General features: G+C 58.9%; 60 protein-coding genes and 1 pseudogene. 14 read left to right on the top strand and 47 right to left on the bottom strand.

Features of this window, described 5'->3' with window-relative positions; all coding sequences use genetic code 11:
- Positions 1 to 203: 203 nt before the first annotated feature.
- A pseudogene (locus tag G5229_RS12820) lies at positions 204 to 314 on the top strand (gamma carbonic anhydrase family protein); the annotation flags it as partial.
- A gap of 229 nt (positions 315 to 543) precedes the next feature.
- On the opposite strand, the gene rplQ reads toward G5229_RS12820, so the two are convergent.
- The 28 genes from rplQ to rpsJ form a co-directional block, all read right to left on the bottom strand.
- Entirely contained in the window at positions 544 to 927 is a 384-nt protein-coding gene (rplQ, locus tag G5229_RS12815; protein ID WP_005307999.1) for a 50S ribosomal protein L17, read from the bottom strand.
- Positions 928 to 970: 43 nt separating this feature from the next.
- Positions 971 to 1960: a DNA-directed RNA polymerase subunit alpha gene (locus tag G5229_RS12810; RefSeq protein WP_005307997.1), complete on the bottom strand. Its 990-nt coding sequence runs from the start codon at positions 1958 to 1960 to the stop codon at positions 971 to 973.
- A 25-nt stretch (positions 1961 to 1985) separates the two neighbouring features.
- Complete coding sequence (gene rpsD, locus G5229_RS12805) at positions 1986 to 2606, bottom strand: 30S ribosomal protein S4 (protein ID WP_005342696.1); 621 nt, start codon at positions 2604 to 2606, stop codon at positions 1986 to 1988.
- A 39-nt stretch (positions 2607 to 2645) separates the two neighbouring features.
- Positions 2646 to 3035, bottom strand: coding sequence for a 30S ribosomal protein S11 (gene rpsK, locus G5229_RS12800; RefSeq protein ID WP_005307993.1), 390 nt, complete (start codon positions 3033 to 3035; stop codon positions 2646 to 2648).
- Between the two features lie 14 nt (positions 3036 to 3049).
- Positions 3050 to 3406 carry a 30S ribosomal protein S13 gene (gene rpsM, locus G5229_RS12795; RefSeq protein ID WP_005307991.1) on the bottom strand — a complete coding sequence of 119 codons (357 nt, stop codon included), beginning with the start codon at positions 3404 to 3406 and terminating at the stop codon, positions 3050 to 3052.
- Between the two features lie 139 nt (positions 3407 to 3545).
- A complete protein-coding gene (gene rpmJ / locus G5229_RS12790; RefSeq protein ID WP_005319705.1) occupies positions 3546 to 3659 on the bottom strand; it encodes a 50S ribosomal protein L36 in 114 nt (37 codons plus the stop codon).
- Between the two features lie 27 nt (positions 3660 to 3686).
- The gene (gene secY, locus G5229_RS12785; protein WP_005307989.1) at positions 3687 to 5015 is read right to left on the bottom strand and encodes a preprotein translocase subunit SecY; all 1329 of its coding nucleotides are present in this window, start codon (positions 5013 to 5015) and stop codon (positions 3687 to 3689) included.
- Between the two features lie 8 nt (positions 5016 to 5023).
- The gene (rplO, locus tag G5229_RS12780; RefSeq protein WP_005342691.1) at positions 5024 to 5461 is read right to left on the bottom strand and encodes a 50S ribosomal protein L15; all 438 of its coding nucleotides are present in this window, start codon (positions 5459 to 5461) and stop codon (positions 5024 to 5026) included.
- A 2-nt stretch (positions 5462 to 5463) separates the two neighbouring features.
- Positions 5464 to 5643 (bottom strand): 50S ribosomal protein L30, encoded by a 180-nt coding sequence (gene rpmD / locus G5229_RS12775; protein ID WP_005307985.1) that lies wholly within the window; start codon positions 5641 to 5643, stop codon positions 5464 to 5466.
- Positions 5644 to 5649: 6 nt separating this feature from the next.
- Entirely contained in the window at positions 5650 to 6150 is a 501-nt protein-coding gene (gene rpsE / locus G5229_RS12770; protein WP_005342686.1) for a 30S ribosomal protein S5, read from the bottom strand.
- A gap of 14 nt (positions 6151 to 6164) precedes the next feature.
- Positions 6165 to 6518: a 50S ribosomal protein L18 gene (gene rplR, locus G5229_RS12765; RefSeq protein WP_005340606.1), complete on the bottom strand. Its 354-nt coding sequence runs from the start codon at positions 6516 to 6518 to the stop codon at positions 6165 to 6167.
- Positions 6519 to 6527: 9 nt separating this feature from the next.
- Positions 6528 to 7061 (bottom strand): 50S ribosomal protein L6, encoded by a 534-nt coding sequence (gene rplF / locus G5229_RS12760; protein WP_005340607.1) that lies wholly within the window; start codon positions 7059 to 7061, stop codon positions 6528 to 6530.
- Positions 7062 to 7074: 13 nt separating this feature from the next.
- The gene (gene rpsH, locus G5229_RS12755) at positions 7075 to 7467 is read right to left on the bottom strand and encodes a 30S ribosomal protein S8 (RefSeq protein ID WP_005307980.1); all 393 of its coding nucleotides are present in this window, start codon (positions 7465 to 7467) and stop codon (positions 7075 to 7077) included.
- A gap of 21 nt (positions 7468 to 7488) precedes the next feature.
- Positions 7489 to 7794 carry a 30S ribosomal protein S14 gene (gene rpsN, locus G5229_RS12750; protein ID WP_005340609.1) on the bottom strand — a complete coding sequence of 102 codons (306 nt, stop codon included), beginning with the start codon at positions 7792 to 7794 and terminating at the stop codon, positions 7489 to 7491.
- A gap of 10 nt (positions 7795 to 7804) precedes the next feature.
- Positions 7805 to 8344: a 50S ribosomal protein L5 gene (gene rplE, locus G5229_RS12745; protein WP_005331162.1), complete on the bottom strand. Its 540-nt coding sequence runs from the start codon at positions 8342 to 8344 to the stop codon at positions 7805 to 7807.
- 13 nt (positions 8345 to 8357) lie between these two features.
- A complete protein-coding gene (gene rplX / locus G5229_RS12740) occupies positions 8358 to 8675 on the bottom strand; it encodes a 50S ribosomal protein L24 (protein ID WP_005307977.1) in 318 nt (105 codons plus the stop codon).
- Positions 8676 to 8686: 11 nt separating this feature from the next.
- Positions 8687 to 9055 carry a 50S ribosomal protein L14 gene (rplN, locus tag G5229_RS12735; RefSeq protein ID WP_005307975.1) on the bottom strand — a complete coding sequence of 123 codons (369 nt, stop codon included), beginning with the start codon at positions 9053 to 9055 and terminating at the stop codon, positions 8687 to 8689.
- A gap of 147 nt (positions 9056 to 9202) precedes the next feature.
- Positions 9203 to 9451 carry a 30S ribosomal protein S17 gene (gene rpsQ / locus G5229_RS12730; RefSeq protein ID WP_005307966.1) on the bottom strand — a complete coding sequence of 83 codons (249 nt, stop codon included), beginning with the start codon at positions 9449 to 9451 and terminating at the stop codon, positions 9203 to 9205.
- Positions 9451 to 9642, bottom strand: a complete 192-nt coding sequence (gene rpmC / locus G5229_RS12725; RefSeq protein ID WP_005307965.1) for a 50S ribosomal protein L29 — start codon at positions 9640 to 9642, stop codon at positions 9451 to 9453. The genes rpsQ and rpmC overlap by 1 nt, the downstream gene beginning before the upstream one ends.
- On the bottom strand, positions 9642 to 10055 hold the full coding sequence (rplP, locus tag G5229_RS12720; RefSeq protein WP_005340612.1) for a 50S ribosomal protein L16: 414 nt from the start codon (positions 10053 to 10055) through the stop codon (positions 9642 to 9644). The genes rpmC and rplP overlap by 1 nt, the downstream gene beginning before the upstream one ends.
- A gap of 13 nt (positions 10056 to 10068) precedes the next feature.
- A complete protein-coding gene (gene rpsC, locus G5229_RS12715) occupies positions 10069 to 10782 on the bottom strand; it encodes a 30S ribosomal protein S3 (RefSeq protein WP_005307962.1) in 714 nt (237 codons plus the stop codon).
- A 3-nt stretch (positions 10783 to 10785) separates the two neighbouring features.
- The gene (rplV, locus tag G5229_RS12710) at positions 10786 to 11130 is read right to left on the bottom strand and encodes a 50S ribosomal protein L22 (RefSeq protein WP_005319741.1); all 345 of its coding nucleotides are present in this window, start codon (positions 11128 to 11130) and stop codon (positions 10786 to 10788) included.
- A gap of 10 nt (positions 11131 to 11140) precedes the next feature.
- Positions 11141 to 11419 carry a 30S ribosomal protein S19 gene (gene rpsS / locus G5229_RS12705; protein ID WP_005307960.1) on the bottom strand — a complete coding sequence of 93 codons (279 nt, stop codon included), beginning with the start codon at positions 11417 to 11419 and terminating at the stop codon, positions 11141 to 11143.
- A gap of 22 nt (positions 11420 to 11441) precedes the next feature.
- Positions 11442 to 12263 carry a 50S ribosomal protein L2 gene (gene rplB / locus G5229_RS12700; RefSeq protein ID WP_005340614.1) on the bottom strand — a complete coding sequence of 274 codons (822 nt, stop codon included), beginning with the start codon at positions 12261 to 12263 and terminating at the stop codon, positions 11442 to 11444.
- A gap of 15 nt (positions 12264 to 12278) precedes the next feature.
- Entirely contained in the window at positions 12279 to 12581 is a 303-nt protein-coding gene (gene rplW / locus G5229_RS12695; RefSeq protein ID WP_005307955.1) for a 50S ribosomal protein L23, read from the bottom strand.
- Positions 12578 to 13183, bottom strand: coding sequence for a 50S ribosomal protein L4 (rplD, locus tag G5229_RS12690; protein WP_005340616.1), 606 nt, complete (start codon positions 13181 to 13183; stop codon positions 12578 to 12580). The genes rplW and rplD overlap by 4 nt, the downstream gene beginning before the upstream one ends.
- Before the next feature lie 17 nt (positions 13184 to 13200).
- Positions 13201 to 13833, bottom strand: a complete 633-nt coding sequence (rplC, locus tag G5229_RS12685) for a 50S ribosomal protein L3 (protein WP_005340620.1) — start codon at positions 13831 to 13833, stop codon at positions 13201 to 13203.
- Between the two features lie 22 nt (positions 13834 to 13855).
- The gene (gene rpsJ / locus G5229_RS12680) at positions 13856 to 14167 is read right to left on the bottom strand and encodes a 30S ribosomal protein S10 (RefSeq protein ID WP_005307944.1); all 312 of its coding nucleotides are present in this window, start codon (positions 14165 to 14167) and stop codon (positions 13856 to 13858) included.
- 356 nt (positions 14168 to 14523) lie between these two features.
- Here rpsJ and G5229_RS12675 point away from each other — a divergent pair, with 356 nt between their 5' ends.
- The gene (locus G5229_RS12675) at positions 14524 to 15438 is read left to right on the top strand and encodes a DMT family transporter (RefSeq protein ID WP_227341575.1); all 915 of its coding nucleotides are present in this window, start codon (positions 14524 to 14526) and stop codon (positions 15436 to 15438) included.
- Between the two features lie 37 nt (positions 15439 to 15475).
- Here the strand turns inward: G5229_RS12675 and envZ are convergent, their stop codons facing one another.
- Both envZ and ompR read right to left on the bottom strand, forming a co-directional pair.
- The gene (gene envZ / locus G5229_RS12670; protein WP_227341576.1) at positions 15476 to 16786 is read right to left on the bottom strand and encodes a two-component system sensor histidine kinase EnvZ; all 1311 of its coding nucleotides are present in this window, start codon (positions 16784 to 16786) and stop codon (positions 15476 to 15478) included.
- Positions 16783 to 17505: a two-component system response regulator OmpR gene (gene ompR / locus G5229_RS12665; RefSeq protein WP_005340625.1), complete on the bottom strand. Its 723-nt coding sequence runs from the start codon at positions 17503 to 17505 to the stop codon at positions 16783 to 16785. The genes envZ and ompR overlap by 4 nt, the downstream gene beginning before the upstream one ends.
- Positions 17506 to 17752: 247 nt before the next feature.
- Between ompR and greB the strand changes: the two genes are divergently transcribed.
- Positions 17753 to 18226 (top strand): transcription elongation factor GreB, encoded by a 474-nt coding sequence (greB, locus tag G5229_RS12660; RefSeq protein WP_005355349.1) that lies wholly within the window; start codon positions 17753 to 17755, stop codon positions 18224 to 18226.
- A gap of 190 nt (positions 18227 to 18416) precedes the next feature.
- Positions 18417 to 20726 (top strand): Tex family protein, encoded by a 2310-nt coding sequence (locus tag G5229_RS12655; protein ID WP_421209232.1) that lies wholly within the window; start codon positions 18417 to 18419, stop codon positions 20724 to 20726.
- Between the two features lie 70 nt (positions 20727 to 20796).
- Here the strand turns inward: G5229_RS12655 and G5229_RS12650 are convergent, their stop codons facing one another.
- The 4 genes from G5229_RS12650 to bioH all read right to left on the bottom strand — a co-directional run bounded on the left by G5229_RS12650 (position 20797) and on the right by bioH (position 22999).
- Complete coding sequence (locus G5229_RS12650; protein WP_005355353.1) at positions 20797 to 21075, bottom strand: hypothetical protein; 279 nt, start codon at positions 21073 to 21075, stop codon at positions 20797 to 20799.
- A gap of 85 nt (positions 21076 to 21160) precedes the next feature.
- Positions 21161 to 21928: a putative metalloprotease CJM1_0395 family protein gene (locus tag G5229_RS12645; protein ID WP_279476717.1), complete on the bottom strand. Its 768-nt coding sequence runs from the start codon at positions 21926 to 21928 to the stop codon at positions 21161 to 21163.
- Position 21929: 1 nt separating this feature from the next.
- Positions 21930 to 22163 (bottom strand): flagellar hook protein FlgE, encoded by a 234-nt coding sequence (locus G5229_RS12640; RefSeq protein ID WP_042054219.1) that lies wholly within the window; start codon positions 22161 to 22163, stop codon positions 21930 to 21932.
- Positions 22164 to 22234: 71 nt separating this feature from the next.
- The gene (gene bioH, locus G5229_RS12635; RefSeq protein WP_421209231.1) at positions 22235 to 22999 is read right to left on the bottom strand and encodes a pimeloyl-ACP methyl ester esterase BioH; all 765 of its coding nucleotides are present in this window, start codon (positions 22997 to 22999) and stop codon (positions 22235 to 22237) included.
- 38 nt (positions 23000 to 23037) lie between these two features.
- Here bioH and G5229_RS12630 point away from each other — a divergent pair, with 38 nt between their 5' ends.
- Both G5229_RS12630 and nfuA read left to right on the top strand, forming a co-directional pair.
- The gene (locus G5229_RS12630) at positions 23038 to 23766 is read left to right on the top strand and encodes a ComF family protein (RefSeq protein WP_421209230.1); all 729 of its coding nucleotides are present in this window, start codon (positions 23038 to 23040) and stop codon (positions 23764 to 23766) included.
- 80 nt (positions 23767 to 23846) lie between these two features.
- A complete protein-coding gene (gene nfuA, locus G5229_RS12625) occupies positions 23847 to 24425 on the top strand; it encodes a Fe-S biogenesis protein NfuA (RefSeq protein WP_421209229.1) in 579 nt (192 codons plus the stop codon).
- Positions 24426 to 24494: 69 nt separating this feature from the next.
- Here nfuA and gpsA read toward each other — a convergent pair whose 3' ends face one another.
- From gpsA to G5229_RS12610, 3 genes are read right to left on the bottom strand one after another with little or no spacing between them, the layout of a single operon-like run.
- Positions 24495 to 25499, bottom strand: a complete 1005-nt coding sequence (gpsA, locus tag G5229_RS12620) for an NAD(P)H-dependent glycerol-3-phosphate dehydrogenase (protein WP_236767761.1) — start codon at positions 25497 to 25499, stop codon at positions 24495 to 24497.
- A gap of 2 nt (positions 25500 to 25501) precedes the next feature.
- Positions 25502 to 25972 (bottom strand): protein-export chaperone SecB, encoded by a 471-nt coding sequence (gene secB / locus G5229_RS12615; RefSeq protein WP_042054222.1) that lies wholly within the window; start codon positions 25970 to 25972, stop codon positions 25502 to 25504.
- A gap of 50 nt (positions 25973 to 26022) precedes the next feature.
- The gene (locus G5229_RS12610; RefSeq protein ID WP_005340640.1) at positions 26023 to 26454 is read right to left on the bottom strand and encodes a rhodanese-like domain-containing protein; all 432 of its coding nucleotides are present in this window, start codon (positions 26452 to 26454) and stop codon (positions 26023 to 26025) included.
- Between the two features lie 246 nt (positions 26455 to 26700).
- On the opposite strand from G5229_RS12610, the gene gpmM reads away from it, so the two are divergent.
- Positions 26701 to 28230, top strand: a complete 1530-nt coding sequence (gene gpmM, locus G5229_RS12605) for a 2,3-bisphosphoglycerate-independent phosphoglycerate mutase (RefSeq protein ID WP_005356867.1) — start codon at positions 26701 to 26703, stop codon at positions 28228 to 28230.
- A 9-nt stretch (positions 28231 to 28239) separates the two neighbouring features.
- Positions 28240 to 29592 carry a murein hydrolase activator EnvC gene (gene envC / locus G5229_RS12600; protein WP_421209228.1) on the top strand — a complete coding sequence of 451 codons (1353 nt, stop codon included), beginning with the start codon at positions 28240 to 28242 and terminating at the stop codon, positions 29590 to 29592.
- 132 nt (positions 29593 to 29724) lie between these two features.
- Here the strand turns inward: envC and G5229_RS12595 are convergent, their stop codons facing one another.
- On the bottom strand, positions 29725 to 30375 hold the full coding sequence (locus tag G5229_RS12595; protein ID WP_421209227.1) for a Qnr family pentapeptide repeat protein: 651 nt from the start codon (positions 30373 to 30375) through the stop codon (positions 29725 to 29727).
- An 89-nt stretch (positions 30376 to 30464) separates the two neighbouring features.
- On the opposite strand from G5229_RS12595, the gene G5229_RS12590 reads away from it, so the two are divergent.
- Positions 30465 to 31472, top strand: a complete 1008-nt coding sequence (locus G5229_RS12590; RefSeq protein ID WP_421209226.1) for a substrate-binding domain-containing protein — start codon at positions 30465 to 30467, stop codon at positions 31470 to 31472.
- An 86-nt stretch (positions 31473 to 31558) separates the two neighbouring features.
- Here the strand turns inward: G5229_RS12590 and G5229_RS12585 are convergent, their stop codons facing one another.
- From G5229_RS12585 to G5229_RS12575, 3 genes are read right to left on the bottom strand one after another with little or no spacing between them, the layout of a single operon-like run.
- Positions 31559 to 32200, bottom strand: a complete 642-nt coding sequence (locus G5229_RS12585; RefSeq protein WP_005342660.1) for a bifunctional 4-hydroxy-2-oxoglutarate aldolase/2-dehydro-3-deoxy-phosphogluconate aldolase — start codon at positions 32198 to 32200, stop codon at positions 31559 to 31561.
- A 9-nt stretch (positions 32201 to 32209) separates the two neighbouring features.
- Complete coding sequence (gene edd, locus G5229_RS12580) at positions 32210 to 34006, bottom strand: phosphogluconate dehydratase (protein WP_421209225.1); 1797 nt, start codon at positions 34004 to 34006, stop codon at positions 32210 to 32212.
- Complete coding sequence (locus G5229_RS12575) at positions 34003 to 34512, bottom strand: gluconokinase (protein WP_005340649.1); 510 nt, start codon at positions 34510 to 34512, stop codon at positions 34003 to 34005. The genes edd and G5229_RS12575 overlap by 4 nt, the downstream gene beginning before the upstream one ends.
- A gap of 245 nt (positions 34513 to 34757) precedes the next feature.
- On the opposite strand from G5229_RS12575, the gene gntU reads away from it, so the two are divergent.
- From gntU to G5229_RS12555, 4 genes are all read left to right on the top strand, one after another.
- Positions 34758 to 36098, top strand: coding sequence for a gluconate transporter (gene gntU, locus G5229_RS12570; RefSeq protein WP_302246945.1), 1341 nt, complete (start codon positions 34758 to 34760; stop codon positions 36096 to 36098).
- Between the two features lie 150 nt (positions 36099 to 36248).
- Positions 36249 to 37598 carry a CDP-diacylglycerol--serine O-phosphatidyltransferase gene (gene pssA / locus G5229_RS12565; protein ID WP_346197841.1) on the top strand — a complete coding sequence of 450 codons (1350 nt, stop codon included), beginning with the start codon at positions 36249 to 36251 and terminating at the stop codon, positions 37596 to 37598.
- Positions 37599 to 37788: 190 nt separating this feature from the next.
- Entirely contained in the window at positions 37789 to 39858 is a 2070-nt protein-coding gene (gene recG / locus G5229_RS12560) for an ATP-dependent DNA helicase RecG (protein WP_421209224.1), read from the top strand.
- A gap of 31 nt (positions 39859 to 39889) precedes the next feature.
- On the top strand, positions 39890 to 42001 hold the full coding sequence (locus tag G5229_RS12555) for an AsmA family protein (RefSeq protein WP_421209223.1): 2112 nt from the start codon (positions 39890 to 39892) through the stop codon (positions 41999 to 42001).
- A gap of 54 nt (positions 42002 to 42055) precedes the next feature.
- On the opposite strand, the gene G5229_RS12550 is transcribed toward G5229_RS12555, so the two are convergent.
- Positions 42056 to 42964 (bottom strand): bifunctional GNAT family N-acetyltransferase/hotdog fold thioesterase, encoded by a 909-nt coding sequence (locus tag G5229_RS12550; protein ID WP_069527624.1) that lies wholly within the window; start codon positions 42962 to 42964, stop codon positions 42056 to 42058.
- A 51-nt stretch (positions 42965 to 43015) separates the two neighbouring features.
- On the opposite strand from G5229_RS12550, the gene G5229_RS12545 reads away from it, so the two are divergent.
- Positions 43016 to 43696 carry a spermidine synthase gene (locus G5229_RS12545; protein ID WP_180342979.1) on the top strand — a complete coding sequence of 227 codons (681 nt, stop codon included), beginning with the start codon at positions 43016 to 43018 and terminating at the stop codon, positions 43694 to 43696.
- Here G5229_RS12545 and dtd read toward each other — a convergent pair.
- The 5 genes from dtd to G5229_RS12520 all read right to left on the bottom strand — a co-directional run bounded on the left by dtd (position 43685) and on the right by G5229_RS12520 (position 49583).
- The gene (gene dtd, locus G5229_RS12540) at positions 43685 to 44122 is read right to left on the bottom strand and encodes a D-aminoacyl-tRNA deacylase (RefSeq protein ID WP_421209222.1); all 438 of its coding nucleotides are present in this window, start codon (positions 44120 to 44122) and stop codon (positions 43685 to 43687) included. The two genes, G5229_RS12545 and dtd, sit on opposite strands and share 12 nt — an antisense overlap.
- A gap of 86 nt (positions 44123 to 44208) precedes the next feature.
- A complete protein-coding gene (locus G5229_RS12535; protein ID WP_005340664.1) occupies positions 44209 to 45081 on the bottom strand; it encodes a virulence factor BrkB family protein in 873 nt (290 codons plus the stop codon).
- A gap of 176 nt (positions 45082 to 45257) precedes the next feature.
- Positions 45258 to 46499 carry a malic enzyme-like NAD(P)-binding protein gene (locus G5229_RS12530; protein ID WP_075116213.1) on the bottom strand — a complete coding sequence of 414 codons (1242 nt, stop codon included), beginning with the start codon at positions 46497 to 46499 and terminating at the stop codon, positions 45258 to 45260.
- Between the two features lie 254 nt (positions 46500 to 46753).
- Positions 46754 to 47980: an aromatic amino acid transporter gene (locus G5229_RS12525; protein WP_100652317.1), complete on the bottom strand. Its 1227-nt coding sequence runs from the start codon at positions 47978 to 47980 to the stop codon at positions 46754 to 46756.
- Between the two features lie 169 nt (positions 47981 to 48149).
- Positions 48150 to 49583 carry a DUF2867 domain-containing protein gene (locus tag G5229_RS12520; RefSeq protein WP_421209221.1) on the bottom strand — a complete coding sequence of 478 codons (1434 nt, stop codon included), beginning with the start codon at positions 49581 to 49583 and terminating at the stop codon, positions 48150 to 48152.
- Positions 49584 to 49740: the final 157 nt, after the last annotated feature.

The raw sequence follows: 49740 nt of genomic DNA, 5'->3' as shown, positions 1-49740 counted from the left end.
TTCAAAGGCTTTTCGAGGTTACCGACGAGGTTGTTTGCGTTGCCGCTTGCCCTGTCGATGGAGGCGCATTATAGGGAACAGATTCTTTCTGACAACCCCTCATCGGCAATAAAATTGCAAAAAAGGGCACTTTTTTAGTTATTCACCTCCAATCACAGCTTTTATACAAACTTATCCACAGAAACAGCCTGCAGATTGCTAGAATGGCCGAAAACAAGGAGGCCAAGATGGACTTGCGACTGAGACCCTGCAAGGGAAAACGCCCGCAATTGGGCAAATGGGTATATGTAGGGCGATATCAGCTGGCTGACGATGTTCACGCCAAGTGATCCAACCATTAACCATTCACCACTCAGCAGTGGTTTGGGAACAGCGCTTACTTCTATAGAAGAACATATAGGTGAATGATGAGTTGAGGCAGTTGAGGCAGTTGAGGCAGTTGAGGCAGTTGAGGCAGTTGAGGCAGTTGAGGCAGTTGAGGCAGTTGAGGCAGTGTCAGAATGGATTAAAAGAAAAGCCGGGACAAGCCCGGCTTTTTCTTTATCACTCAGCAGCTGCTTCAGCAGCGGCCGGGCGGTCTACCAGCTCAATATAAGCCATAGGGGCGTTGTCGCCAGCACGGAAACCGCATTTCAGAATGCGAGTATAACCGCCGGCGCGCTCCAGGTAGCGCGGGCCCAGTTCATTGAACAGCTTAGCCACGATCGCGTTGTCGCGAGTGCGGGCAAATGCCAGACGACGATTAGCAACGCTATCAGTCTTGGCAAGGGTGATCAGCGGTTCAACTACACGACGCAGCTCTTTTGCCTTAGGCAGAGTCGTCTTGATGATCTCATGACGAACCAGGGAGCTGGCCATGTTGCGGAACATAGCCTGACGATGGCTGCTGTTCCGGTTCAGTTGACGACCACTCAAACGATGGCGCATGACCTTATCCTTCTAACTAAATCTGTGAAACCCGTAATCTGGATTACTCGTCAGCGATGCTGGCGGGCGGCCAGTTCTCAAGGCGCATGCCAAGAGACAGACCACGGGAGGCCAACACGTCCTTGATCTCAGTCAGGGACTTCTTACCGAGGTTAGGAGTCTTAAGCAACTCAACTTCGGTACGCTGTACCAGATCACCAATATAGTGGATAGCTTCTGCCTTCAGACAGTTCGCAGAACGAACTGTCAGCTCCAAATCATCGACAGGACGCAGCAGAATCGGATCAAACTCGGGTTTCTCTTCTTTCTTCTCGGGCACGCTGACATCGCGCAGATCCACGAAGGCTTCCAGTTGCTCAGCCAGAATAGTGGCAGAACGACGGATAGCTTCCTCAGGATCCAGGGTACCATTGGTCTCCATGTCGATGACCAGCTTGTCCAAGTCGGTACGCTGTTCCACACGTGCTGCCTCAACATTGTAGGCAATACGAACGATGGGGCTGAACGCGGAGTCCAGCAGCAGGCGACCGATAGGACGCTCTTCGTCATCGTTGTGAACACGAGCAGAAGCAGGCACATAACCACGACCGCGCTGAACTTTCAGGCGCATGCTGATTTCAGCATTGGCACCAGTCAGGTGGCAGATTACGTGCTCCGGGTTTACGATCTCGACTTCATCACCGTGAGTGATATCACCTGCGGTAACGGGGCCTGTTCCAGACTTGGTCAGGGACAGAGTTACCTCGTCCTTGCCTTCCAGCTTCACAGCGATACCTTTCAGGTTGAGCAGGATTTCAAGAATGTCTTCCTGTACACCTTCTTTGCTGCTGTACTCATGCAGTACCCCGTCAATTTCGACTTCAGTAACTGCACAACCGGGCATAGAAGACAGCAAAATACGACGCAGGGCGTTGCCCAGCGTGTGACCAAAGCCACGCTCAAGTGGCTCAAGAGTCACTTTCGCATGAGTCGGGCTAACTTGCTCGATGTCAACTAGCCGCGGTTTAAGAAAATCTGTTACAGAACCCAGCATTGTGTCCTCTCTTTAGAAGCTAGCTTTACTTGGAGTAAAGCTCGACGATCAGCTGTTCGTTAATGTCGGCAGACAGGTCGGAACGCTCTGGCAGGCGCTTGAAGGCACCTTCCATTTTAGCGGCATCAACCTCTACCCAAGTCGGCTTCTCGCGCTGACCAGCAACCTCAAGGGCAGCTTTGATACGCGCTTGCTTCTTAGCCTTCTCACGAACGCAGATCACGTCCTCAGGGGAAACCTGGAAAGAAGGAATGTTCACAACGCGGCCGTTTACCATGATGGCCTTGTGGCTCACCAGCTGACGAGATTCAGCGCGGGTAGCACCGAAGCCCATGCGGTATACGACGTTGTCCAGACGACCTTCCAGCAGCTGCAACAGGTTTTCACCGGTGTTACCCTTTTGACGGGCAGCGTCGCGGTAGTAGTTGCGGAACTGTTTTTCCAATACGCCGTAGATACGACGAACTTTTTGTTTCTCGCGCAGTTGCACACCGTAATCGGACAGACGGGGCTTGCGAGCGCCGTGCTGACCAGGAGCGGTGTCAATCTTGCACTTAGAATCAATCGCACGAACACCAGACTTCAGGAAGAGGTCTGTGCCCTCACGACGGCTAAGCTTAAGCTTAGGACCGATATATCTTGCCATCTTCTTTCTCCAACAATCCTAGACCAAGTAGCTACAGCGTTACACGCGGCGCTTCTTGGGAGGACGACAACCGTTGTGCGGGATCGGAGTCACATCAGTAATGTTAGTGATGCGGAAACCAGCCGCGTTCAGGGCGCGGATGGAAGACTCACGACCGGGACCCGGACCTTTGACCATGACTTCCAGGTTCTTGACGCCATATTCTTTGGCCATCTCACCAGCGCGCTCGGCAGCTACCTGAGCAGCGAACGGGGTGGACTTACGAGAACCACGGAAACCGGAACCACCAGAAGTAGCCCAAGACAGAGCATTGCCCTGACGGTCAGTAATGGTCACGATTGTGTTGTTGAAAGATGCATGAACGTGCGCAATACCGTCGCTCACTTGCTTTTTAACGCGCTTGCGAGCACGAGTCGGAGTTTTAGCCATTTTCTACCTTCCCGTTACTTCTTGATAGCCTTGCGCGGACCCTTACGGGTACGAGCGTTGGTCTTGGTACGTTGACCACGAACAGGCAGGCTACGACGGTGACGCAAACCACGGTAGCAACCCAGATCCATCAATCGCTTGATGTTCATGGAAATCTGACGACGCAGGTCACCTTCAACGGTGAATTTACCTACTTGTTCACGCAGACTCTCGATCTGAGCTTCGTCCAGGTCTTTAATTTTCACATTCTCAGCGATACCGGCTGCGGCACAAATGGCCTTGGAGCGGGTACGACCGACGCCATAAATCGCAGTCAAAGCAATGACTGCATGCTTATGGTCAGGAATGTTAATGCCAGCGATACGGGCCACTATTCACTCCTACATATAGTAGATTACGACCACCACAAAGCCCGTGAGCGGATACGTGGCGGTCAACCAATACACAACAAAAGTTGGCTGGCTATATTAGCCAGCACAACTATTTGTTGCAAGTACTAACCGTAAAAAATTAGCCTTGGCGCTGTTTATGCTTTGGCTCGCTGCAAATCACACGCACCACACCGTGACGCTTGATGATTTTGCAGTTACGGCAGATTGCCTTAACGGAAGCACGAACTTTCATTGCTTAACTCCGTAACTACGCCGACCTTTAGCGGCCGTAGCCCTTCAGGTTGGCCTTCCTCAGGACGTCACCATATTGATGAGACATCATATGGGTTTGTACCTGAGCCATGAAGTCCATGATAACCACCACAATAATCAGCAGCGAAGTGCCACCGAAGTAGAACTGTACGTTCCAGGCAGTCATCAGGAACTGGGGTACCAGACAGATAAAGGTTATATAGAGCGCACCTGCCAATGTCAGGCGAGTCATAACCTTATCGATATAACGTGCTGTCTGCTCGCCCGGGCGGATCCCCGGGATAAAGGCTCCACTCTTCTTCAGGTTATCTGCTGTCTCGCGGGGGTTGAACACCAGCGCGGTATAGAAGAAACAGAAAAAGATAATGGCTGCTGCATACAGCATCTCGTAAAGCGGCTGACCCGGCTGCAGGACCATAGAGACCTGTTGCAGGATATCAGCGACTTTACCCTCACCCTGACCAAACCAGGAGGTAATGGTACCCGGGAAGAGGATGATACTGGATGCGAAAATCGCAGGAATCACACCAGCCATATTCACTTTCAACGGCAGGTGCGTGCTTTGCGCGGCAAATACCTGGCGGCCTTGTTGACGCTTGGCATAGTTAACGACGATACGACGCTGACCACGCTCCACGAACACCACAAAGTAAGTCACTGCGAAAACAATCAAGCCCAGCAACAACAACAGCAGGATGTGCAATTCCCCTTGACGTGCCTGTTCGGCCGTAGCGCCAATGGCATGCGGCAGACCAGCAACGATACCTGTGAAAATAATCAACGAGATACCATTACCAATCCCACGCTCGGTAATCTGCTCACCCAACCACATCAAGAACATGGTACCGGTGACCAGACTCACAACCGCTGTGAAATAGAAGCCCAAACCCGGATGAGTCACGAGTCCTTGCATCATATTCGGCAGACCGGTTGCAATACCAATGGCCTGGAAAGTTCCCAAAACCAGCGTGCCCCAACGGGTATATTGGCTAATCTTGCGACGGCCGGATTCACCCTCTTTCTTGAGTTCAGCAAGAGCAGGATGAACCACTGTCAGCAGCTGGATAATGATCGACGCCGAAATGTACGGCATGATCCCCAACGCAAGAATAGAAGCACGCGATAGTGCACCACCACTGAACATGTTGAACATCTCAATGATGGTGCCCTTCTGTTGCTGGAACAACTCGGCCAGTACGGCGGCGTCAATACCAGGAATCGGCACATAAGAGCCTGCACGGAAAACGATAATCGCCCCGAGAACGAAGAGCAGACGGCTCTTCAGTTCACTCAGACCACCCTGTGCTTTAACATCCAATCCTGGTTTCTTAGCCATTGTACTGATTATTCCTCGATTTTACCGCCAGCGGCCTCGATGGCTGCACGTGCACCTTTGGTGACGGACAGACCACGAACGGTCACAGCACGGTCAATGTTGCCAGACAGAACAACTTTAGCGAACACGATGTTCTTGGTCAGAACGCCGGCTTGCTTCAGAGTGCTCACGTCGACTACATCACCTTCTACCAGGGCGATTTCGTTCAGGCGCACTTCGGCAGATACCAAAGATTTGCGAGAGAAGAAACCGAACTTCGGCAGACGGATTTTCAAAGGCATCTGGCCGCCTTCGAAACCGTTGCGGACTTTACCGCCACCGGAACGAGAGGTTTGACCTTTAACACCACGACCACCGGTCTTGCCCAGACCAGAACCGATACCACGGCCCGGACGGTGCTTAACGCGCTTGGAACCAGCGGCCGGAGACAGAGTATTCAGACGCATGCTTAGCCCTCCACCTTAACCATGTAATAAACCTGGTTGATCATACCGCGTACGCAAGGAGTATCTTCCAGCTCAACGGTGTGACCAATGCGACGCAGACCCAGACCACGCAGAGTCGCCTTGTGCTTTGGCAGACGGCCGATAGAGCTGCGAGTTTGAGTTACTTTTACAGTGTTAGCCATGTCGCATTACCCCAGAATTTCTTCAACGCGCAGACCACGCTTGGCAGCGATCTGTTCCGGTGACTGACCGTGAACCAGAGCGTCTACAGTTGCGCGAACAACGTTGATTGGGTTGGTGGAACCGTAGGTCTTAGCCAGCACGTTGTGGATACCAGCAACTTCCAGAACGGCACGCATGGCGCCGCCTGCGATGATACCAGTACCTTGAGAGGCCGGCTTCATGAACACGGTGGAACCGGAGTGAACACCTTTCACCGGGTGGTGCAGGGTGCCGTTGTTCAGTTCAACCTTGTTCAGGTTACGCTTGGCCTGTTCCATTGCTTTTTGAATAGCAGCCGGAACTTCACGGGCTTTACCGTAACCGTAACCTACACGGCCGTTACCATCACCCACCACGGTCAACGCGGTGAAGGACATGATACGACCACCTTTAACAGTTTTCGAAACACGGTTTACTGCAATGAGCTTTTCTTGCAGTTCGCCGGCTTGAGATTCGACTTTAGCCATCTTCGACTCCTAGCTTAGAACTGAAGACCAGCGTCACGTGCGGCAGCTGCCAGGGCAGCGATGCGACCGTGATACTTGAAACCGGAACGATCGAAAGATACGTTCTGAACGCCTTTGGCAATAGCACGCTCAGCGATAGCTTTACCTACAGCGGTAGCCGCATCTGCGTTACCGGTGTATTTCAGAGCTTCACTGATGGCTTTCTCTACTGTGGAAGCAGAGGCCAGAACTTCGGAACCGTTGGCTGCAATAACCTGCGCATAGATATGACGCGGGGTACGGTGAACAACCAGACGGGTAGCTCCCAGTTCCTGCATCTTTTTCCGAGCACGAGTAGCACGACGGAGACGAGCTGCTTTCTTGTCCATAGTGTTACCTTACTTCTTCTTAGCTTCTTTAGTACGCACTTGCTCGTTGGCATAGCGTACACCCTTGCCCTTGTAGGGCTCCGGAGCGCGGTAAGCACGGATATCGGCGGCGACTTGGCCAACCAGCTGCTTGTCGACACCACGCAGAACGATTTCTGTGGCAGTCGGGCACTCAGCGGTCACACCAGCCGGCAGCGCATGCTCTACCGGGTGAGAGAAGCCCAGAGCCAGCGCAACAGCATTGCCCTTGATGGAGGCTTTATAACCTACACCAACCAGCTGCAGCTTGCGCTCGAAGCCTTGGGTAACACCGATTACCATGTTGTTGACCAATGCACGGGCAGTACCGGCCTGAGCGTCAGCACCAGCGATGCTGCCGCGCGGGGCGAACTTCAGTACATTGTCTTCTTTGGTCACTTCTACACCGGCGTGAATAGAGCGAACCAGAGAACCTTTACCACCTTTGATGGTCAGTTCCTGGCCGTTCAGAGTCACCTCTACGCCAGCAGGAATAGTGACGGGTGCCTTAGCAACACGAGACATTTCCTACCTCCTATTAAGCGACGTAGCAGATGATCTCACCGCCCATGCTTGCTTTGCGAGCAGCACGGTCAGTCATCACACCTTTAGACGTGGACACGATAGCAACACCGAGACCGCCCATAACTTTCGGCAGATCAGTAGTGCGCTTGTAAATACGCAGGCCTGGACGGCTTACGCGTTGGATCAGTTCTACAACTGGCTTGCCCTGGAAATATTTCAGTTCAATTTCCAGTTCCGGCTTCACGTCACCAGCTACGGAGTAGCCAGCGATGTAACCTTCTTCTTTCAGCACTTTGGCGATAGCCACTTTCAGCTTGGAAGAAGGCATGGAAACCGCAACTTTGCTCGCCGCCTGACCGTTACGGATGCGGGTCAGCATATCCGCGATCGGATCTTGCATGCTCATAAGTCTAACTCCCGAGATTCGTTACCAAGAAGCCTTCTTCAGGCCCGGAATTTCGCCCTTCATGGCATGCTCACGCACCTTGATGCGAGACAGGCCAAACTTGCGCAGGAAACCGTGCGGACGACCAGTAATATTGCAACGGTTACGCTGGCGGGACGGACTGGAATCACGGGGCAGCTGTTGCAGTTGCAGTACAGCATCCCAACGCGCTTCTTCAGAAGCGTTCATGTCAACGATGATAGCTTTCAGCTCGGCACGCTTGGTCGCGTACTTGGCTACCAGCTTGGCACGCTTTGCTTCGCGCGCTTTCATGGATGTTTTAGCCATAACCCTAACCTTACTTGCGGAATGGGAAGTTAAAGGCAGCCAGCAGAGCACGGCCTTCTTCATCGGTATTCGCGGAAGTGGTGATGGTGATATCCAGACCACGGACGCGATCGACTTTGTCATAGTCGATTTCCGGGAAGATGATCTGCTCACGCACGCCCATGGAGTAGTTACCACGACCGTCGAACGCTTTAGCGTTCAGGCCACGGAAGTCACGGATACGCGGTACGGAGATGCAGATCAGCCGTTCCAGGAACTCCCACATACGCTCGCCACGCAGGGTTACTTTACAACCTATCGGGTAGCCTTCACGAATCTTGAAGCCCGCAACAGATTTGCGAGCTTTGGTGATCAGCGGCTTCTGACCGGAAATGGCAGCCATATCGGCAGCAGCATTTTCCAGCAATTTCTTGTCAGAGATCGCTTCACCAACACCCATGTTCAGGGTGATTTTCTCGATCCGAGGGACTTGCATGATAGTCTTGTAACCGAACTGCTTGGACAGTTCATTTACTACATCGGATTTGTAGTAATCATGCAGTTTCGCCATCGTTAAACTCCAATTACTTCACAAGTTCGCCGGTGGATTTGAAGAAACGGACTTTTTTGCCGTCTTCAATCCGGAAACCAACGCGGTCAGCTTTGCCAGTGGCAGAGTTGAACAGCGCTACGTTTGATACATCGATGGGGGCTTCTTTGGTGACGATACCGCCAGCCTGACCCAGTGCGGGTACCGGCTTCTGGTGTTTCTTCACCTGGTTGATGCCTTCCACGATTACCTTACCTTTTGCAATCAGGACTTGAGTGACTTTGCCACGCTTGCCCTTGTCTTTGCCGGTAAGAACAATCACTTCGTCTTCGCGACGGATTTTAGCTGCCATCGTTCGACTCCTTACAGTACTTCGGGTGCCAGGGACACAATCTTCATGAACTTCTCATTACGCAGTTCACGGGTCACCGGGCCAAAAATACGAGTACCGATTGGCTGTTGGTTGTTGTTAAGCAACACAGCCGCATTGTTGTCGAAACGGATGACAGAGCCGTCCGGACGACGAACGCCTTTACGGGTGCGTACGACCACCGCGTTATACACATCACCTTTCTTCACTTTACCGCGAGGAATGGCTTCCTTGATGGAAACCTTGATGATGTCGCCGATGCCGGCGTAACGGCGGTGCGAGCCACCCAGAACCTTAATACACATTACACTGCGAGCGCCGGAGTTGTCGGCAACACCCAGCATACTTTGCATCTGGATCATCTTAGTGCTCCGCTTTGTTTACTTCTTATCCCTAATGGGATCTGGCTGCCTTCAAAAGGCGCGAAACTATAACACAGGATTTTCAGAAAAGGTAGCCTAAAAAACAAACGGCCCCTGAAAGGGGCCGCTTGGACTACAAAGTACCGATTAGGCCTTTTCTACAACGGCAACCAGGGTCCAGGACTTGGTCTTGGACAGCGGGCGGCATTCGCGGATTTCCACGAGGTCGCCAGCTTTGCACTCGTTGTTTTCGTCATGCACGTGCAGCTTGGTAGTGCGCTTGATGATCTTACCGTAGATCGGGTGCTTTACCTTGCGCTCGATAGCAACAGTGATGGACTTGTCCATCTTGTCGCTGATTACACGACCTTGCAGAGTACGGATCTTGTCAGTCATTACGCACCTGCCTTCTCAGTCAGTACAGTCTTGATACGTGCGACGTCACGACGCACTTGTTTCAGAGTGTGAGTCTGAGCCAGCTGGCCGGTGGACGCTTGCATGCGCATGTTGAATTGCTCACGCAGCAGGCCCAGCAGCTCCTGGTTCAGTTCTTCGACGCTCTTTTGACGCAGATCTTGGGCTTTCATCACATCACCGTCTTAATTACGAAAGTGGTCTGAACAGACAGCTTAGCTGCGGCCAGGGCAAACGCTTCACGCGCCAGAGCCTCAGGTACACCGTCCATCTCGTACAGAACCTTGCCAGGCTGGATCGGGCAAACCCAGTATTCCACGTTACCCTTACCTTTACCCATACGAACTTCGAGGGGCTTTTCGGTGATGGGCTTGTCCGGGAACACACGGATCCAGATCTTACCTTGACGCTTAACGTGACGGGTCATGGCACGACGGGCTGCTTCGATTTGACGAGCAGTCAGTTGACCACGGGATGTCGCCTTCAGGCCAAAGGTACCGAAGGATACTTCGTTACCAGAGGTGGCCAGACCGCGGTTACGACCCTTGTGGGTCTTGCGGAATTTAGTACGCTTAGGTTGCAACATTTACCGAATCTCCTTACTTAGCAGCGCGGCGCTTGTTGTCACGCTTGGGCTTTGCAGGAGCTTGCTCTTGAGCAGCGGCAGCGTTAACAGCAGCCAGACCGCCCAGAACTTCGCCCTTGAAGATCCAAACTTTAACGCCGATCACACCGTAAGTGGTGTGGGCTTCAGAAGTTGCGTAGTCGATGTCGGCACGCAGGGTGTGCAACGGCACACGACCTTCACGGTACCATTCGGTACGCGCGATTTCAGCGCCGCCCAGACGACCGGAAACTTCCACTTTGATGCCCTTGGCACCCAGGCGCATTGCGTTCTGTACGGCGCGCTTCATAGCACGACGGAACATTACACGACGCTCCAACTGGGAAGTGATGCTGTCGGCAACGAGTTTGCCATCCAGCTCCGGCTTGCGGACTTCGGAAATGTTGATCTGAGCAGGCACGCCAGCAATAGTGGCTACAGCTTTGCGCAGCTTCTCAACGTCTTCGCCTTTCTTACCGATGACAACACCCGGACGAGCGGTGTGAATGGTCACACGGATGCTCTTGGCCGGACGCTCAATGGTGATCTTGGACAAGGACGCGTTTTTCAGTTCCTTGGTCAGGAACTGGCGTACTTGAAAATCGCTGTACAGGTTGTCAGCGAAGTCTTTGGTGTTCGCGAACCAGGTAGAATTCCAAGGCTTGGTAATACCCAGGCGAATGCCATTAGGATGTACTTTCTGACCCATTGCTTATCTCCCAGCCTTAGCGTCGGATACCACTACAGTGATGTGAGCGGTACGCTTGAGGATACGATCCGCACGACCTTTGGCACGCGGACGGATGCGCTTCATGGAGGGACCTTCGTCGACCATGATAGTAGCAACACGCAGCGCGTCGATATCGGCGCCTTCGTTGTGCTCAGCGTTTGCAATGGCAGATTCCAGCACTTTCTTAACCAGCACTGCAGCCTTTTTCGGGCTGAAGGTCAGGATATTCAGAGCCTTGTCTACGGACAGACCACGTACTTGATCGGCTACCAGACGAGCTTTCTGGGCAGAAGTACGGGCATAACGGTGTTTAGCGATAGCTTCCATCATTTATCCCTTAGCGCTTCTTAGCCTTCTTATCAGCAGCATGGCCGCGATAAGTACGAGTCGGTGCGAATTCACCCAGTTTGTGACCGATCATTTCTTCGGTAACGAAAACCGGAACGTGCTGACGACCATTATGGACAGCGATGGTCAAACCGATCATGTTCGGGATGATCATTGAACGACGGGACCAGGTTTTAACCGGCTTTTTATCCCCGCTTTCCACCGCTTTCTCTACCTTCTTCAGCAAGTGCAGGTCAATAAATGGACCCTTCTTGAGAGAACGTGGCATGGTGATTCCTCTATGTTAACAATTACTTGTTACGACGACGTACGATGTACTTGTCGGTACGCTTGTTCTTACGGGTCTTGAAGCCTTTAGCCTTCTGGCCCCATGGGGACACAGGCTGCATGCCCTTGTTACGACCCTCACCACCACCGTGCGGGTGGTCAACCGGGTTCATCGCCATACCGCGAACGGTCGGACGAATACCACGCCAGCGGTTTGCACCGGCTTTACCCAGTTGACGCAACATGTGCTCGGAGTTACCGACTTCACCGATGGTAGCGCGGCACTCGGCCAGAACTTTACGTACTTCGCCGGAACGCAGACGCAGAGTTACATAGTTACCTTCACGAGCCAGGATCTGGATGAAAGTACCAGCGGAACGAGCCAGCTGGGCACCTTTACCAGGCTTCATCTCTACAGCGTGAACGGTAGAACCAACCGGGATGTTGCGCATCGGCAGGGCGTTACCTACCTTGATGGCTGCATCAGCACCAGAAGCGATCGCGTCACCAGCTTTCAGGCCTTTCGGAGCCAAGATGTAACGACGCTCACCGTCTGCATACAACACCAGAGCGATGTTAGCGGTACGGTTCGGATCGTATTCCAGGCGCTCTACTTTAGCCGGGATACCGTCTTTGTCGCGCTTGAAGTCGACGATACGGTAGTGCTGCTTGTGACCACCACCGATATGACGGGTAGTGATACGGCCGTTGTTGTTACGACCACCGGACTTGCTTTTGCTGTCCAGCAGAGCGGCGAAGGGCTTGCCCTTGTACAGCTCTTGATTGACGATCTTGACGACGTGGCGGCGGCCCGGAGAAGTAGGCTTGCACTTAACGATTGCCATTTTTGAGAACTCCTCTTACTCGGCTGCGCCCATGAAGTCGATGTCCTGACCAGCTTTCAGGGTCACATAAGCCTTTTTCCAATCGGAACGACGGCCTACGCGTGCACCTGCGCGCTTGGTCTTACCCTTCATGTTCAGGGTACGGACGGTCTCAACTTCGACCTCGAACAGTTTCGCAACTGCAGCTTTGACTTCCGCCTTGGTAGCATCAACAGCAACTTTGAACACGATAGTGTTCTGCTTTTCTGCAACCATGGTGCTCTTTTCAGAGATGTGCGGAGCCTTCAGAACTTTCAGCAGACGCTCTTCACGGATCATGCCAGCATCTCCTCGATTTGCTTAACTGCGTCAGCAGTCATCAGAACCTTGTCGAAAGCGATCAGGCTGACCGGGTCGATACCGGCAACGTCACGCACGTCAACTTTGTACAGGTTGCGAGCAGCCAGGAACAGGTTCTCATCGACTTCAGCAGTCACGATCAGAACGTCAGTCAGTTCCATTTCTTTCAGCTTGGCGATCAGTTCTTTGGTCTTCGGAGCTTCGATGCCGAACTTCTCAACAACGATCAGGCGCTCTTGACGTACCAGCTCGGACAGAATGCTACGGATAGCGCCGCGGTACATCTTCTTGTTTACTTTCTGGCTGTGATCTTGCGGCTTAGCAGCAAAAGTCACACCACCGGAACGCCAGATGGGCGAACGGATGGAGCCAGCACGGGCACGACCAGTACCCTTCTGACGCCACGGCTTTTTGCCGCCACCAGACACTTCAGAGCGAGTCAGCTGCGCACGAGTACCCTGACGGGCACCAGCGGCATATGCAACGACGACCTGGTGAACCAGAGCTTCGTTGAATTCGCGCCCGAAGGTAGTCTCGGAAACTTCAAGAGCGCTCTTGGCGTCTTTCATTACCAATTCCATTACTATCTCCTCAGACGTTACGCTTTGACGGCAGGTTTGACGATCACGTTGCCGTTGGTTGCACCCGGTACTGCACCTTTGATGAGCAGCAGGTTGCGTTCAGCGTCAACACGAACCAGTTCCAGGTTCTGAGTCGTTACACGCTCAGCACCCATGTGACCAGCCATCTTTTTGCCCTTGAATACACGACCCGGAGTCTGGTTCTGACCGATAGAACCCGGAACGCGGTGAGACAAGGAGTTACCGTGGGTCATATCCTGGGTGCGGAAGTTGTGGCGCTTAACAGTACCAGCAAAGCCCTTACCTTTGGATGTGCCGGTAACGTCTACCAGCTTAACGTCAGCGAGAAGATCTACTTTCAGCTCGCTACCAACAGTGAAAGTTTCACCGTTGTTCAGGCGGAATTCCCACAGACCGCGACCGGCTTCTACACCAGCTTTGGCGAAGTGGCCAGCTTCCGGCTTGGTCACACGGCTGGCTTTTTTGGCGCCAGTGGTAACCTGAATAGCGTTGTAGCCGTCGGTTTCTACAGATTTGACCTGAGTTACACGGTTAGCTTCAACTTCGATAACAGTCACCGGGATAGAAACGCCATCTTCAGTGAAGATGCGAGTCATACCCACTTTGCGACCTACAAGACCGATTGTCATTGTTATCAACCTCTTTCCGTAATTAACCCAGGCTGATCTGGACGTCTACACCAGCTGCCAGATCCAGACGCATCAGGGCGTCTACGGTCTTGTCAGTCGGCTCAACGATGTCTACCAGACGCTTGTGAGTGCGGATCTCGTACTGATCACGCGCATCTTTGTTGACGTGCGGGGAGATCAGGACGGTGAAGCGCTCTTTGCGAGTCGGCAGCGGAATAGGACCGCGAACCTGCGCGCCAGTGCGCTTAGCAGTTTCAACGATTTCCGCAGTGGATTGATCAATCAGGCGATGATCAAAAGCCTTCAGGCGGATACGGATTCTTTGGTTCTGCATTGACAGAGCTCCAATAGATAAAAGAACATAAATCAACACCGCCCGACCGAGATTTCTCCCGCCAGAGGTGTGATTTTTCACGTTTCCCCCCATATCGGGAGGACTGTATGGCTGGCTCCTGTAAACAGGAAACTCAGCAACAGACATATCGTCTGGCTTACCTCATGGGTAAGCGGAGGGGATTATACGGATTTTTCAAATTTGCGCAAGGGAAAGCGAACAGATTATGCGCAGTTTTATGTAACAGATGGATCTCGCCTGCGGCAACGCACTCTGCTGCCAACACCCAGGTAACGACAATGTTACAAGCAGACTGGTAGACTGTGCGCTTGCCTCCGTCAGTGGAACGACATCCCATGCTCAAAGATCAAAAGAAAGCCTATCAGTATGGCCTTTGCGCCGTTGCCCTCTGGTCGACGGTCGCCACAGCCTTCAAGATCTCCCTCGCCTATTTCGAACCCGTGCAACTGTTGCTTGTGGCCGCCTTCACCTCAACTCTCACGCTGACAGCCGTCGTCGCCAAACAGGGCAAACTGCCGCTGCTGGGGAGCTACATCAAGGCCCGCCCTTTCTACTACTTGACTCTGGGTGTGCTGAACCCCTTTCTCTATTACTTGTTGCTGTTCAAGGCGTATGACCTGCTGCCTGCCCAGCAGGCACAGACCCTCAACTACACTTGGGCTATCACTCTCAGTCTGCTTGCCGTCCCCTTTCTCGGCCAGAAGCTGCGTCGGCGCGATGGCGTCGCCATCGTGTTGGGATATTTTGGCGCACTGGTGATCGCTACCAGAGGGGATGTATTCGGCCTGCAGTTCGACAACCCCCTCGGCGTGACGCTGGCACTGGTCTCGACCCTCATCTGGGCCAGCTACTGGATCCTCAACACCCGCAATCAGGGGGATCCCATCGTCAGCCTGTTGCTCGGCTTTATGATCAGCCTGCCCTTTATCGTCGTTGCGACCTGGTTGCTCTCCGATTTTGCCATGACCGCCTGGCAGGGATGGGCTGGTGCCATCTATGTGGGACTGTTCGAAATGGGCTTCGGTTTCGTGCTCTGGCTGATGGCGCTGCGCCATGCCACCAACACGGCCCCCATCAGCAACCTCATCTTTATCTCGCCGTTTGCCTCACTGGTGCTGCTCAACCTGTTGATCGGCGAAACCATCCATCCGGCCACCCCCATCGGGTTGGCGCTCATCGTTGCCGCCCTGCTGATCCAGCAGCTCAAGTACGGTAAACGCTATCGTGCATCAGTCGAAACCAAGAGCTGACCATGCAGAAGGGCGTATCCACGGATACGCCCTTCTCTCAATCCATCCACTCCTGTGGCTGATGTTTCGGCAGCCGTATCTCGACCAGCAGGCCGCCGAGATCCGAGCTTCCCAGCCGGATAGTGCCGTGGTGCTGGGCGACTATCTTGGCCACGATGGCCAACCCCAAGCCACTGCCGCCAACGGTCCGCGCCACATTCCCCTGAGTAAACGGCTTGAGCACCCGGGAGTAGTCCTGCTCCGGAATACCGGGGCCATCATCGGATAGGCGCAGGCGCACCCAGTGCCCGTCGTCCTTCAACTCGGCATACAAGCGGCTCGCCCCATAACGCTGCGAGTTGCTTGATAGGTTGTTCAACACCCGCCGGATACTAACCGGATTGCAGGCCACCCGCACTGCCTCTTGTGGCAGCGCCAGATCGACGTCCAGCCCCTGCTCCGAATAGATCAACAGGGTATCGTGCACCAGCTGGGTCAGATCGACAGGTACCGGAGCCTGCCCCTCATCCGGGCGGATGTAATCGATGAACTGATCGATGATGGCATTGGACTCATCAATATCTGAGTTGATGCTCTCCTTGAGATATTCGTCACCGGAGGACATCATCTCGGTAGCCAGCCGGATACGGGTCAGCGGGGTTCGCAGGTCATGGGAAACCCCCGCCATCATCAGGTTACGCTCTTCGATCAGGCTCTTGATGGAGTGGGACATATGGTTGAAGGTGCGGGTCAGACGGCGTACCTCCCGTGACCCCAGCTCCCCCAGCGCCTCGGGGAAATGTCCTCTGGCCACGGCAACCGCGCCAGCCTCGAGATCCTCGAGCGGACGAACCAACTGGCGTGCAAAGCGCCAGGCAGCAAACAGGGTGATCACCAGCAGCACGCTCAGATAGATGATGAGGGGTTCGATATCGTCATCTTCAATCTCGGTCAGCGGGATCCGCACCCAGATTTTGCTGGCCTGTGGCGGCTGGATCCAGATGATGTAGTGATCCTGGATCTCGACCCGCACCTTGGCCGGGCCACCCAGTTCGCGGCTTATGTTCTCCTCCAGATAGGGGTACGGCTTGGCATCGTTGAAGCCATGCTGCACCGCCTCGCTCTGGGTATAGATGTCGGTACCGGTCGTCACATAGACCAGCGCCTCGGCATCTTCACTCAACGCCAGCTGCTCGGTATTGACCGGAAAGATCAGCTTGACCTGATTGGCCAGCAGGTGACTGATCTGTTTGACGGTGGGTGCCAGCAGATAGTTGTAGAAGGTGACATAGGAGACCGCTTGATAGACCACCAGAACGGCGGCCAGGAACCAGAGCATGCGCGAGAACATGCTGCCGACCTTTTTCATGCACCGTCACCATCTGGTACAAACACATACCCCAGACCCCAGACGGTCTGTAGATAGCGGGGCTGGGCCGGATCCTGCTCCAGCAGGCGGCGCAAGCGGGAAACCTGAACATCGATGCTGCGTTCGGTGGCGGTGTATTCGCGGCCACGGGCCAGATTCATCAGCTTGTCGCGGGAGAGCGGCTCGCGCGGATGGCTGACCAGCACCTTGAGCACCGCAAATTCACCGCTGGTGAGCGCCATCGGCTCACCATCCCGGCTAAGCTCACGGGTAGCCAGATTGAGTTGGAAGGCTCCGAAGTTGACCACCTTCTCTGCAGCAGAGGGAGCCCCTGGCAACTCGACAGTATGGCGGCGCAGCACAGCTCGGATCCGCGCCAGCAGTTCACGGGGATTAAATGGCTTGGGCAGATAGTCATCGGCTCCCATCTCGAGCCCGACGATGCGATCCACTTCATCCCCCTTGGCAGTGAGCATCAGCACCGGGATTTGGTTGCCAGCTTCCCGCAGACGACGACAGATGGAGAGCCCATCCTCCCCCGGCAACATCAGGTCAAGCACCATCAGGCTGAAGTTTTCACGAGTCAGCAAGCGATCGGCCTGTTCGCCATTAGCCACGCCGCGCACCACGAATCCCTGCTCGGTGAGATAGCGTTCCAACAGGGAACGTAATTTCAGGTCATCGTCCACGACCAGGACCTTGTATTGCTGCTGACTCATTGCTTTGCCTCTTCATTCTTTCGCTGCCCACCATACTAGGGGGGGATATCGCGGGAGAAAAGCATAAATATGTTACCGGTTATTACCCATGATCAGAGCGTGACGGCCGTCAAGCCCTCCTCCAGACCAGTACCGCTGAATGGCTCCCGCCAAGCTGGCGCAATTTCTCTCGACAGAAGGAGGACAAAAGCTAATATTCCCGAGCAGTTAGCGATGATTACCCCTCTTTGACCAGGTCCGCATCACCATGAAGACAAAGCTGATCACCCGCGAAGGCTACAACAAGCTGAAAGAAGAGCTCGATTTCCTCTGGCGTCAGGAGCGCCCCGAGGTCACCAGAAAGGTGGCATGGGCCGCCAGCCTGGGGGATCGCAGCGAAAATGCCGACTACCAGTACAACAAGAAGCGACTGCGGGAGATCGATCGGCGGGTGCGTTACCTGCGCAAATGTCTCGAAGAGCTGGGGATCGTCGACTATGCCCCCGCGCAGGAGGGCAAGGTCTTCTTCGGTGCCTGGGTCGAGGTGGAAAACGAAGAGGGCGAGACCAAGCGCTTTCGCATCGTCGGCTATGACGAGATCTTCGAGCGCAAGGATTACATCTCCATCGACTCCCCCATGGCCCGCGCCCTGCTCAAGAAAGAGGTCGGTGATGAGGCCATCGTCCGTACGCCAGTTGGTGACGTCTGCTGGTATATCAACGAGATCAGCTACCCCAAGTAGCCGGACTGCTTGCCACAGGCACATCCAGAGTCACAGGTGTAATGGCAAGATAAACGCTCTCCCCTGCGACTTATCAGTCTGACGGGTGCAGACCCCGGCGCAGGGTGGCATCCCGCAACACGACCCCATATAGTGCTCACACTTGGCGCCTGATGGCGCGGACTCGACCACAGAGGCCCTCAACAACATCATGATGCAAACCATAGAGAGACAGATTGCCGGTGAGCTCAATGCTCGCCCGGAGCAGGTGCAGGCCGCAGTACGCCTGCTGGATGAAGGCTCGACCGTGCCCTTTATCGCCCGTTACCGTAAAGAGGTGACCGGCGGTCTGGACGACAGCCAGCTGCGTACTCTGGAAAGCCGCCTCGGCTATCTGCGTGAACTGGAAGATCGCCGTCAGGTGATCATTCGCTCCATCGAAGAGCAGGGCAAACTGACCCCCGAGCTGGCCCGCGAATTGAATGGCGCCGACAGCAAGACCCGACTGGAAGACCTCTATCTCCCCTACAAGCCCAAGCGCCGCACCAAGGGGCAGATGGCGATCGAAGCCGGGTTGGAGCCGCTGGCCAACCTGCTGCTCAGCGACCCGATGCAGGATCCCGAGCAAGCTGCAGCCACCTTCCTCAATCCCGAACAGGGCATTGCCGACAGCAAGGCAGCCCTCGACGGCGCCCGCTATATCCTGATGGAGCGCTTCGCCGAGCAGGCCGACCTGCTGGAGAAGCTGCGCGACTACCTGTGGCAAAATGCCACCCTGCGCGCCCGCGTGGTGGCAGGCAAGGAGCAGGAAGGGGCCAAGTTCAAGGACTATTTCGAACACGACGAACCACTGCACAAGGCCCCCTCCCACCGGGTGCTGGCCATGCTGCGCGGCCGCAATGAAGGGATCCTCAATCTGGCGCTGGTCACCGGTGACGACGAGAGTGCTAGCCCCTGCGAAGGGATCATTACCCACCACCTCAAGCTCAACCTGCAGAACCGCCCGGCCGACAAGTGGCTGCAAGGGGTGGTGAGCTGGACCTGGAAGATCAAGTTGTCGCTTCAGATGGAGACTGAGCTGATCGGCCGTATCCGCGAGTCGGCAGAGGAGGAAGCGATCAAGGTGTTCGCCATGAACCTCAAGGATCTGCTGATGGCGGCCCCGGCGGGCATGCGCTGCACCATGGGGCTGGATCCGGGCATCCGCACCGGCGTCAAGGTTGCCGTGGTGGATGCCACCGGCAAGCTGGTCGATCACGCCACCATCTATCCGTTCGAACCAAAACGGCAGATTGATCAGAGCCTCAAGACCCTGAGCGAGCTGTGCCAGAAACACAAGGTCGAGCTCATCAGCATCGGCAACGGCACCGCCTCGCGGGAGACCGACCGGCTGGTGAACGACCTGTTCGAGCGCTACCCCGCCGCCAAGGCGCAGAAGATAGTGGTGAGCGAAGCAGGAGCCTCTGTCTACTCCGCCTCCGAGCTTGCCTCTCAGGAGTTCCCGGATCTCGACGTCTCGATCCGTGGCGCCGTCTCCATCGCCCGCCGCCTGCAAGACCCGCTGGCCGAGCTGGTCAAGATCGATCCCAAGAGTATCGGGGTGGGCCAGTATCAGCACGACGTCGGCCAGAGCCAGCTGGCCCGTCGGCTGGATGCGGTGGTCGAGGATTGCGTGAACGCGGTCGGTGTGGATGTGAATACCGCCTCGGTCGCCCTGCTCAACCGGGTTTCCGGCCTCTCCCAGACGCTGGCCCAGAACATCGTCGCCTACCGGGATGAGCACGGCGCATTCAAGAGCCGTCAGCAATTGCTGAAAGTGAGCCGACTCGGCCCAAAAGCCTTCGAACAGTGCGCCGGCTTCCTGCGCATTCGCGGCGGCAGCAATCCCCTCGACAGCTCGGCGGTGCACCCCGAGTCCTATCCAGTGGTGGAGCGGATCCTCGCCAAGCTGGAGCAGACCGTGGAGAGTCTGCTCGGCAACAGCAGCCTGCTGCGCAGCCTGAAACCGGCCGATTACACCGATGAGCAATTCGGCGTACCTACCGTCACCGACATCATCGGCGAGCTGGACAAGCCGGGCCGCGACCCGCGCCCCGAGTTCAAAACCGCGACCTTCAAGGAAGGGGTGGAGCAGATCAGCGACCTGGTGCCAGAGATGGTACTAGAAGGGGTGGTCACCAACGTCACCAACTTCGGCGCCTTCGTCGATATCGGTGTTCATCAGGACGGGCTGGTGCATATCTCCTCCCTGACCGACCGTTTCGTCAAGGATCCCCGCGAGGTGGTCAAGGCGGGCGACATTGTGCGGGTCAAGGTGCTGGAAGTGGACGCCTCGCGCAAGCGGATCAGCCTGACCATGCGCCTCGACGAGAAAGCGGGACAAGCTGCCCGCAAGTCGGCTGAAGCGCGCAACAGCAGTGCTGGCAACGCCAAGCCAAGAAATGAGCCGCGCCAAAGCCCCCCTATGGGTGGTGCCATGGGCAACGCCTTCGCGGCAGCGCTCTCCAAAGCGAAAAAGTAACGACACCGTCCGGAACGTCTCTAAATGCAAAAAGCCCCGCAAGGGGCTTTTTTACGCGCGAAGCTCAGGATTACTGCGTCAGGGCAGCAAGTATGCTCTCGGGCTCTCCATGCTGGGCCAGCACCTCCCGCAGTCGGTTGAATGCCTTGCAGGCCTCTTGCGGATACTTGCCGTAAGAGACGACGCCGGTGTGGCTCCAGCCAGCCGCCAGCATCACTTTCTTCTTGAAACTGGTTCCTTCAGTTCCTCCTCCTCCGAGCTGCATCAGAAACTGCTCCATCTGCAGGTGGGGGGGCGGTACACGGGAGAAGGTGGTGAAATCTTCCGCTTTGACTTCATCGAAATGCATGACAGCTCCTGTGAAATTGGAATGGGCCTGATCTTCAGGTTAGTTGCAAAACAGGCAAAGCAGCTGAAAGTTTGGCGAGGGTGATTCAGATATGCAGACTGAGGGACTGGGTAGAAGCCGGGCTGACAGCCTGTTGATAGTGGCCCGCGATGACGCTGTTGCGCTTGTCCATATAGGCACTCAGCACACCGCCCGATTTCGCGCTCTGCTCGGCCATCAGCTCTTTGCGCGCCTTGGCTTCACTCGCGGCGGCGCTGCGTGCAACGGCCAAATCCTGCGCGGAAGGCTCGGCAGGCGCCAGCGCTGCAGAGCGGATCTGCTGCATCTTGGCGATGGTAGCCGCAGGGTCACCGGGTACGACACTGGTATCGATCTGGACTTCGCCACCCGTAGCATAACGCTTGCCATCCGGCCCTTGCGTAAACTGATAGGTGGGCGAGCTGGCGTACTCTCCACCCGCAGACTGGTGAGCCTGCTCGTGAGTACGCACCTCCTTGTCACGCTCGACAAGATCCTGAACCTGCTGCTCTTGCCGCTGTTGCTGCTCCTGCTGTTTGGGATCTTGCTGCTTGCGCTGCCCATCCTCACCGGTGGCCTCGACAAAGCGATTGTCTGGCAGTGTCGTCGGCGCTAATTGCCCGGTTTCACGGCTGTTCTGGGAGGTCTGATTGCTGGAGGCCTGACCGGCTTTGGATTTCTCTTTCTGGGAGCCGACTTCGGATTCGGCAACGGAGGCTTGGCCCGCCCGGGCCTGCGGGATCAGTTCTGCCCGGCGATTATCCGTCCTCGCCGCTTCCACCTGGGGTTGCAGCTGTGTCGGGATAAGCGGAGGCAGACTGACATTGATGTTCATCTCACACCCGGATGTCGATCAGGGTTCCCATCATATCGCTGGCGGTCTGCACTACCTTGGCGGAAGCGCCAGCCTGCAGCTCGGCCACCTTGAGATTGACGAGCTCATCGGTCACTTGCACCTGATCCCCGCTGGGGGTGTTGAGACGGGCGATCTGATTGGATGCCTTGTCGGCAATCTGCTCGGCTCGCTGAAATCCCTGTACCCCGCTGTTGAAAGCAGAATCAATACGCATGATGTTACTCCTCTGGTCACAGCTTAATTATCCGCCAGACCAGAGGATTAATGAAGCTTGCTGACTATTTTTTATCCAACAAAATCTCGAACGATTTCAATGAATTCGTCAGGGTGGGAGATAAAAGGTGCGTGTGAGGCCTTATTGAGGGTCACGCTGCGGCTGGCAGGATAGAGATCATCCAGCAGGGGAATGGCCGCCTTGGGTACCAATGAATCCAGTCGCCCATAGATCCGCAACCAGGGCAGCTCCAGCTCCAGCAGCGGTTCGCGCAGATCAATCTCGGCCAACAGCCTCAGTCCGGCCTCGAGTGCGGCAAACTCGGGCGCCGGCCGCTCGGCCAGCCAGTGGCGCAACTGACGGATATCGTCCCGGGCATGTTCACTGCCCATTGCTTGGATCGCCAGAAAGCGCTCTATGGTCTGGCGAAAATCCCCCGCCAGCATCTGGTTGAAACCGGTCAGCACCTTGGGGGCAATTCCGGGCCACTCGTCCCGCGCCATAAAGCAGGGAGAGCTGGCTACCGTGATCAGGGAGTGCAACCGATCGGGATGAGTCAGCGCCAACTGGCTTGCCACCAGACCGCCGAGCGACCAGCCAAGCAGATGGCAATTCTGCGGCAAGATAGCAGCCACCTGCTCGGCAAGCCAGGGCAGGCTATAATCCACCTCGTCTGCCAGCAGGCTGTTGCCAAAGCCGGGCAAATCCACCAGATGAACCCGATAGTGGGACGCCAACTGTTGGGCAATGCCATGCCAGACCGCGCCGTTCATCCCCCAACCGTGCAACAGCACCAGATCGGGCCCCTGGCCAAACTGCTCTACCGATATGCTCATCTAGACTCAAGATCCCTGTTCATGCTCTTGGGGTCAGCATGTTAAAGCGACTGCTCGCTAAAGCAAGCCCGCTGCTCGGCAGCCACGGTGACTGGCAAGGGAGTTGCCTGCTCTGCCATCAGCCTTGCGACAACGAGCCCCTGCTCTGCAGCTGGTGTCGGCAGGCGTTGCATCAATCAGAGCCAAGATGCCGCCTCTGCGCCGCACCGCTGGCTGCCTGTATAGAAGAGAGCATACCGGTCTGTGGTCGCTGCCAGCGCAGACCTCCCCCCTGGGAGCGGTTGCAGGTGATTGGCGACTACCGGGCCCCCTACCCCATGCTGATCCCCCGGCTCAAATATTCCGGTCAGATCCTGCTGGCACCGCTACTGGCACGCCTCTTGGCCGATCATCTGGATGGCTGCGAGCCGCCGGAGGCGATCATTCCGGTTCCCCTGCACTGGTGGCGGCAATGGCGGCGTGGGTTCAATCAGGCGGAGGAGATCGCACAAGCCCTTGGCGAGTTCACCGACATTCCCTGCGACAACACCCTACTGCAGCGCATCAAGTCGACCCCGCAACAAACAACCCTGAACGCCGGGCAGCGGCGGCGCAATCTGCGCGGGGCATTCCGGATCCGCCCCCACCACTATCGCCATGTCGCCCTGCTCGATGACGTCGTGACCACAGGCGCCACCGCCGGTCAGCTCAGCCGTTTGCTCCATGAGAGCGGCATCACAAAGGTGGAAGTGTGGGCAATCTGTCGTACCCTGCGGCACAGCAAGTAGCCATCGGCATGCTACCCAAGCATTAATAACCGCGTTATCATGAATACCCTAGTCGTACACTCAGGTTTATGAGGATAGTGATGATCAGCATTTCCGACGCCGCCCAGGCCCATTTCCGTAAACTGCTGGAAAAACAGCCTGATGACACCAATATCCGGGTGTTTGTGGTCAATCCGGGAACCCAGAATGCCGAGTGTGGCGTATCGTATTGCCCGCCCGATGCCGTGGACCCGGAAGATCAACACCTGCCCTTCAGCGGCTTCGACTGCATGGTCGATCCCCTGAGCGCCCCCTTCCTGGTGGATGCCACCATCGACTTCGTGACCGATCAGATGGGCTCCCAGCTCACCCTGAAAGCACCGAACGCCAAGATGCGTAAAGTGGCCGACGACGCGCCGCTGATCGAGCGCATCGAGTACGTGTTGATGTCCGAAGTGAACCCTATGCTGGCCGGTCACGGTGGCAAGGTCACCCTAGTCGAGCTGACTGAAGACAAACTGGCCATCCTGCAGTTTGGTGGTGGTTGCAACGGTTGCTCCATGGTCGATTACACCCTTAAAGAGGGGATCGAGAAGCAGCTGCTGGAGAAGTTCCCGGGTGAGCTCAACGGCGTGAAAGACGCCACCGAGCACCAACGCGGCGACCACTCCTACTACTGATTTGCAGCCCTTGCAGCAAAGAAAAGGCCCCGCCATCCGGCGGGGCCTTTTGCATGGGCAATCGGCAGATTACTCGTCCTTCTTGTCTCGCGACAGCAGGGCGATGGCCGCCTCTTTCGGGTTCTTACCCTCGTAGAGCACCTTGAAGATCTGCTCGCAGATGGGCATCTCGACGCCGCAGCGGGCCGCCAGCAGATGCACCTCTTTGGTGTTGCGATACCCCTCCACCACCTGACCGATCTCGGTCATGGCGGTGTTCACATCCTTGCCAGCCCCGAGGGCCAGCCCGAAGCGACGGTTGCGCGACTGGTTGTCGGTACAGGTGAGCACCAGATCCCCGAGCCCCGCCATCCCCATAAAGGTTTTGGCATCGGCACCCAGCGCCGCACCCAGACGCTGCATCTCCACCAGACCCCGGGTGATGAGCGCGGTTCTGGCATTGGCGCCAAACCCGAGCCCGTCGGAGAGACCGGCACCGATGGCGATGACGTTCTTCACCGCCCCACCCAGCTGCAGACCGACGAAGTCCGGATTGGTATAGACCCGGAAGGAGCGGCCACAGTGCAGTAGATGGGAGAGATCGTCGGCAAACTCATCGTGAGTCGAGGCGACAGAGATGGCGGTCGGCAGACCGGCAGCCAGCTCCTTGGCGAAGGTGGGGCCGGAGATCACCGCCAGCGGTATCTCGTCACCCAGCACTTCACGAGCCACATCCTGCAGCAGACGGCCACTGTCCGGCTCCAGACCCTTGGTGGCCCATGCGATACGGGTATCAGGGCGCAGGAAGGGCTTGATCCGGGTCAGCACATCGCCAAATACATGGCTTGGCACGACCAGCAGCAGCACGGGGGCAGCCTGTACCGCACGTTGCAGATCCGCAGTCAGCTGCAGATCGGCGGGAAAAGGGACATCAGGCAAAAATGCCTTGTTGCAGCGGTCTTGTTCCAGCTCGGCGACATGGGTGGGGTCGTGACCCCACAGCAGGGTCGGATGACCGTTGCGCGCCAGAGAAATGGCAAGGGCGGAGCCATAAGACCCCGCCCCCAAGACCGAGATAGCGATCTGGTCAGCCATTATCAGGCTTCCGCAGTCGCCTGCTGGGCCTGAGCTTGCGCCATGTGCTGGGCAAACAGGGCATCGAAGTTGACCGGTGCCAGGTTCAGCTGCGGGAAGGAACCCTTGCTCACCATGTTGGCCACGGCTTCGCGGGCATACGGGAACAGGATGTTCGGGCAGAAGGCAGCCAGGCAGTGAGCCAGTTGCGGCTCCGGCAGGTTACCGATAGTGAAGATACCGGCTTGCTGTACTTCGCACAGGAAGGCAGTTTCGGTTTCCAGTTTGCAAGTCACGGTCAGGGTCAGAACAACCTCGTACACGCTCTCAGCCAGGATGTTGGTCTTGGTATCCATATCCAGCTTGACGTCCGGCTGCCACTCTTTCTGGAAGATGTGCGGGGTGTTCGGCGCTTCGAAAGAGACATCCTTGGTGTAAACACGCTGGATGTGGAATTCCGGTTGTACTTCCTGGTTGTTGATCTCGTCAGCCATTTCGTTTGATTCCTTGTTATATGGATAAGTGGGCTCAGGCCCTGCTTAAATCAGCGTTTCTTGGTTACCGGCAGATTTTCTGCACGCCATTGGGCCATGCCACCGCCGAGCACATAAACCTGCTTGAAGCCAGCTTTGCTCAGCTGACGGCCCGCGCCGCCCGCAGTCATTCCCGACTCGCACACCACTATGATGGGGGCATCTTTATGCTTTTCAACCGGGCCCAGATTATTGCTCTGGATCTGGGTCAGCGGCAGGTGCTGGGCACCGGCCAGATGGCCCTTGGCATACTCTTCCTGACTGCGAATATCCACCACGGTGGCATTCTCGCGGTTGATCAGCAGGGTCGCGGTGTGGTTGTTGACGGTTTTTACCGGGGACAAACGGGCACGCACAGTGGTGTAAACCAGGGTGCCAGCCAGACCCAACCAGGCTGCGGTCAGCAGCGGGTTACGGGCCGCAAAATCCAAATACTCTTGCATCTTCTACTATCCAGGGACCAAGACAAGGGCCCGAGTATACATGGGGGTATTGATAAGATCAGCCATCTTGGCGGCAAAGCGCGAGCAGGCTCCCATCCTCATTGGGCATCGATCATGGCAGGAAGGGCGTGGCTTGCGGGGCAGCAGGAGCGCCCCTTGGCTATCAGGTGACTATTTCGGCAGATGTAGTAATATTACGCTAGTTTCATTTCCCGCATTTTTTCCAATCCGAGAGGACATAGTCTTATGTCAACAGCTAAGAAACCTTTGGTTCTGGTCATCATGGACGGTTGGGGCTACAGCACCAAGCAAGAGCACAACGCCGTCGCTGCCGCCAAGACTCCCAACCTCGATCGTCTGGCCCGTGACTACACCAGCACCCTGATCTCCGGCTCCGGTCTGGACGTCGGTCTGCCGGATGGCCAGATGGGCAACTCTGAAGTAGGCCACGTCAACATCGGTGCCGGTCGCATCGTCTATCAGGAGCTGACCCGCATCTCCAAAGACATCCAGGACGGCGAATTCTTCCAGAACGTCGAGCTGGCCAAGGCTGTTGACGCTGCCGTGACCAACGGCAAAGCCGTTCACATCATGGGCCTGATGTCCCCGGGTGGCGTACACAGCCACGAAGAGCACATCATGGGCATGATCGAAATGGCTGCCAAGCGTGGCGCCGAGAAGATCTACCTGCACGCCTTCCTGGATGGCCGCGACGTTCCGCCGCGCTCCGCCCAGTCCTCCATCGAGCTGTTCGACGCCCTGTTCGCCAAGCTGGGCAAAGGTCGTTTCGCTTCCATGATCGGTCGTTACTTCGCCATGGACCGTGACAACCGCTGGGATCGCGTGCAGCAAGCCTATGACCTGATGACCCAGGGCAAGGGCGAGTTCACCGCCGAGAGCGCCACCGAAGCGCTGGCTGCCGCCTATGCCCGCGACGAGAACGACGAGTTCGTCAAAGCAACCCGCATCGGCGAAGCTGCCCCGATGGAAGATGGCGATGCGCTGATTTTCATGAACTTCCGTGCCGACCGTGCCCGTGAAATCACCCGCGCCTTCGTTGACACCGACTTCACCGGCTTCGCCCGTGCAGTCGAGCCGAAGCTGAACTTCGTGATGCTGACCGAATACGCGGCCGACATCAAAACTGCCTGTGCCTACCCGCCGACCGCTCTGGTCAACACCCTGGGTGAGTGGCTGGCCAAGCAGGGCAAGACCCAGCTGCGTATCTCCGAAACAGAGAAGTATGCTCACGTTACCTTCTTCTTCAACGGTGGCGAAGAGTCCTGCTTCACCGGCGAAGATCGCGAGATCGTGGCCAGCCCGAAAGTGGCGACCTATGACCTGCAGCCGGAGATGAGCTCCGAAGAGCTGACCGACAAGCTGGTTGCGGCCATCAAGAGCGGCAAGTACGACGTCATCATCTGTAACTACCCGAATGGCGACATGGTTGGTCACACCGGTGTGTTCGATGCCGCCGTCAAAGCGTGTGAAGCCGTTGACCACTGCATCGGCCGCGTCACCGACGCCCTGGCCGAAGTGGGTGGCGAGTGCCTGATCACTGCCGACCACGGTAACGCCGAGAAGATGCTGGACGAAGAGACTGGTCAGGCCCACACCGCCCACACCAATCTGCCGGTTCCGCTCATCTATTTCGGTCGCAAAGCCGAGGTAGTTGAAGGTGGCAAACTGTCCGATCTGGCCCCCACCATGCTGACCCTGATGGGTCTGCCGGTGCCGCCGGAAATGACTGGCAAGCCCCTGATGATTCTGAAATAATCCTTCCCCATGCGGGGATGCGAAATTATTTCACAGAAAACCAGTCGCGTCGGCCTGTTGGCCGGCGCGCTGTTTTTTTGCCTGTTGTTTGGCGCCAGCAAATCGGCTTTGGCCGCCAATCAGCAGCTGGGCACCATGCAGTCCCAGATCAAAGAGCAACAGAAGACCATCAAGCTCAGCAAGCAGGAGCTTGCCAAGCTCAATACCCAGCTCAAGGCTGACGAGCAGGCCATCTCGGCCGCCGCTGCCAAACTCAACCAGACCAGACAGCAGTTGAAGCAGAACCAGCAGAAGCTGGCGACCCTGCAAAAAGACAAGCTGGCACTGGAAGTTCAAGCCAAACATCAAAAGCAGTTGCTGGCCAAACAGGCGGAGAGCGCCTTTCAGGCGGGCAACCACGACTACCTCAAACTGCTGCTCAATCAGCAGGATCCGGCCAAACTGAGCCGCTCACTCGACTACTACGACTACCTCAACAAGGCCCGCATCGAGGCCATAGACGCCCTGCGCGCCACCCGTGACAAGCTGGCGAAAAACCAGCAGGCCACCAAAGAGACCGAAACCAGACTGCAGACCCTGCTTGCCGAACAGCAGGAACATCACCAGACCCTGCTGGCCAGCCAGCAGAGCCGGGCCAAGGTGCGCAACCAGTTGCAGCAGTCGGTACAGGATGACGAGCAGAAGCTGACCCAGCTGGTCAAGGCGGAGAAGGCGCTGAAAGCCCGGCTGGAAGAGCTGCGCCGCCAGCGGGAAGAGCAGGAGCGCCGTGAACGGGCCGAGCGGGAACGGCTGGCCAAGCTGAAAGCAGAGCAGGAGCGTCAGCGCAAGCTGGCCGAACAGCGCCGCGCCGAGCAACAACGACTCGCCGCTCAGCAGAACAAAACCGTCAAACCGGCAGAACCTGCCGAAGAGGTGGCCAGCAGCAAACCGGAGCGCGGCTCGGGCATCAGCAGTGCCGGTCACTACAGTGGTCTCAAGACCAATGGCAGCCTGCGCTGGCCGGTACAGGGGCCGATCCTCATCTCCTACGGTTCGCCGCGCACCGCCCAGCTCAAGTGGAAAGGCACCCTGATCGGCGCCAGCGAAGGGACCCAGGTCAAGGCGGTCGCGCCGGGACAAGTGGTCTACGCCGACTGGCTCGACGGCTTCGGTATGCTGCTGGTGATCGACCACGGCAAAGGCTATATGAGCCTCTACGGTCACAATCAGTCGCTGCTGCGCCAAGTTGGCCAGAACGTGGAACAGGGTGAGCCGGTGGCGCTGGTCGGTGACAGTGGCGGTCAGGACAGACCGGGCCTCTATTTCGAAATTCGCTATCAGGGCGAGGCCATCAACCCAACCAAATGGCTGGCCAAGGGTTGAGTCAACCCGGCCGACAAACGCATCACACGCTCACTAGCAAAAGCCTGCATCACGCAGGCTTTTGTCGTTTCAGGAGCGCCCTCCCCACTGTCGGCTTAATTTGATGAAAAATTACCTAATTTTTCACTCGGCTCAGGGGAAGACAACCAGACCGATCTGCTCCAGCAGTGTCTGCTGCTGATCCTCGTTGATCTGCACCCCTTGCAGATCGACCCGACGCAGATCCAGCCCTTGCAGATCGCACTGGCGCAGATCGCAGCCCTGCAGCTTGAAGCTGGTCCAGTCAATCTGGCCAAACTCGGAGCCGCTGAGATCGGAACCCGCCAGCGAGGCACCAAACAGGTTGGCCCCCTGCCAGCGGTTGCCGGTCAGCTCGCACTTCTCCAGCAGACAACCCTCGAAGCTGGCATAGCTGAAGTTGTTGCCGGTCAGATGGGCCTCGCAGAAGTAGCTTTTGGCGGTGATCTGGTTGGCGAAGCTGGCATGGCTGAAGTTGATACCGACCGCCTGACAGTCGCGCATCTCCAACCCCAGACACTGGCTGCGGCTGCAATCGGCCATGGTGAGATCGCAGCGCAGGAAGCTGGCCTCGCGCAGATCGCAACCCTGCAACAGGCAGCCCCGTTCACTCTCCCGATCGTAGAAGCTGCAGTCGATGAAGCGGCTATCGCTCAAATCCAGCCAGGAGAAGTCGCAGCCGATAAAGCGGCACTCCAAGAACTGCTCCCCCTCCACATCCTGTTGCTCGAACCGGACATCCACGAACTGCTTGCCTCTGATCATCGGAAAACTCCTGCAAAAACGGCTTCATATGCTGACTTTATCCGCCAAAAACGGTAATGTTACATGTAACATCCACGCTGGACACCCCTATGAGCCCCACCCGCAAGCGCCGCCCCACCCTGCAAGATATCGCCGACCAGACCGGCGTGACCAAGATGACTGTCAGCCGCTATCTGCGCGACCCGCAGACCGTAGCGGAAGGGACCCGCGAGCGGATCGCGGCTGTGGTGGAAGAGCTGGGTTATATCCCCAACCGGGCGCCGGATATTCTCTCCAACGCGACCAGCAAGGCGATCGGCATTCTGATCCCCTCCCTCTCCAACCAGGTCTTCTCGGCGGTGATCCATGGCATCGAGTCGGTAACCCGACCGGCCGGTTACCAGACCCTGCTGGCCCACTATGGCTACAGCCCGGAGCGAGAAGAGGAGCAGGTCGCGTCCCTGCTCTCCTATCACGTGGATGGGCTAATCCTCTCCGACAGCCAGCACACCGAGCGTACCCGCAAGATGATCGCCACCGCCGGCATTCCGGTGGTGGAGACCATGGATCTGCCGCAAACCCCCATCGATATGGTGGTCGGCATGGACCATAGAGCCGCGGCCCGGGCCATGGTAACAGAGATGCTGCGCCGGGGCCGACGCAAGGTGGTCTATCTGGGGGCGCGGCTCGACGTGCGTACCCAGCTGCGGATGGAGGGTTACTATCAGGCGATGACCGACTTCGGCCTCACCGGCCAGCATCTGCTGACCGAACAATCCTCCAGCTTCACTCTGGGGGGCGAGCTGCTGGATCAGGCGCTGGTGCGCTATCCCGACCTCGACGGCCTGTTCTGCACCAACGATGACCTGGCGGTGGGCGCCCTGCTGCAGTGTCAGGCCAAGTGGATCCCGGTGCCCCAGCAGATCGCCATCGCCGGTTGCAACGCCCTCGACATCGGCCACGCCATGACCCCCAAGCTGGCCAGTATCGCCACCCCGCGGGAAGCGATCGGTCGGGAGGCGGCCACCATGCTGCTGGCGCGTCTCAGCGGCCAATTCCAACCCGATACCCGCAAAGATATCGGCTTCTCCCTCTATGTCGGGGAGAGTCTGGGTTAATCCCTTCCCTCACCCACTTAAATCACGCCGATAACAAGCAGGCCACCCGAGGGTGGCCTGCTTGGTTTTCTGCACACAACTGATGCTTAGCGTTTAACCAATTCAACCGCTTCGCGGGAGAGGCGAGTCACCTCTTCCCAGTTGCCGCTCTTGACCGCATCGGCTGGCAGCATCCAGGAGCCGCCGACGGTGGCCACGCACTTGAGTGCCAGATAGTCGGCCACGTTTTTCGGGCCGATACCGCCGGTCGGGCAGAACTTCACCTGGGGCAGCGGCGCAGCAATGGCGGAGAGCGCCTTGGTGCCGCCGTTCGCTTCAGCCGGGAAGAACTTCAGGTGGTCGTAGCCCGCTTCCAGCGCCTGCATCACCTCGGAAGGAGTGGCAACGCCCGGGATCAGCGGTGCAGTGCTCTTGGCGGCGTGAGCCAGCAGGGCCGGGGTCATCCCCGGGGAGATGACGAAACGGGCACCGGCGGCGACGGCGGCATCAAACTGCTCGCAGTTGAGCACGGTACCGGCACCGACCATGGCATCCGGCATCGCCTTGGCGATGAGGGCGATGGCATCGAGCGCCACCGGGGTGCGCAGGGTGATTTCGAACACCGAGATGCCGCCGTCGAGCAGCGCCTTGGCCATCGGCAGGGCCTGATCCAGCTCGTTGATAACCATCACGGGTACCAGCGGGGAGGCGGCAAACACCTCGGCCGGGGTCACTTTCCAGTTCTGCATAGCTCTTCCTTAGTCAAAGATGGTAGCGCCACACTCGGCGCTCGATACCGCGCGACGCATCACGCTGAACAGTTCACGGCCCCACCCCTCTTGTTCCAGAGTGAGGTCAATCTCGGCCTGGGTACGGCCACTCAAATCGGTCAGACAGTCGAGGCTGCCGTTTACCGCGTCAACCCGCAGCAGGTCGCCGTCAGCGAGCAGGCCGATGGCCCCGCCGTGCAGCGCTTCCGGGGTGACGTGGATGGCGGCCGGGATCTTGCCGGAAGCACCGGAGAGACGGCCATCGGTGACCAGCGCCACCTTGTAACCCGCCTTCTGCAGGTTGCCGAGCACCGGCATCAGCTTGTGCAGCTCCGGCATGCCGTTGGCGGCCGGACCATTGTGGCGCACCACGATCACGGCGTCCTGATTGAGATCGCCCGCCTTGTAGGCCGCTTCCACCGCATGCTGGGAGGAGAAGACCCGCGCTGGCGCTTCAATCACCCGATACTCGGGAGCCACGGCGGAGACCTTGACCACGGCGCGGCCCAGATTACCCGCCAGCAGCTTGGTGCCGCCAGTGGCCTGGAATACGCTGCCGGAAGGCGACAACACGCTCGCATCGCCGCTCTCGCCCACCGGCTGCCATACCAGCTGGCCATCGACCAATGCCGGACGGCTGAGGTAATCCTGCATCTCGCCAAAGACCGGAGTGGCATCCATGTGGATCAGCCCCTCTTGCGCCAGACGGCGCATCAGGCCGGGCACACCGCCCGCCTGCTCGAAGGCGTTGACGTCGGCTGGGCCGTTCGGGTACATGCGAACCAGCAGCGGCACCACGTCGGAGAGATCGCTGATGTCATCCCAGGTCAGTACCAGACCGGCGGCGCGGGCCAGCGCCACCATGTGGATGCTGTGGTTGGTACTGCCGCCGGAGGCGAGCAGGGCCACCAGACCGTTGACCAGCGAACGCTCGTCCAGCACCTCGCTCAGGGGGCGATAGGCCGGGGAACCCGGGATCATGGCGCTGATACGGCGGGCCGCTTCGGCGGTCAGGGCGCGGCGCAGCTCGCTATGGGGATGCACAAAAGCAGAGCCCGGCAGCATCAGGCCCATGGCCTCGAATACCAGCTGGTTGGTGTTGGCGGTGCCGTAGAAGGTACAGGTGCCTGCCGCATGGTAGGCACCGCACTCCATCTCCAGCAGGGCATCGCGACCCACTTCACCGGCGGCGTACTTCTGACGCACCTTCACCTTCTCGTCATTGCTGATGCCGCTCGCCATGGGGCCGGCAGGAACAAATGCAGTCGGCAGGTGAGCATGGGAGAGGGCCCCCATGATCTGACCTGGAGCGATCTTGTCGCAGATACCGAGCAGCAGGGTGGCATCAAAGGTGTTGTGAGAGAGCGACAGTGCGGTCGCTTGGGCGATCAGGTCGCGGGAGAAGAGGGACATGTCCATCCCCGGCTGCCCCTGGGTCACGCCATCGCACATGGCGGGCACGCCGCCAGCAACCTGGGCGCTGTGGCCCAGCTCGGCCAGCGCACCCTTGATGATATCCGGATAGCCCTGATAGGGCTGATGGGCACTCAGCATGTCGTTGTAGGCGGTGACGATACCGACGTTGGCACGGGTCATGTCGAGGATGCGACCCTTCTCGTCACTGCTGCAGGCGGCCACGGCGTGGGCCAGGTTGCCGCAGGCCAGTGCGGCGCGGGTCTTGCCTTGCTCGGCCTGACGCTGGATGCGGGCCATAAAGGCCTGACGGCGGGCGGCACTGCGCTCGCGGATGAGGGCAGTGACGTCGGAAATTACCTTATGAATCATTGGGCTTGCTCCAATGCTGTGACGGCGCGGTCAACCACCTGTTCGAAGGTGCCGTCTATATCAATGTGGAATACACCGGCTTCGCCATCCGGGCGCTCCAGAGTATCGAACTGACTTTGTACCATGCTTTCACGCATGAAGTGGCCCTTGCGGGCACGCATCCGCTCGAGGATCAGCGGCTGGCTGCCATCGAGGAAAATGAAGCTGACCGACTCGTTGCCTTCGCGGATCTGGTCGCGGTACTTCTTTTTGAGGGCGGAACAGACAATGATGCCGGTCTCGTTCTTCTGCTCGAGACTGTAGGCGGCGTCGCGGATCCGCTCCAGCCAGGGGGCACGATCCTCATCGTTGAGGGGGTTGCCGCCAGCCATCTTCTGGATGTTGGCCTTGGGGTGCAGGTCATCACCATCGATGAACTTGGCGCCCAGCGCTTCGGCCACTTTCAGACCCACGCTGGATTTGCCGCTACCACACACACCCATCACGATAATGCACTTACCCGCCATAATTTGACCTCTGTCCCACTTTTCAAAAAACCAGCTGTTGATGGGTTCTAATCTAACACGTTACCGGTAACATGTTACCGGTAACGATTGAAAATGTGAAGTCTGCCACAGACTGAGCAAACCCATAGTCACCTGGGCATATGATGTTGAGCCCTTGCCATAAATCTAAATAAATCATAAAGATATGGTTTGCCGACGGATCGGCAAGGTGTCACGACTGAACTTGGAAAAAGGAACGCATAACAATGTCTGACCTCTCCCTGATCATGACAGCCGCCGGCTCGATTGTGCTGCTGCTCTTCCTGGTGATGAAGGCCCGGCTCCACGCCGTGGTAGCCCTGATCCTGGTCTCCATGGTGGCGGGTCTCGCCGCTGGCATGAACCCGGCCGATATCGCCAACACCATCCAGAAAGGGATGGGTGGCACCCTCGGTTTCGTCGCCGTGGTGGTGGCGCTGGGCGCCATGTTCGGCAAGGTGATGGAAGTGACCGGTGCCCTCGACCGGGTGGCTCACACCCTGCTCGGCAAGTTCGGCGTCAAGCGCGCCAACTGGGCCATGGCCCTGACCGGCTTTGTCTGCGCCCTGCCGCTCTTCTTTGACGTGGCCGTGGTGCTGCTGATCGGCGTCGCCTTCGCCATCGTCCGTCGTGGCGGCGGCAGCGTAGTGAAGATCGGTATCGCCCTGCTGGCGGGTATCGCCACCTGTCAGGCGTTCCTTATTCCGGCGCCGGGCCCGATCCTGGTCGCTTCCCAGCTGGGTGCCGACTTCGGCTACATGATCCTGTTCGGCCTGATCGCCGCCATACCGGCGCTGATCCTGGCGGGCCCGCTGTTCGGTGACTTCATCAGCAAGATCGTCGATGTACCGCTGCCTGCCGATGCCCAGAACAGTGTCCACGATGACAGCAAATCCCTGCCCTCCTTTGGGCTGGCCATGGGCCTCATCGGTCTGCCGCTGCTGCTGATCGGCCTCAAGACCATCGTCGGTCGTTTCGTCGAGGCGGGCTCCACCCTGCACAACTGGCTGGAGTTCATCGGTCACCCCTTCACCGCCATCATGGTCGCCTGTCTGGCCGCCTTCTATCTGCTGGGCATTCGCCGCGGCATGTCCCGTGACGAGGTGATGAGCGTCTGCAACAGCGCCATCCAGCCGGCGGGCGTCATCATTCTGGTGACCGGTGCCGGTGGCGTGTTCAAGCAGGTGCTGGTTGATTCCGGTGTGGGTGCCGCCCTTGGCAACATGCTGGCCGATTCCGGTCTGCCCATCGTCGCGCTGGCCTTCATTCTGGCCGCTGCGGTACGGGTGATTCAGGGCTCTGCCACCGTCGCCATGCTGACCGCCTGTGGTCTGGTGCTGCCGATGCTGGAGCCGCTCGGCCTGAACGGTGCCCAGCTGGCGGCCGTCACCATCGCCATCGGCGGCGGTGCCATCGTGCTCTCCCACGTCAACGACTCCGGTTTCTGGCTGGCCAACCGCTACCTCGGCCTCACCGAGAAGCAGACCCTGCAGACCTGGACCGTGATGGAAACCATCATCGGCACCACCGGCGGCGTGATGGCGATGATCATCTACAGCTTCCTCTGACAAGGGCAAAATGCTGACAAAAAGGCCTCACTCGTGAGGCCTTTTTCATCTTTCTGATGATTCTTTCTTTGGCTGAGAGGGCGAGATTGCTAGAATCGCCTATTCATCGCTCCGAGTGGAACGCTTAACCCCGTGATTTCAGGTTTATCTATGCATTCATCGGCCCATTATCGACAACTGCTGGCGCGCCTGCCCCAGATCGCCGTCGCAGCGGATCAGTTTGAAGTGCTCTACAGCGCCCAGGATTTCAAACGCCGCATTCTTGCGCTTATCGCCAGTGCCACCCGGCGCATCTATCTGGTCGCGCTCTATCTGCAGGATGACGAAGCAGGCCGGGAGATCCTCTCCGCCCTCTACGCCGCCAAGCAGCGCAATCCGGCCCTCGACATCAAGCTGTTCGTCGACTTTCACCGTGCCCAGCGCGGCCTGATCGGCAAGGGCAAGCAGGGCGGCAACCACCTGATGTATCAGGCCATGGCTGCCGAACACGAGCACCAGATCGAAATCTACGGCGTGCCGGTCAAAGGGCGCGAGCTGCTCGGCGTGCTCCACCTCAAGGGCTTCATCTTCGATGATGTGGTGCTCTACTCCGGTGCCAGCCTCAACGACATCTACCTGCACCAGCAGGATCGCTACCGCTTCGATCGCTATCACCAGATCACCAGCCCGGAGCTGGCCCGCAGCATGGTCAACTACGTGGATGATCTGTTCGTGAAGAGCGACGCGGTGCAGCGACTGGATCACAGCGATATCCCCAGCGCCAAGCAGCTGAAGGGGCCAATCCGCCGCTTCAAGCAGAACCTGCGCCAGAGCCAGTACCGCTTCAGCACCATGCCGGTCAACACTCAAGAGGTGGCCGTCACCCCCATGGTGGGTCTGGGCAAGCGCAACAATCAGCTCAACCTGATGATCCGCAATCTGGTGCGCGCCACCGAGCGGGAGATCTTCATCTGCACCCCTTACTTCAACCCGCCCAAGGAGTTGAGCAAGGATATCGAGGATCTGCTGCAGCGCGGCTGCAAGGTGACCATCGTAGTGGGCGACAAGACCGCCAACGACTTCTTCATTCCGCCGGAAGAGAAGTTCTCCACCATCGGTGGCCTGCCCTATCTCTACGAGACCAACCTGCGCAAGTTTGCCGAGCGCAACCAGCGCCACATCGACGACGGTCGCCTCAACCTGATGCTCTGGTGTTGCGAGCGCAACTCCTACCATCTCAAGGGGATCTTCGTGGATGACGAGTGGGCCCTGCTCACCGGCAACAACCTCAACCCCCGCGCCTGGGCGCTGGATCTGGAGAACGGCCTGCTGGTACACGATCGTCGCCACCTGCTGCGCCCTCAGTTCAACGCGGAGCGGGATAACATCCTGACCAACACCAAGCGGATCAGCCACTTCGATCAGGTGGAACAGATCCAGGACTACCCGGAACAGGTGCGCAAGCTGCTGGGACGGATCCACCGGGTTAAGGCCCACCTGCTGCTCAAGCGCATCATCTGACCCTGGGCGCCATGCGCCCGCACCTTGCCTGTTGGCAGCCACACAAAGGCCTCCCGTTTTCGGCAGGCCTTTGTTATATCCGCCGTTTCCCCCGCCTTGGCGGCCCTGCCAGCAGCGACTCGGCTTGCATCGGCCCCTCAACAACCCCTATCATCTGGACATATTTACAGTGTTTTCGGGCATCTAATTGATGAAATTGGATAAAATTCCTCTCGATAGCCTCAAGGGTGTCGGCAGCAAGATGCTGGAGAAGCTCGAGCGGCTGGGGCTGGCCACGGTACAGGATCTGCTGTTCCACCTTCCCCTGCGCTACGAGGACCGCACCCAGGTGTGGCCCATCGGCGATCTGCCGCCCGGCCTGCACGGCGCCGTCGAGGGCGAAATCCAGGACACTCAGCTGGTGATGGGGCGCCGCCGCATGATGGTCTGTCGCATCAGCGATGGTACCGGCACCCTCACCCTGCGCTTCTTCAACTTCACCGCCGCCCAGAAAAACAGTCTGGCGGCGGGCCGTCTGCTCCGCTGCTTTGGCGAGGCTCGCCCCGGCAAATACGGGCTGGAGATGGCCCATCCCGAGTACAAGCTGCTCGGCGAGGAGCAGGCCGGCCAGACCGAAGAGGCGCTCACCCCCGTCTACCCGACTACCGAAGGGCTGCGCCAGCTCACCCTGCGCAACCTCACCGATCAGGCGCTGGCCCAGCTCGACCTCTATGGCGTGGAGGAGCTGCTGCCCGCCGGCCTCTATCCCCACCAGATTGAGCTGGCCGCCGCCCTGAAATTGCTGCACCGCCCGCCCCCCTCGGTGGCGCTGCCGCTGCTGGAAAGCGGCCAACATCCGGCCCAGCAGCGACTGGTACTGGAGGAGCTGCTGGCTCACAACCTCTCGGTACTCAAGGTGCGCGCTCAGGCGCAAACCCAGCTGGCCCGCGCCCTCAAACCGGCGCCCGCGCTGGTTGAACAACTGCTCGGCGCCCTGCCGTTCAAGCCCACCGGCGCCCAGAGCAGGGTAGTAGCGGAGATAAGTAAGGATCTGCAACAGAGCCACCCCATGATGCGGCTGGTGCAGGGGGATGTGGGCTCCGGCAAGACCCTGGTCGCGGCGCTGGCGGCCCTGCAGGCCATCGGCAACGGCTGTCAGGTGGGCTTGATGGCGCCGACCGAGCTGCTGGCGGAACAGCACGCCATCAACTTCGCCAAGTGGCTGGAGCCGCTCGGCATCGGAGTCGGCTGGCTGGCGGGCAAACAGAAAGGCAAGGCGCGGGAAGAGTCGCTGGCCGCGATCAAAGATGGCAGCGTCAAGATGGTGGTGGGCACCCACGCCATCTTTCAGGAGCAGGTTGTGTTCCAGCGCCTCGCCTTAGTCATCATCGATGAACAGCACAGATTCGGGGTGCATCAGCGCCTCGCCCTGCGCGAGAAAGGGGAGCGTGAAGGGGTACATCCCCATCAGCTCATCATGACCGCCACCCCTATCCCCCGCACCCTGGCGATGACCGCCTATGCCGACCTCGATACTTCGGTCATCGACGAACTGCCGCCGGGCCGCACCCCCATCACCACAGTCGCGCTGCCCGACAGCCGCCGCGGCGATGTGATCGAACGGGTCAAGCTCGCCTGCACCGAGGGCAAGCAGGCCTACTGGGTCTGCACCCTGATCGAGGAGTCGGAGGTGCTGGAGTGCCAGGCCGCCGAGGATACCGCTGCCGAGCTGCAGAACCTGTTGCCCGGTCTGCATATCGGGCTGGTGCACGGCCGGATGCGGCCGGTGGAGAAACAGCGGGTGATGGAGGAGTTCAAGGCAGGCATACTGCAACTGCTGGTCGCCACCACCGTCATCGAGGTGGGGGTGGATGTGCCCAACGCCAGCCTGATGATCATCGAGAACCCGGAACGGCTCGGGCTGGCGCAGTTGCACCAGCTGCGCGGCCGGGTTGGCCGGGGTGCGGTGGCCTCTCACTGCGTGCTGCTCTATCATGCCCCCTTGTCCAAGACGGCCCAGAGCCGACTCGGGGTGCTGCGGGAGACCAACGACGGCTTCCTCATCGCCCAGCGCGATCTGGAACTGCGCGGCCCGGGGGAACTGCTCGGCACTCGCCAGACCGGTCTGGCCGATCTCAAGATCGCCGATCTGGTGCGGGATCAGCCGCTTATTCCGCAGGTGCAAAAAATGGCGCGCTTCCTCATGGATAGGCATCCGAGTCATGTCGAACCCTTGATACGGCGCTGGCTCGGTCTGCGAGACCACTACTCAAACGCCTGACAACACATCCCAAAACAGGAGGAAAGCAACCATGAATTCCTGGCTACGCGGCCTGCTCTACACCTTCGCCTTCCTGCTGCTGTTTGTCTGGGTTGCCCTCGGCCTGTTCGACGCCGAGCGCGCCAAAGGCCCCATCGCCAGCTGGATCAGCCAGCAGACCGGCGTGCCGGTCACCATAGGGCGACTGGTATTCAACCCGCTGCACCCTTACACCCTGCTGGCAGAGCAGGTACGTTACGGCGATGCGGTCTCCCTCGACAAGATCTATCTGGAGATCGAGAGCATCGACTGGCTGAGCCGCGACGTGCGCATCGCCCATCTCGATCTCATTCGTCCCGCCATCAAGCTGCCGCTGCCCAACCAGCTGCCGAGCCTGCCGGTGCATTCCCTCACTATCAGTGACAGCACCATAGACCGGCTCAGTCTGGAGAGCCCCGAGCTGACCCTGCGCGGACTCAATGCCACCCTGAGCGACTGGGAGCTGATCGACCCGAAACGGCAACCACAGGCCAACCTGAGCCTCAATATCGGCCAGCTGGAGACTCCGCAGTTCACCTTCGCCCGTCTCAACCTGCAAGGACGGCTGGAAGGAGAAGTGCTGCGCACCGACAAGCTGGTGACCAACCTGTTTGACGGTCTGCTGGAGACCGGCATGGTGCTGGACTGGCCCGCTCGCACCCTGCAACTGCATGACCTCAAGGCGCGCGGCATGCGGGTCGAGCTGGGGGATCTGACACAGCAAGGCTTCCCGCAGCGCTTCCCGTTGCAAAGCGTATCGCTGGATCGTGGTCAGCTGGACGGCGTCAGCCTCAACGACATCAATCAGGAGCTCTCCTTCAACAACTTCAGCGGCCAGCTCACCGCCTTCAACTGGCAGGCGGGCAGCCAGCCCACCGGCTATCTGAGCGGCACCCTGGGCGACATGGGCCGTGGCCTGTTCCAGCTGGAGGAGATCAAGGGCAAGCTCGCCTTCTCGCCCCAGCAGATCGACGGCGAACTGCAGGGCAAGGCCTATGAAGGGGAGTTCAATGTCGAGCTCTCCCTCGATAGCCAGCAGCAGAAGCTGACCCTGAAAGACGTGGCGCTGAGCGGCATGGATATCAGCCTGCCGCAAGGGTGGTGGCAGGATTGGCAGAGCTGGCGCCCGCAGCAGGTCGATATCCGCAAGCTGGCGTTCGACAAGCTCAAGGTGCTCTCCTTCGACGATACCCTGCCCCTGTCGCTGACCGGCTGGCAGCTCTATCTGAGCGATCTCGCCCTGCGCGATAACCAACCCGGCCCGCTGCTCGGCCGTGCTCGTATCGAGAGCAAGTGGTTCGAGCTGGTGTGGGATGGCCTCAGCGCCCGCAACGGCGAACTGTATGGGGAGCTGACCCCCAGCTCCTGGCAACTGGGCAAGCTCACCAGCTCGCTGCCGGATGAGGGCTCCCTCAGCCTGAGTGGCCAGTGGGGCCGCGAACCGGGCCAGAGCAGCCGCCTCCAACTGCAGGCGACCAAGCTGGATCTACAGCAATGGGGCAAGCTATTCCACTCCCCGGTCTCCTTTGCCGGCAAGGCGGACGTGAGCGCCGACCTGCAAGCCGAACACGGCAAAACGGCGGGCGAGTGGCGCCAGACCCTGCAGGGCAGCTTTGCCCTCGATGCCGACGAGCCGTTCTGGGACAAGGTAAAGATAGATCCGCTGCTGGATGAGTGGTTCAAGGGGGCGACCCCACCCACCCTGACGCCGGATCAGCTGTGGCAGGCGATGCAGGAGGGTGACACCCCCTTCTACCGCATCAAGCTGCTGGGCAAGATCGACAAGGGGCAACTGCAGATCGAGCAGGCTGGTGCCTCCACCATCACCCATCTGCTGGCGCTGCAAGGGGGGATCGATCTGGTCAACGAGCAGTGGCAGCTGGATCTGGGGATCCTCAATGGCAACCGCTGCGCCGAGCTGCTCGGCCAGTGGCGCGGGCCGCTAACTGCCCCCACGCTGGCCTGGAGCTTCCCTCAGAAGCAGGACGCCTGCGGCTGGGAAGTGGGAGTACGCTATCCTCCGCAAGGCAACAGTGCCCCGCTCTGGCGACCGGCTCCCGCGCCGAAAGCCCAAGCCCAAGTGCAGACCCAAGCCGGGCAGGCAAGCGACAGCCGGCAAGGGTAAAAACAGACAAGGCCTCATAATGAGGCCTTGTTGTTTGATGGGGAAACGACGCGGTTACTGGCCCGGACGGCGGGGCGGCTGCACCACGTAGTGGCCGCAGAACTCCGCCGCCAGTTTACTGCCGCTGAACAGCTGGATCTTGAGGCTGAAGGTGGCAGGCTCCCCCCGTTTGAGCGGCTGCAGCACGGCGGGCATCCCCTCGCGGGCCACTCGCGCCTCGGGCTCCTCATCGACCGGGCCATGATATTTGATGGTGCTCTCGGCCAGCACCGGCTCGCCTACCAGCCCCTCCTCTTTAAGCTGCAGCCAGATCAGCCCCCAGCCCGCCAGCACGCACTGGCTGTAGACACTACCGGCGAACATGCTGCCATGCACGTTGAAGTTGGCCGCCAAATTGGCCTTGAGGTGGAAAGTCTGGCCATCGTAGTGGCTGATATGCATCCCCATCTTCTCGCTGATGGGTACCCCGCGCGACCAGCGGGTGGTGAGATCCTGACACCACTCCGGCCGGTACTGGATAGTCTGCAACGGGCTCAGGGATTTGATCATCTGGCGATGGGGAATCCGACCAAAGGAGACGGGGCCACCCCCCACTTCGAGAAAACCGCACTTGCGATAGAACTCCACCGCCTCCTGACGGGCGTTCATCACCAGCCGTTTCACCTTCTCGCTGCGGGCCAGCTGCTCGAGATCCTCCACCATTTTGGCGCCCAGCCCCTGGCCGCGATATTCGGGACGCAGCGCCATGAAGCGGATCTGCGCCTCGTCACCGCCGATAAAGAGGCGGCCCACAGCGATGGGAGTACCATCGGGAGCCAGCATCAGCCGGTGAATGGCGACCGTATCGTATTCGTCCCGCTCGGAACCGACCGGCAGATTGAAGGGTTTACGCAGAAGTTCCCAGCGCAACTGGTAGTAGGCATCCAGCTCGGCGACTGTCTGAGGGGTGACTACCCGGTACATAGTTTCATCCTTGAGTTACACTGGTCGGAAACCATCTTGCCGTGCAAATTCATGGACTTCAATCTGCAAGCGTACCAAGCCGATCACTTGTTGCACCTCAGCGTCAAACCCCAGCGCCGCCTCACGGTACAGGAAAATGACCAGCACCGCTGGCTGGAGATAGATGGCGTGGTGCAATCCGCCATGTCGCTCGCCGACCCCGCGACCCTCTGTCTGCCCCATCAGCGGGTCATCGCCTGCCTGCTACCGGAGCGGGCTGAGCAAATCCTCGAACTGGGGCTGGGTGGCGGCGATCTCACCCGCCATCTGAGTCAGCGCTGGCCCGATGCTCGCCACGAGTGCGTTGACCTCGACGAAGAGGTGCTGACCGTTTATCAGCAGTTTTTCCAGCATCAGGCGCACGATGGGCAAGCCGTTCCGACACTCCATCAGGCCGATGCCCTCGCCTTTCTCGAGCAGAGCGAGCAGCAGTACGACCTCATCCTGCTCGATCTCTTCAGTCAGGATGGCAACCCGCTGCTGCTGTTTCAGGAGCGGCTCTACCGGGCGCTGGCCCCCCGGCTGAACGGCACTCTGGTCATCAACCTGTTGCCGCGCACCGAACTGGAGCTAACCCACGCCCTGACGCTGATCGAGCAGTGGATTGGCCCGGCTACCCCCTATCCGGTCGCAGGGCTCATCAACGTGATCGTCCACGTCATACCGCGGGATCAGGCATCCTCAGACCTGTAGCCAGAAGGTGACCGGGCCGTCGTTGACCAGCGCCACCTTCATGTCGGCGGCAAAACGCCCGGTTGCTGTCGGGATGCCGCTGGCGGCGGCCCTGGCCACGAAGTAGTCATAGAGGCGTTCGGCCTCGCTCGGGTGGGCACCACAGGAGAAGCTCGGGCGCATCCCGCTCTTGGTATCGGCCGCCAGCGTGAATTGGGAGACAACCAGCAGACTGCCGCCGATCTGGCTGACATTGAGGTTCATCTTGCCATTCTCGTCGGAGAAGACCCGATAGCCGCTCACCTTGTGCAGCAGCTTGTCGGCCTTGGCCTCATCATCCCCCTGCTCCACCCCGAGCAGCACCAGCAGCCCCTGACCGATTGAGCCGGTTACTTCGCCCTCGACGGTCACGCTAGCCTCGCTGACCCGCTGAATCAATGCAATCACATCCCTCTCCTCTCAAAACAGAACGACCGCCCCCTCACAGGGGCGGTCGTCGATGCTACCAATAAACCGGTGGCCAAGGCGATGGCTTAGCCCAGCTCCTCGCTCGCCGGCTTCTCGTACTCGCCGAGGCAGGCGGTAGTCTCCGCACCAAGCAGCACAACCAGCCAACTCAAATAGACCCAGACAAACAGGATCGGGATGGTGGCCAGCGCGCCGTAGATGGCCTGATAGGAGGGGAAGTTGGTGATGTAAATGGCAAAGCCGCGCTTGGCCAGCTCGAACAGGGTCGCCGCTACCAGCGCGCCGATAAAGGCGTGGATCAGCCGCACCTTGCAGTTCGGCACCACGGTATAGACCAGCAGGAAGGTGAGCACCGAGAAGAGGAACGGCAAGCCGCGCAGCAGCAGATAGCCGATGCCGAACAGGCTCTCGGCGCCAAACAACCGCAGCGAGAAGATGTAGGAGGAGATGGCGATACTGGCCCCGATAAGCACGGGCCCCAGGGTCAGGATCATCCAGTACATGGCAAACGCCTGCGCCAGCGGGCGGCCCTGGGTCGAACGCCAGATGTAGTTGAGGTTCTTGTCGATGGCGGAGATCAGCATCAGCGCCACCACCACCAGCGCTCCTATCCCCACTGCCGTGGTGTTGGTGGCATTGGCGACGAAGCCGTCGATGTACTCCTTGAGCATATCTCCCGCAGTCGGCACAAAGTTGTGGTAGACGAACTGCTCCATCGCCTGCTTGAGGCTCTGGAACACCGGGAAGGCGGACATCATGCCAAAGACTACGGCGATCATCGGCACCAGTGAAAGCAGGGTGACATAGGCCAGATAACCGGCGGTAACCGTCAATCTGTCCTGCTGGAAACGGCCCCAGACAAACTGGGCAAAGTGGCGACCATCATGGCGCAAGAAGGAGAGGGCGTGGGCCAAACGGCCGCTGACAGGCTGCTGCATCTTGATTCTCGTTAGCGTCATAGTGGCAATATTGTGTCAGAGGAGAGCGCTGTTTGACCACCTTTGCACCCGATTTGCCTCCATCAGCCCCAACCTGTCGCCCGGCTGGCGTCTCTGGCTGTCGCCAGAAGCAGAGATAAAAACGGCCCCGCTATAGGGCCGTTTGCAATGCCGGATTACAGCATGTAGTCCGCGGGCAGCTCGATGCGGGCGACGCCGGAGGCGACCGCCGCCAGCGCCACGGCGCGGGCAACCCGCGGCAGCAGACGGGCATCCATCGGCTTGGGAATGACGTAATCCTTGCCGAAGGCGAGCTCGCTCACCCCGGCTGCAGTCAGCACCTCGGCCGGCACCGGCTCCTTGGCCAGAGCGCGGATCGCCTCGACCGCAGCAATCTTCATGGCATCGTTGATGCGGCTGGCACGGGCGTCGAGGGCACCGCGGAAGATGAAGGGGAAGCAGAGCACGTTGTTGATCTGGTTCGGGTAGTCGGAGCGGCCGGTACCCATGATGAGGTCGCTGCGCACCCCGTGGGCCAGCGCAGGCTTGATCTCCGGGTCCGGGTTGGAGCAGGCAAAGATCACCGGATTGGGCGCCATCAGGGCGACCGCTTCAGCGGGCAGCACGTCGGGGCCGGAAACACCGACAAACACATCAGCCCCTTCGATGACATCCATCAGGGTACGCAGCGGGGTCTCGTTGGCGAAGCGCTGCTTGTACTTGTTGAGATCGCTGCGGCCGGTGTGGATAACACCCTGACGATCCAGCATGAAGATGTTGTGCGCTCTGGCGCCACACTTGATCAGCAAATCCATGCAGGCGGTGGCGGCAGCCCCCGCCCCCATGCAGACGATGCGGCTGTCACTGATCTGCTTGCCCTGAATCTCCAGCGCGTTGAGCAGACCGGCGGCGGTGACGATAGCGGTACCGTGCTGGTCATCGTGGAACACCGGTATGTCGCAGCGCGCGATCAGCGCCTCTTCAATCTCGAAACACTCCGGCGCCTTGATATCTTCCAGATTGATGCCACCGAAGGTATCGGCGATAGCCGCCACCGTGTCGATGAACTGCTGGCTGGTCTCGTGCTTCACCTCGATGTCGATGGCGTCGATACCGGCGAAGCGCTTGAACAACAGGGCCTTGCCCTCCATCACCGGCTTGGAGGCCAGCGGCCCCAGATTACCCAGCCCCAGAATAGCGGTGCCGTTGGAGATGACGGCCACCAGATTGCCCTTGCCGGTATAGCGATAGGCATCGGCCGGGTTGGCGGCGATCTCGCGCACCGGCTCGGCAACACCCGGGCTGTAGGCCAGCGCCAGATCACGGGCGGTTTCGGCAGGCTTGGTCAGGGCGATGGCAATTTTGCCCGGTACGGGCTGGGCGTGGTAATCGAGTGCTTCTTGACGCAGATCGGACATGGGGGACCCCGATGTGGTTGGTGCAAATGAGGTGCCGACAGGGGGCACGCAGAAGGGCGGGGATCATAAAAGAAAGCGGTGGGCATGCCCAGCAGATCATGCTGCCATCAGCCAGATCAGACCAGTTATTTCAGCACCTTACCCCACCCAAACATACCACTTTAGTTATAGATTCTGCCGCATGGGATGAAAATGGAGCAAAAAGGGCGGCAAGTTGGCCTTGCCGCCCTTTCTGTCAGTGCTGTAGACCTGACTCAGTTGCCCAGATAGACCGGCAACAGATTTGCCATCGACAGGAAGTGGAACAGCGCGGTCGCCAATCCGAACAGGATCAGCAGCCAGGCCATCAGCTTGCCGCCGGGGGTGACGAAGTGGGGTGTCACTTCGCCCCGCTCGGCCCGCGCCCGGGTGCGCAGCACCAGCAATGCCGGGATGATGCAGGTCCAGATGGTGGCGGCGGCACCGGCATAGCCGATGGCCAGCAGGAAGCCGAACGGGAAGAGCAGGGAGAGCAGCAGCGGCGGCAGGAAGGTGACCGCCCAGGTCTTGCAGCGACCGGCGCGGCTGTTGTCGAACTTGAACAGATCAGCCAGATAGTCGAACACCCCGAGCCCCACCCCGATAAAGGAGGAGAGGATGGCCGCCATGGAGAAGCCGTTGATGGCGCTGGCCACCTTCTCCGATTCAATGACCCCGGAGAGGGCGGAGAGCAGCACGCTCACGTCCCCTCCCTTGGCAATCACGGGAGCAAAATCCTGACGGGGAAGGTTGCCGAAGATCCCCAACAGCCAGAGCACGTAGAGCGCCAGCGCGATCAGGGTTCCCCCCAGAATGGCCCATCTGGCCTGCTGCTCGTTCTGGTAGTAGGCACGCAGGGAGGCCACCGAGTGGTGATAGCCGAACGAGGTGAGCGCCACCGGCAGCATCGCCATGGCATAGGGAGCATAGCGGCTCTCGCTGCCCGCCAGATCAAGCAGGGTCGGCAGCTTGATACTGCCGAGCAGACCGGCCACACCGAGGGCGAAGCTGAGGATCATGAAGGCGATCAGTACCACCGAAATACGGTCAACGGCGCGGGTCGAGTGCCACACCACCGCAGAGAAGAGCGCCACGAACAACACGGACGCGAGCTTGCTGTCGATCCCCAGAATGCCCTGCAGGATGGCACCGGAGGAGGTGATATAGGCGTAGAGCAGAATGCCGCCAACAAAGTAGACCGAGAGGTTGTTGAGGAGATTGAGCTTCTCCCCCAGCAGCTCGCGAGTCACGGTATTGAAGGAGACCCGCATGTCGTGGTGCTGGAAGGATTCCAGCAGCATCCAGCCGGAGAGGGTCATCATCACCATGGTGACGGTCAGCGCCAGCACCGACCAGAGGGTCCAGGCCCCCGCCCCCGAACTCGGCAGACCGAGCATGCCGGCTCCCACGCAGACGCTGGCAATGATGCAGGCGCCCCCCAAAATTGACGGTTTTTTCTTCATAATCCCTTCTTTTTCTGACTGATTATCTATCCGCGGTAAACAAGACCGCGGCATGATGCCAGCCTTTGCCATGAGACGCCTACCACTATCTGCCATAACCGGGCATGGCCGCGGCATAAAAAGTGCCCCGAACGGGGCACTCTATCAGCGGGAATGGTGTGAAGAGGGGTTAATCCATCACCGGGATACCCGCTCTCGCTTCGGCCTGACGGGCGATGGCTTCGGTCATCCCCTGAAAGATGAAGAGGTGAAACGGCAGCATGGCGAGCCAGTAGGCCAGCCCCCAGGCGCCCTGCGGGTGCCAGTGAGCGGTGACCCGGATGCGGGTCAACCCGGACTCCTCCGGCAGGATATTGAACTCCAACCGCCCGACGCCCGGGGCCTTCATGTTGAACAAGAGATCGAGCCTGCGCCCCTCATCCACCCCGAGGATCTGCCAGGAGTCGAGCATATCCCCCTTCACGAAACGATCCGGATTGGTGCGGCCACGGGTGCGGGCCGGGCCGCCGATCAGGTGATCCATCCATTCGCGCACCACCCACAGCTGGTTCATGTAGAAGTAGCGCTGCTCCCCCCCCAGCTGCTGCAACACCTGCCACACCACCTCGGGGGAGGCGAGGCAGATGGCCTCGCCGCTGGCGGTACGGTCATAGAAACCATATTCGGGATGGCGCCAGCGCAGGCCGAGGGGGGTCTCCTGCCCCTGCTGCTCGGCACCCAGCTTCTGCTCCAGCGCCAGACTCTCCGCCAGCGCCTCGTCGAAGCTGAGCAGGGTCTGCGGCAGCAAGGCGCGCAGCGGGCCGTCATCGGCCGGGATGTCGTGCTTGAGGCCACCCACCAGCGCCTTGGCTACCGGTTGCGGCACCGAGGTAACAAACTGCAGCCACCAGGCGGAGAGGCGCGGGCTCAGAAACGGGATGGGAATGATGGGGCAGCGCTTGCCGATATGGGCGGCGAACTTCTGCAACTGCTGCTGATAGCTGAGCAGCTCGGGGCCGACCGCGTTGAAGATGCGCCCATCCACCTCGTCTGCCTCTACCAGCCCGCCCAGATAGTGCAACAGGTTGGACAGCGCAATCGGCGGCGTGCGCGAGCGCACCCATTTGGGCGTCACCATCATCGGCAGGTTGAACACCAGATCCCGCATCACCTCGAACGCCGCCGAACCGGGCCCGATGATGATGCCGGCGCGCAGCTCCACCGTCGGTACGCCAGATTCGCGAAACAACTCGCCACAGTAGCGGCGGGAGTTGAGATGGCGGCTGTTGCACTGTTCAGGCTGGATTGCCCCGAGATAGATGATACGGCGCACCCCGGCAGCACGGGCGGCGGCAGCAAAATTCTTTACCCCCTGCTGCTCCAGCCGGTGAAAATCGGCCCCCGCCCCCATGGCATGCACCAGATAGAAGACTGTGTCTATGTTCGCCAGCGCAGGCAGCAGTGTGATCGGCTTGAGGCTGTCGGCGAGGCGAAACTCGACCCCCTCAGGCAAGCGGCAGGGACGGCGCGCCCCGGCAATCACCCTGTAGCCGAGGGTTTGCAGGTGAGGCACCAGATAGGAACCGATATAGCCTGCCGCTCCCATCACCAGACAATTACGCATGAGTGAAGCCCTCAACATCATTGATATTGATGCAAGGGGCGCCAGACAGGAATCCACCATAGCCCGCCACGTCCATCACCAGACAATTTCTCATGTAATTCTCCCTATCCTCACCGATGCCGCTTGTCAGCCAGAGTGCGCCGCGTTACCTGAAAAT

The sequence above is a fragment of the Aeromonas sp. 602396 genome (assembly GCF_049173735.1).
GTDB lineage: Bacteria > Pseudomonadota > Gammaproteobacteria > Enterobacterales > Aeromonadaceae > Aeromonas > Aeromonas veronii_A.
The sequence above is the reverse complement of the archived record's forward strand: the minus strand, read 5'-3'. Positions and strand labels throughout refer to the sequence as shown.

What these genes read in the sequence shown, in the direction of transcription:
- rplQ (WP_005307999.1), bottom strand. Translation starts at nt 927, where the DNA reads ATGCGCCATCGTTTGAGTGGTCGTCAACTGAACCGGAACAGCAGCCAT.
- G5229_RS12810 (WP_005307997.1), bottom strand. Translation starts at nt 1,960, where the DNA reads ATGCTGGGTTCTGTAACAGATTTTCTTAAACCGCGGCTAGTTGACATC.
- rpsD (WP_005342696.1), bottom strand. Translation starts at nt 2,606, where the DNA reads ATGGCAAGATATATCGGTCCTAAGCTTAAGCTTAGCCGTCGTGAGGGC.
- rpsK (WP_005307993.1), bottom strand. Translation starts at nt 3,035, where the DNA reads ATGGCTAAAACTCCGACTCGTGCTCGCAAGCGCGTTAAAAAGCAAGTG.
- rpmJ (WP_005319705.1), bottom strand. Translation starts at nt 3,659, where the DNA reads ATGAAAGTTCGTGCTTCCGTTAAGGCAATCTGCCGTAACTGCAAAATC.
- secY (WP_005307989.1), bottom strand. Translation starts at nt 5,015, where the DNA reads ATGGCTAAGAAACCAGGATTGGATGTTAAAGCACAGGGTGGTCTGAGT.
- rplO (WP_005342691.1), bottom strand. Translation starts at nt 5,461, where the DNA reads ATGCGTCTGAATACTCTGTCTCCGGCCGCTGGTTCCAAGCGCGTTAAG.
- rpmD (WP_005307985.1), bottom strand. Translation starts at nt 5,643, where the DNA reads ATGGCTAACACTGTAAAAGTAACTCAAACTCGCAGCTCTATCGGCCGT.
- rpsE (WP_005342686.1), bottom strand. Translation starts at nt 6,150, where the DNA reads ATGGCTAAAGTCGAATCTCAAGCCGGCGAACTGCAAGAAAAGCTCATT.
- rplR (WP_005340606.1), bottom strand. Translation starts at nt 6,518, where the DNA reads ATGGACAAGAAAGCAGCTCGTCTCCGTCGTGCTACTCGTGCTCGGAAA.
- rplF (WP_005340607.1), bottom strand. Translation starts at nt 7,061, where the DNA reads ATGTCTCGTGTTGCTAAGGCACCCGTCACTATTCCTGCTGGCGTAGAG.
- rpsH (WP_005307980.1), bottom strand. Translation starts at nt 7,467, where the DNA reads ATGAGCATGCAAGATCCGATCGCGGATATGCTGACCCGCATCCGTAAC.
- rpsN (WP_005340609.1), bottom strand. Translation starts at nt 7,794, where the DNA reads ATGGCTAAAACATCCATGAAAGCGCGCGAAGCAAAGCGTGCCAAGCTG.
- rplE (WP_005331162.1), bottom strand. Translation starts at nt 8,344, where the DNA reads ATGGCGAAACTGCATGATTACTACAAATCCGATGTAGTAAATGAACTG.
- rplX (WP_005307977.1), bottom strand. Translation starts at nt 8,675, where the DNA reads ATGGCAGCTAAAATCCGTCGCGAAGACGAAGTGATTGTTCTTACCGGC.
- rplN (WP_005307975.1), bottom strand. Translation starts at nt 9,055, where the DNA reads ATGATCCAGATGCAAAGTATGCTGGGTGTTGCCGACAACTCCGGCGCT.
- rpsQ (WP_005307966.1), bottom strand. Translation starts at nt 9,451, where the DNA reads ATGACTGACAAGATCCGTACTCTGCAAGGTCGTGTAATCAGCGACAAG.
- rpmC (WP_005307965.1), bottom strand. Translation starts at nt 9,642, where the DNA reads ATGAAAGCCCAAGATCTGCGTCAAAAGAGCGTCGAAGAACTGAACCAG.
- rplP (WP_005340612.1), bottom strand. Translation starts at nt 10,055, where the DNA reads ATGTTGCAACCTAAGCGTACTAAATTCCGCAAGACCCACAAGGGTCGT.
- rpsC (WP_005307962.1), bottom strand. Translation starts at nt 10,782, where the DNA reads ATGGGTCAGAAAGTACATCCTAATGGCATTCGCCTGGGTATTACCAAG.
- rplV (WP_005319741.1), bottom strand. Translation starts at nt 11,130, where the DNA reads ATGGAAGCTATCGCTAAACACCGTTATGCCCGTACTTCTGCCCAGAAA.
- rpsS (WP_005307960.1), bottom strand. Translation starts at nt 11,419, where the DNA reads ATGCCACGTTCTCTCAAGAAGGGTCCATTTATTGACCTGCACTTGCTG.
- rplB (WP_005340614.1), bottom strand. Translation starts at nt 12,263, where the DNA reads ATGGCAATCGTTAAGTGCAAGCCTACTTCTCCGGGCCGCCGCCACGTC.
- rplW (WP_005307955.1), bottom strand. Translation starts at nt 12,581, where the DNA reads ATGATCCGTGAAGAGCGTCTGCTGAAAGTTCTGAAGGCTCCGCACATC.
- rplD (WP_005340616.1), bottom strand. Translation starts at nt 13,183, where the DNA reads ATGGAATTGGTAATGAAAGACGCCAAGAGCGCTCTTGAAGTTTCCGAG.
- rplC (WP_005340620.1), bottom strand. Translation starts at nt 13,833, where the DNA reads ATGACAATCGGTCTTGTAGGTCGCAAAGTGGGTATGACTCGCATCTTC.
- rpsJ (WP_005307944.1), bottom strand. Translation starts at nt 14,167, where the DNA reads ATGCAGAACCAAAGAATCCGTATCCGCCTGAAGGCTTTTGATCATCGC.
- G5229_RS12675 (WP_227341575.1), top strand. Translation starts at nt 14,524, where the DNA reads ATGCTCAAAGATCAAAAGAAAGCCTATCAGTATGGCCTTTGCGCCGTT.
- envZ (WP_227341576.1), bottom strand. Translation starts at nt 16,786, where the DNA reads ATGAAAAAGGTCGGCAGCATGTTCTCGCGCATGCTCTGGTTCCTGGCC.
- ompR (WP_005340625.1), bottom strand. Translation starts at nt 17,505, where the DNA reads ATGAGTCAGCAGCAATACAAGGTCCTGGTCGTGGACGATGACCTGAAA.
- greB (WP_005355349.1), top strand. Translation starts at nt 17,753, where the DNA reads ATGAAGACAAAGCTGATCACCCGCGAAGGCTACAACAAGCTGAAAGAA.
- G5229_RS12655 (WP_421209232.1), top strand. Translation starts at nt 18,417, where the DNA reads ATGATGCAAACCATAGAGAGACAGATTGCCGGTGAGCTCAATGCTCGC.
- G5229_RS12650 (WP_005355353.1), bottom strand. Translation starts at nt 21,075, where the DNA reads ATGCATTTCGATGAAGTCAAAGCGGAAGATTTCACCACCTTCTCCCGT.
- G5229_RS12645 (WP_279476717.1), bottom strand. Translation starts at nt 21,928, where the DNA reads ATGAACATCAATGTCAGTCTGCCTCCGCTTATCCCGACACAGCTGCAA.
- G5229_RS12640 (WP_042054219.1), bottom strand. Translation starts at nt 22,163, where the DNA reads ATGCGTATTGATTCTGCTTTCAACAGCGGGGTACAGGGATTTCAGCGA.
- bioH (WP_421209231.1), bottom strand. Translation starts at nt 22,999, where the DNA reads ATGAGCATATCGGTAGAGCAGTTTGGCCAGGGGCCCGATCTGGTGCTG.
- G5229_RS12630 (WP_421209230.1), top strand. Translation starts at nt 23,038, where the DNA reads ATGTTAAAGCGACTGCTCGCTAAAGCAAGCCCGCTGCTCGGCAGCCAC.
- nfuA (WP_421209229.1), top strand. Translation starts at nt 23,847, where the DNA reads ATGATCAGCATTTCCGACGCCGCCCAGGCCCATTTCCGTAAACTGCTG.
- gpsA (WP_236767761.1), bottom strand. Translation starts at nt 25,499, where the DNA reads ATGGCTGACCAGATCGCTATCTCGGTCTTGGGGGCGGGGTCTTATGGC.
- secB (WP_042054222.1), bottom strand. Translation starts at nt 25,972, where the DNA reads ATGGCTGACGAGATCAACAACCAGGAAGTACAACCGGAATTCCACATC.
- G5229_RS12610 (WP_005340640.1), bottom strand. Translation starts at nt 26,454, where the DNA reads ATGCAAGAGTATTTGGATTTTGCGGCCCGTAACCCGCTGCTGACCGCA.
- gpmM (WP_005356867.1), top strand. Translation starts at nt 26,701, where the DNA reads ATGTCAACAGCTAAGAAACCTTTGGTTCTGGTCATCATGGACGGTTGG.
- envC (WP_421209228.1), top strand. Translation starts at nt 28,240, where the DNA reads ATGCGGGGATGCGAAATTATTTCACAGAAAACCAGTCGCGTCGGCCTG.
- G5229_RS12595 (WP_421209227.1), bottom strand. Translation starts at nt 30,375, where the DNA reads ATGATCAGAGGCAAGCAGTTCGTGGATGTCCGGTTCGAGCAACAGGAT.
- G5229_RS12590 (WP_421209226.1), top strand. Translation starts at nt 30,465, where the DNA reads ATGAGCCCCACCCGCAAGCGCCGCCCCACCCTGCAAGATATCGCCGAC.
- G5229_RS12585 (WP_005342660.1), bottom strand. Translation starts at nt 32,200, where the DNA reads ATGCAGAACTGGAAAGTGACCCCGGCCGAGGTGTTTGCCGCCTCCCCG.
- edd (WP_421209225.1), bottom strand. Translation starts at nt 34,006, where the DNA reads ATGATTCATAAGGTAATTTCCGACGTCACTGCCCTCATCCGCGAGCGC.
- G5229_RS12575 (WP_005340649.1), bottom strand. Translation starts at nt 34,512, where the DNA reads ATGGCGGGTAAGTGCATTATCGTGATGGGTGTGTGTGGTAGCGGCAAA.
- gntU (WP_302246945.1), top strand. Translation starts at nt 34,758, where the DNA reads ATGTCTGACCTCTCCCTGATCATGACAGCCGCCGGCTCGATTGTGCTG.
- pssA (WP_346197841.1), top strand. Translation starts at nt 36,249, where the DNA reads ATGCATTCATCGGCCCATTATCGACAACTGCTGGCGCGCCTGCCCCAG.
- recG (WP_421209224.1), top strand. Translation starts at nt 37,789, where the DNA reads ATGAAATTGGATAAAATTCCTCTCGATAGCCTCAAGGGTGTCGGCAGC.
- G5229_RS12555 (WP_421209223.1), top strand. Translation starts at nt 39,890, where the DNA reads ATGAATTCCTGGCTACGCGGCCTGCTCTACACCTTCGCCTTCCTGCTG.
- G5229_RS12550 (WP_069527624.1), bottom strand. Translation starts at nt 42,964, where the DNA reads ATGTACCGGGTAGTCACCCCTCAGACAGTCGCCGAGCTGGATGCCTAC.
- G5229_RS12545 (WP_180342979.1), top strand. Translation starts at nt 43,016, where the DNA reads ATGGACTTCAATCTGCAAGCGTACCAAGCCGATCACTTGTTGCACCTC.
- G5229_RS12535 (WP_005340664.1), bottom strand. Translation starts at nt 45,081, where the DNA reads ATGCAGCAGCCTGTCAGCGGCCGTTTGGCCCACGCCCTCTCCTTCTTG.
- G5229_RS12530 (WP_075116213.1), bottom strand. Translation starts at nt 46,499, where the DNA reads ATGTCCGATCTGCGTCAAGAAGCACTCGATTACCACGCCCAGCCCGTA.
- G5229_RS12525 (WP_100652317.1), bottom strand. Translation starts at nt 47,980, where the DNA reads ATGAAGAAAAAACCGTCAATTTTGGGGGGCGCCTGCATCATTGCCAGC.
- G5229_RS12520 (WP_421209221.1), bottom strand. Translation starts at nt 49,583, where the DNA reads ATGCGTAATTGTCTGGTGATGGGAGCGGCAGGCTATATCGGTTCCTAT.